General features: G+C 66.4%; 53 protein-coding genes. 20 read left to right on the forward strand and 33 right to left on the reverse strand.

From position 1 onward, the window contains the following. Positions 1 to 188: 188 nt before the first annotated feature. The 7 genes from QRN11_RS09280 (at position 189) to QRN11_RS09310 (ending at position 7,261) form a co-directional block, all read left to right on the forward strand. Positions 189 to 1,208, forward strand: coding sequence for a VOC family protein (locus QRN11_RS09280; RefSeq protein ID WP_285250725.1), 1,020 nt, complete (start codon positions 189 to 191; stop codon positions 1,206 to 1,208). A gap of 6 nt (positions 1,209 to 1,214) precedes the next feature. Continuing rightward, positions 1,215 to 2,171, forward strand: a complete 957-nt coding sequence (locus QRN11_RS09285) for a fumarylacetoacetate hydrolase family protein (RefSeq protein ID WP_285250726.1) — start codon at positions 1,215 to 1,217, stop codon at positions 2,169 to 2,171. Further along, the gene (locus tag QRN11_RS09290; RefSeq protein ID WP_285250727.1) at positions 2,168 to 3,205 is read left to right on the forward strand and encodes a cyclase family protein; all 1,038 of its coding nucleotides are present in this window, start codon (positions 2,168 to 2,170) and stop codon (positions 3,203 to 3,205) included. Before QRN11_RS09285 ends, QRN11_RS09290 begins: the two co-directional genes overlap by 4 nt. 73 nt (positions 3,206 to 3,278) lie before the next feature. Next, on the forward strand, positions 3,279 to 4,403 hold the full coding sequence (locus QRN11_RS09295) for an FAD-dependent monooxygenase (RefSeq protein ID WP_285250728.1): 1,125 nt from the start codon (positions 3,279 to 3,281) through the stop codon (positions 4,401 to 4,403). Further along, on the forward strand, positions 4,400 to 5,473 hold the full coding sequence (locus QRN11_RS09300; RefSeq protein WP_285250729.1) for an amidohydrolase family protein: 1,074 nt from the start codon (positions 4,400 to 4,402) through the stop codon (positions 5,471 to 5,473). The genes QRN11_RS09295 and QRN11_RS09300 overlap by 4 nt, the downstream gene beginning before the upstream one ends. A gap of 11 nt (positions 5,474 to 5,484) precedes the next feature. Continuing rightward, entirely contained in the window at positions 5,485 to 6,483 is a 999-nt protein-coding gene (locus QRN11_RS09305) for a fumarylacetoacetate hydrolase family protein (protein ID WP_285250730.1), read from the forward strand. A gap of 1 nt (position 6,484) precedes the next feature. Then, positions 6,485 to 7,261, forward strand: a complete 777-nt coding sequence (locus QRN11_RS09310; RefSeq protein WP_285250731.1) for an SDR family NAD(P)-dependent oxidoreductase — start codon at positions 6,485 to 6,487, stop codon at positions 7,259 to 7,261. Between the two features lie 90 nt (positions 7,262 to 7,351). Here the strand turns inward: QRN11_RS09310 and QRN11_RS09315 are convergent, their stop codons facing one another. From QRN11_RS09315 to QRN11_RS09345, 7 genes are all read right to left on the reverse strand, one after another. Then, positions 7,352 to 7,507, reverse strand: coding sequence for an SDR family oxidoreductase (locus QRN11_RS09315; RefSeq protein WP_502935023.1), 156 nt, complete (start codon positions 7,505 to 7,507; stop codon positions 7,352 to 7,354). A 118-nt stretch (positions 7,508 to 7,625) separates the two neighbouring features. Further along, positions 7,626 to 8,189, reverse strand: coding sequence for a DoxX family protein (locus QRN11_RS09320; protein WP_285250732.1), 564 nt, complete (start codon positions 8,187 to 8,189; stop codon positions 7,626 to 7,628). Positions 8,190 to 8,325: 136 nt separating this feature from the next. Beyond that, positions 8,326 to 9,288 (reverse strand): LysR family transcriptional regulator, encoded by a 963-nt coding sequence (locus QRN11_RS09325; protein WP_285250733.1) that lies wholly within the window; start codon positions 9,286 to 9,288, stop codon positions 8,326 to 8,328. Between the two features lie 66 nt (positions 9,289 to 9,354). Beyond that, positions 9,355 to 10,923 (reverse strand): GMC oxidoreductase, encoded by a 1,569-nt coding sequence (locus tag QRN11_RS09330; RefSeq protein ID WP_285250734.1) that lies wholly within the window; start codon positions 10,921 to 10,923, stop codon positions 9,355 to 9,357. 16 nt (positions 10,924 to 10,939) lie between these two features. Then, complete coding sequence (locus tag QRN11_RS09335) at positions 10,940 to 12,418, reverse strand: MFS transporter (RefSeq protein WP_285250735.1); 1,479 nt, start codon at positions 12,416 to 12,418, stop codon at positions 10,940 to 10,942. Positions 12,419 to 12,603: 185 nt separating this feature from the next. After that, the gene (locus QRN11_RS09340) at positions 12,604 to 13,398 is read right to left on the reverse strand and encodes a hypothetical protein (protein ID WP_285250736.1); all 795 of its coding nucleotides are present in this window, start codon (positions 13,396 to 13,398) and stop codon (positions 12,604 to 12,606) included. Next, entirely contained in the window at positions 13,395 to 14,435 is a 1,041-nt protein-coding gene (locus tag QRN11_RS09345; RefSeq protein WP_285250737.1) for a Gfo/Idh/MocA family protein, read from the reverse strand. The genes QRN11_RS09340 and QRN11_RS09345 overlap by 4 nt, the downstream gene beginning before the upstream one ends. 107 nt (positions 14,436 to 14,542) lie before the next feature. Between QRN11_RS09345 and QRN11_RS09350 the strand changes: the two genes are divergently transcribed. Next, positions 14,543 to 15,805, forward strand: coding sequence for an ROK family protein (locus QRN11_RS09350; RefSeq protein ID WP_285250738.1), 1,263 nt, complete (start codon positions 14,543 to 14,545; stop codon positions 15,803 to 15,805). Positions 15,806 to 15,827: 22 nt separating this feature from the next. On the opposite strand, the gene QRN11_RS09355 is transcribed toward QRN11_RS09350, so the two are convergent. Beyond that, positions 15,828 to 16,244: a C-glycoside deglycosidase beta subunit domain-containing protein gene (locus QRN11_RS09355; protein WP_285250739.1), complete on the reverse strand. Its 417-nt coding sequence runs from the start codon at positions 16,242 to 16,244 to the stop codon at positions 15,828 to 15,830. 68 nt (positions 16,245 to 16,312) lie between these two features. Between QRN11_RS09355 and QRN11_RS09360 the strand changes: the two genes are divergently transcribed. From QRN11_RS09360 to QRN11_RS09370, 3 genes are all read left to right on the forward strand, one after another. Continuing rightward, on the forward strand, positions 16,313 to 17,320 hold the full coding sequence (locus tag QRN11_RS09360; protein WP_285250740.1) for an apurinic/apyrimidinic endonuclease family protein: 1,008 nt from the start codon (positions 16,313 to 16,315) through the stop codon (positions 17,318 to 17,320). 51 nt (positions 17,321 to 17,371) lie between these two features. Beyond that, entirely contained in the window at positions 17,372 to 18,046 is a 675-nt protein-coding gene (locus QRN11_RS09365) for a TetR/AcrR family transcriptional regulator (RefSeq protein ID WP_285250741.1), read from the forward strand. 141 nt (positions 18,047 to 18,187) lie between these two features. Beyond that, positions 18,188 to 18,658: a carboxymuconolactone decarboxylase family protein gene (locus QRN11_RS09370; RefSeq protein WP_285250742.1), complete on the forward strand. Its 471-nt coding sequence runs from the start codon at positions 18,188 to 18,190 to the stop codon at positions 18,656 to 18,658. A 62-nt stretch (positions 18,659 to 18,720) separates the two neighbouring features. On the opposite strand, the gene QRN11_RS09375 is transcribed toward QRN11_RS09370, so the two are convergent. The 12 genes from QRN11_RS09375 to QRN11_RS09430 all read right to left on the reverse strand — a co-directional run bounded on the left by QRN11_RS09375 (position 18,721) and on the right by QRN11_RS09430 (position 30,358). Beyond that, on the reverse strand, positions 18,721 to 19,725 hold the full coding sequence (locus QRN11_RS09375; protein ID WP_285250743.1) for a sugar phosphate isomerase/epimerase family protein: 1,005 nt from the start codon (positions 19,723 to 19,725) through the stop codon (positions 18,721 to 18,723). 12 nt (positions 19,726 to 19,737) lie between these two features. Then, complete coding sequence (locus QRN11_RS09380; protein WP_285250744.1) at positions 19,738 to 20,925, reverse strand: Gfo/Idh/MocA family protein; 1,188 nt, start codon at positions 20,923 to 20,925, stop codon at positions 19,738 to 19,740. After that, positions 20,922 to 21,320, reverse strand: coding sequence for a C-glycoside deglycosidase beta subunit domain-containing protein (locus QRN11_RS09385; RefSeq protein ID WP_163167123.1), 399 nt, complete (start codon positions 21,318 to 21,320; stop codon positions 20,922 to 20,924). The genes QRN11_RS09380 and QRN11_RS09385 overlap by 4 nt, the downstream gene beginning before the upstream one ends. An 8-nt stretch (positions 21,321 to 21,328) precedes the next feature. Then, positions 21,329 to 22,099, reverse strand: a complete 771-nt coding sequence (locus QRN11_RS09390) for a nuclear transport factor 2 family protein (protein WP_285250745.1) — start codon at positions 22,097 to 22,099, stop codon at positions 21,329 to 21,331. Positions 22,100 to 22,107: 8 nt separating this feature from the next. Further along, positions 22,108 to 23,133 carry a sugar phosphate isomerase/epimerase family protein gene (locus tag QRN11_RS09395; RefSeq protein WP_285250746.1) on the reverse strand — a complete coding sequence of 342 codons (1,026 nt, stop codon included), beginning with the start codon at positions 23,131 to 23,133 and terminating at the stop codon, positions 22,108 to 22,110. Between the two features lie 19 nt (positions 23,134 to 23,152). Beyond that, on the reverse strand, positions 23,153 to 24,256 hold the full coding sequence (locus QRN11_RS09400; RefSeq protein WP_285250747.1) for a sugar phosphate isomerase/epimerase family protein: 1,104 nt from the start codon (positions 24,254 to 24,256) through the stop codon (positions 23,153 to 23,155). Then, positions 24,253 to 24,648, reverse strand: coding sequence for a C-glycoside deglycosidase beta subunit domain-containing protein (locus tag QRN11_RS09405; RefSeq protein WP_285250748.1), 396 nt, complete (start codon positions 24,646 to 24,648; stop codon positions 24,253 to 24,255). The genes QRN11_RS09400 and QRN11_RS09405 overlap by 4 nt, the downstream gene beginning before the upstream one ends. Before the next feature lie 86 nt (positions 24,649 to 24,734). Next, entirely contained in the window at positions 24,735 to 26,294 is a 1,560-nt protein-coding gene (carA, locus tag QRN11_RS09410) for a c-glycoside 3-oxidase CarA (protein ID WP_285250749.1), read from the reverse strand. Then, the gene (locus QRN11_RS09415) at positions 26,291 to 27,067 is read right to left on the reverse strand and encodes a TIM barrel protein (protein ID WP_285250750.1); all 777 of its coding nucleotides are present in this window, start codon (positions 27,065 to 27,067) and stop codon (positions 26,291 to 26,293) included. Before QRN11_RS09415 ends, carA begins: the two co-directional genes overlap by 4 nt. A gap of 152 nt (positions 27,068 to 27,219) precedes the next feature. Then, positions 27,220 to 28,056: a carbohydrate ABC transporter permease gene (locus QRN11_RS09420; protein WP_285250751.1), complete on the reverse strand. Its 837-nt coding sequence runs from the start codon at positions 28,054 to 28,056 to the stop codon at positions 27,220 to 27,222. A gap of 3 nt (positions 28,057 to 28,059) precedes the next feature. Next, complete coding sequence (locus QRN11_RS09425; protein WP_142062195.1) at positions 28,060 to 29,019, reverse strand: carbohydrate ABC transporter permease; 960 nt, start codon at positions 29,017 to 29,019, stop codon at positions 28,060 to 28,062. 52 nt (positions 29,020 to 29,071) lie between these two features. Continuing rightward, entirely contained in the window at positions 29,072 to 30,358 is a 1,287-nt protein-coding gene (locus tag QRN11_RS09430) for an ABC transporter substrate-binding protein (RefSeq protein ID WP_285250752.1), read from the reverse strand. 237 nt (positions 30,359 to 30,595) lie between these two features. Between QRN11_RS09430 and QRN11_RS09435 the strand changes: the two genes are divergently transcribed. Next, positions 30,596 to 31,552 carry a LysR family transcriptional regulator gene (locus tag QRN11_RS09435; RefSeq protein WP_285250753.1) on the forward strand — a complete coding sequence of 319 codons (957 nt, stop codon included), beginning with the start codon at positions 30,596 to 30,598 and terminating at the stop codon, positions 31,550 to 31,552. 87 nt (positions 31,553 to 31,639) lie between these two features. On the opposite strand, the gene QRN11_RS09440 is transcribed toward QRN11_RS09435, so the two are convergent. Both QRN11_RS09440 and QRN11_RS09445 read right to left on the reverse strand, forming a co-directional pair. Further along, positions 31,640 to 33,118, reverse strand: coding sequence for a C-glycoside deglycosidase beta subunit domain-containing protein (locus QRN11_RS09440; protein ID WP_285250754.1), 1,479 nt, complete (start codon positions 33,116 to 33,118; stop codon positions 31,640 to 31,642). A gap of 29 nt (positions 33,119 to 33,147) precedes the next feature. Next, positions 33,148 to 34,440 (reverse strand): C-glycoside deglycosidase beta subunit domain-containing protein, encoded by a 1,293-nt coding sequence (locus QRN11_RS09445; RefSeq protein ID WP_285250755.1) that lies wholly within the window; start codon positions 34,438 to 34,440, stop codon positions 33,148 to 33,150. 116 nt (positions 34,441 to 34,556) lie between these two features. Here QRN11_RS09445 and QRN11_RS09450 point away from each other — a divergent pair, with 116 nt between their 5' ends. Next, positions 34,557 to 35,426, forward strand: coding sequence for a ThuA domain-containing protein (locus tag QRN11_RS09450; RefSeq protein WP_285250756.1), 870 nt, complete (start codon positions 34,557 to 34,559; stop codon positions 35,424 to 35,426). Positions 35,427 to 35,442: 16 nt separating this feature from the next. On the opposite strand, the gene QRN11_RS09455 is transcribed toward QRN11_RS09450, so the two are convergent. The 7 genes from QRN11_RS09455 to QRN11_RS09485 form a co-directional block, all read right to left on the reverse strand. Then, entirely contained in the window at positions 35,443 to 36,384 is a 942-nt protein-coding gene (locus tag QRN11_RS09455) for a carbohydrate kinase family protein (RefSeq protein ID WP_285250757.1), read from the reverse strand. 57 nt (positions 36,385 to 36,441) lie between these two features. Then, a complete protein-coding gene (gene eda, locus QRN11_RS09460) occupies positions 36,442 to 37,065 on the reverse strand; it encodes a bifunctional 4-hydroxy-2-oxoglutarate aldolase/2-dehydro-3-deoxy-phosphogluconate aldolase (RefSeq protein ID WP_285250758.1) in 624 nt (207 codons plus the stop codon). After that, positions 37,058 to 38,524 (reverse strand): mannitol dehydrogenase family protein, encoded by a 1,467-nt coding sequence (locus QRN11_RS09465; protein WP_285250862.1) that lies wholly within the window; start codon positions 38,522 to 38,524, stop codon positions 37,058 to 37,060. Before QRN11_RS09465 ends, eda begins: the two co-directional genes overlap by 8 nt. Beyond that, positions 38,512 to 39,447: a PfkB family carbohydrate kinase gene (locus tag QRN11_RS09470; RefSeq protein WP_285250863.1), complete on the reverse strand. Its 936-nt coding sequence runs from the start codon at positions 39,445 to 39,447 to the stop codon at positions 38,512 to 38,514. Before QRN11_RS09470 ends, QRN11_RS09465 begins: the two co-directional genes overlap by 13 nt. A gap of 47 nt (positions 39,448 to 39,494) precedes the next feature. After that, a complete protein-coding gene (manD, locus tag QRN11_RS09475; protein ID WP_285250759.1) occupies positions 39,495 to 40,706 on the reverse strand; it encodes a D-mannonate dehydratase ManD in 1,212 nt (403 codons plus the stop codon). A gap of 104 nt (positions 40,707 to 40,810) precedes the next feature. Beyond that, positions 40,811 to 41,842, reverse strand: a complete 1,032-nt coding sequence (locus QRN11_RS09480) for an L-idonate 5-dehydrogenase (protein ID WP_285250760.1) — start codon at positions 41,840 to 41,842, stop codon at positions 40,811 to 40,813. Then, on the reverse strand, positions 41,839 to 43,221 hold the full coding sequence (locus tag QRN11_RS09485; RefSeq protein WP_285250761.1) for an MFS transporter: 1,383 nt from the start codon (positions 43,219 to 43,221) through the stop codon (positions 41,839 to 41,841). Before QRN11_RS09485 ends, QRN11_RS09480 begins: the two co-directional genes overlap by 4 nt. 138 nt (positions 43,222 to 43,359) lie before the next feature. Between QRN11_RS09485 and QRN11_RS09490 the strand changes: the two genes are divergently transcribed. The 6 genes from QRN11_RS09490 (at position 43,360) to QRN11_RS09515 (ending at position 49,529) form a co-directional block, all read left to right on the forward strand. Then, positions 43,360 to 44,085 carry a GntR family transcriptional regulator gene (locus QRN11_RS09490; protein WP_285250762.1) on the forward strand — a complete coding sequence of 242 codons (726 nt, stop codon included), beginning with the start codon at positions 43,360 to 43,362 and terminating at the stop codon, positions 44,083 to 44,085. A 280-nt stretch (positions 44,086 to 44,365) separates the two neighbouring features. Further along, the gene (locus QRN11_RS09495; RefSeq protein ID WP_285250763.1) at positions 44,366 to 45,664 is read left to right on the forward strand and encodes an ABC transporter substrate-binding protein; all 1,299 of its coding nucleotides are present in this window, start codon (positions 44,366 to 44,368) and stop codon (positions 45,662 to 45,664) included. Between the two features lie 2 nt (positions 45,665 to 45,666). After that, complete coding sequence (locus QRN11_RS09500) at positions 45,667 to 46,788, forward strand: Gfo/Idh/MocA family protein (RefSeq protein ID WP_285250764.1); 1,122 nt, start codon at positions 45,667 to 45,669, stop codon at positions 46,786 to 46,788. After that, a complete protein-coding gene (locus QRN11_RS09505) occupies positions 46,785 to 47,729 on the forward strand; it encodes a DUF6807 domain-containing protein (protein ID WP_285250765.1) in 945 nt (314 codons plus the stop codon). The genes QRN11_RS09500 and QRN11_RS09505 overlap by 4 nt, the downstream gene beginning before the upstream one ends. Then, a complete protein-coding gene (locus QRN11_RS09510; protein ID WP_285250766.1) occupies positions 47,726 to 48,466 on the forward strand; it encodes a cupin domain-containing protein in 741 nt (246 codons plus the stop codon). The genes QRN11_RS09505 and QRN11_RS09510 overlap by 4 nt, the downstream gene beginning before the upstream one ends. A 16-nt stretch (positions 48,467 to 48,482) precedes the next feature. After that, a complete protein-coding gene (locus QRN11_RS09515; RefSeq protein WP_285250767.1) occupies positions 48,483 to 49,529 on the forward strand; it encodes a LacI family DNA-binding transcriptional regulator in 1,047 nt (348 codons plus the stop codon). Positions 49,530 to 49,538: 9 nt separating this feature from the next. On the opposite strand, the gene QRN11_RS09520 is transcribed toward QRN11_RS09515, so the two are convergent. Then, on the reverse strand, positions 49,539 to 50,333 hold the full coding sequence (locus QRN11_RS09520; protein WP_285250864.1) for an alpha/beta hydrolase: 795 nt from the start codon (positions 50,331 to 50,333) through the stop codon (positions 49,539 to 49,541). A gap of 346 nt (positions 50,334 to 50,679) precedes the next feature. Here QRN11_RS09520 and QRN11_RS09525 point away from each other — a divergent pair, with 346 nt between their 5' ends. Further along, positions 50,680 to 51,897 (forward strand): MFS transporter, encoded by a 1,218-nt coding sequence (locus tag QRN11_RS09525; protein WP_285250768.1) that lies wholly within the window; start codon positions 50,680 to 50,682, stop codon positions 51,895 to 51,897. A 64-nt stretch (positions 51,898 to 51,961) separates the two neighbouring features. On the opposite strand, the gene QRN11_RS09530 is transcribed toward QRN11_RS09525, so the two are convergent. The 3 genes from QRN11_RS09530 to uriH are packed head-to-tail and all read right to left on the reverse strand — an operon-like array spanning position 51,962 to position 55,401. Further along, the gene (locus QRN11_RS09530; RefSeq protein WP_285250769.1) at positions 51,962 to 52,954 is read right to left on the reverse strand and encodes a ribokinase; all 993 of its coding nucleotides are present in this window, start codon (positions 52,952 to 52,954) and stop codon (positions 51,962 to 51,964) included. Continuing rightward, complete coding sequence (gene uriT, locus QRN11_RS09535) at positions 52,951 to 54,378, reverse strand: uridine transporter UriT (protein WP_285250770.1); 1,428 nt, start codon at positions 54,376 to 54,378, stop codon at positions 52,951 to 52,953. Before uriT ends, QRN11_RS09530 begins: the two co-directional genes overlap by 4 nt. Further along, on the reverse strand, positions 54,379 to 55,401 hold the full coding sequence (uriH, locus tag QRN11_RS09540; protein ID WP_285250771.1) for a uridine-preferring nucleoside hydrolase UriH: 1,023 nt from the start codon (positions 55,399 to 55,401) through the stop codon (positions 54,379 to 54,381). It abuts the gene before it with no gap. Between the last annotated feature and the right edge of the window lie 144 nt (positions 55,402 to 55,545).

The raw sequence follows: 55,545 nt of genomic DNA on the forward strand, positions 1-55,545 counted from the left end.
CCAGCACACCCACATCCTGCAACAGGAAAGGGCTACGAAAAAGGTAACGAGCGTCGCAGCCGGAAAGTATCGGTGGGACGGATAGTTGATATCGAAAAACTCGCCTTCCCCAAATATATGAAGTGCCTCACAGTAGTTACAGGACCTGCACCAAACCGACCGCAGCCAGTAACCAAAAGGACTTCAACGTGGAAACTCCGCTCTCCCATCTTGCCCACCTCGAGATCACCACTCCGGACGTCGAAGCCTCGGCACGGTTCTACGAGGAAAAGTTCGGCATGCGCATCATCGACCGCGTGGACGGCAACGTCTACCTGCGCTGCTGGGGCGACTACTACCGCTACAGCCTGGTGATCACCGAAGGCGCCGAAGCGTCCCTGGGCCGGATGGCCTGGCGCACCAACTCCCAGGCAGCCCTCGAAGCCGCAGCCCAGCGCATCGAAGCGACCGGCGTGCAGGGCACCTGGACCGCCGGCGGCCACGGCTACGGCAAGGCCTATGAATTCACCGGCCCCTACGGCCACCACATGCGCCTGTTTTACGACGTGGAAAAGTTCGTGGCCGAGCCCGGCTTCGAATCCACCTACCCGGACCGCCCGGAGCGCCGCAGCAGCCACGCCGCCGCCCCCCGCTTCCTGGACCACGTCACAGTAGCCGCCTCCGATGTCCGCGGTTTCGCCAAGTGGTACAACGAGGCCCTGGGTTTCCGCGTCATGGCGTTCGTGGACCTGGATGAAGCGCCCATCACCGTGTTCTCCGTGCTGACCACCAACGAAAAGTCGCACGACCTCGGCGTCGTCCTGGACACCTCCAGCCGCGCCGGCCGCGTCAACCACATCGCCTTCTGGGTGGATGCCACCGAGGACCTGCTCCGCACCGCCGACGTCATGATGGAAAACGGGACCGCCATGGAATACGGCCCCTCCATCCACGGCGTGGGCGAGCAGAACTTCCTCTATTTCCGCGACCCCTCCGGCCTGCGCGTGGAGCTCAACTCCGGCGGCTACCGCAATTACGTCCCGGACTGGGAAGCCAGCACCTGGAAGCCCTCGCTCGGTTCCAACAACTTCTACAAGAACGGTGCCATGCCGCACTCCATGACCGAATCCTTCCCGCCGGCCGAGGGCTTCACCGCCACCGAAGAAGGCGCTTCCCCGGAAATGAAGGAAGCCCTCCTGAACCCGTACGCCAAGCAGGGCCGGGGCTAAGACACCATGGCTGAAACCTTTGCACTCATCCGCTTCCAGGAAGCCGGCGACGCCAAGGCCCGTGCCGGCCTGCTGCTTGAAGACCGTGTCCTGCCGCTGGACGGGGACATCAACTCCCTGATCGAGCACTGGGGCACCACCGAACCCCAGCTGGACAGCCTGGCCGCCTCGGCAGGCAAGGACACCGGCCTGGCGCTGGCCGACGTCGAAATCCTTGCTCCGGTGGAGCCCGCGCAGGTGCTGCAGACCGGTGCGAACTACCGCAAGCACGTCATCGACCTCGCCGCAGCCCACCGCGAACCCGGCGAGGTCGAGGAGGAAGTGCGCGCCAAGACCGCCGCCATGATGGACAAGCGCGCAGGCCAGGGCACGCCGTACTTCTTCATCGGGCTCCCGACGGCGATCGCGTCCGCCACGGACGACCTCACCCTGCCGTCCTACTCCAAGTCCCACGACTGGGAACTGGAACTGGCGGCGGTGATCGGAAAGACGGCGTTCCGGGTCACCCCCGAGGAAGCCCTGGAATACGTGTTCGGCTACACCATGGTCAACGACATCACCACCCGCGAGTACGTTTTCCGCAAGGACATGCCCGCCATCGGTTCGGACTGGTACCGCGCCAAAAACGCCCCGGGCTTCCTGCCCACCGGGCCGCTGCTGGTCCCGGCCAAGTTCTTCGGTGACCCCCAGGACGTCCAGGTCACCCTGAAGCTCAACGGCAAAGCCATGCAGGACGAGTCCACGCAGGACATGATCTTCGGTGTGGCCAAGCTGGTCAGCGAAGCGTCGCAGATCATGCCGCTGCGCCCGGGCGACCTGGTGCTCACCGGCAGCCCCGCCGGCAACGGCCAGCACTGGGGCCGGCTGCTCCAGGACGGGGACGTCATGGAAGGCACCATCACCGGGCTGGGCACCCAGCTCATCCACTGCAAGGACGAAACCACAAGTGAAGGTGTCCAGTGACCACCCAGGACACTGCATTGACCACCGGCACCGGGGAATCAACTGATTCCCCGGTTATCCGGCGTGAGGATCCGCTCGGCAGCATCCGGGCCATGGCGCAGGCCCACAACAACTGGGGCCGCTGGGGCCAGGACGACGTCCTGGGTACCCTGAACTTCATCGACGCCGGAAAGCGCATCGAAGCCGCAGCCCTGGTGAAGACCGGCGAGGCGTTCTCGCTGTCCCAGCCGTTCGACACCAACGGCCCCCAGAAGGGCTGGCGCCGCCGCACCAACCCGGTGCACACCATGACGGACACCGGGGTGGACGCCGAACGCGGCAACCAGGGCTTCCCGCACGGCTTCGGCGGCGCGGATGATGTCATAGCCATGCCGCTGCAGTGTTCCACTCAATGGGACGGCCTGGGCCACATCTTCGACCAGGGCAAGGCCTGGAACGGCCGCGCCGCCGGGGACGTGGTCACCTCCGAGGGCGACCTGGTAACCGGCATCGAGACCGCTGCCGCCAAGATCGTCACCCGGGGCGTGCTGCTCGACGTCGGCCGGGCGCTCGGCCCCGAACTGGGAAGGAACGACGGCGAACTGCCGGACGGATTCGCGATCACCCCGGAACACCTCCAGCGGACCATCGACCTGCAAGGCACCAGCTCAACCGTGGGCCGGGGCGACATTGTGATAATCCGCACCGGCCAGTACACGAGGGTCCGCCGCGACGGCTGGGGCGACTACGCCGGCGGGTCAGCCCCGGGGCTCTCCTTTACTGCCGCGCCCTGGCTGCACCGCAGCGAAATTGCCGGAATCGCCACCGACACCTGGGGTTTCGAGGTCCGTCCGAACGAGTTCGACGCCGCCTTCCAGCCCCTGCACCAGATCGCGATCCCCAACCTTGGCCTGTTCCTGGGCGAGATGTGGGACCCGGACGGGCTGGCCGAGGCGTGCGCGGCGGACGGCAGGTACGACTTCCTGCTCACCGCAGCCCCGCTCCCCATCACCGGGGCAGTCGGATCACCGGTCAACCCGATCGCCGTCCGGTAATCCCCGTCCGGTAGCTTCAGTTAAAACAGCAACAACCACCAGCAGTATCGCCGTCAATACAAAGGAGTCAGCGATGGCAGCAGTACAGAACGTCGGAATCGTTGGGGCGGGAGCCGCTGGGCTGGCCGCAGCCATCCTCCTGGCCGACGCCGGAATCCAAGTTGAAATCCTCGAAAAGGCGGACGCCCCGCAGACCCTTGGATCCGGCATTACCCTGCAGGGCAACGCCCTGCGGGTCCTCCGGCAACTCGGCGTCTGGGACCAGGTGGAGGCGAAGGGCTACGGGTTCAGCACCCTGGGCCTGCGCGCCCCGGACCCCGCCGGCACCGTCATCGCCGTCCTCGAAGACATCCGGACCGGCGGCGAGGACCTTCCCGCCACCATGGGCATGTACCGCCCGGACCTCACCGCCATCCTCCGCGAACGCGCCGAGCAGGCCGGTGCGCGGATCAGCTACGGCAGGACCGTCACCGGAATAACGGACGACGGCGGGTCCGTCACCGTGGGCACCGCCGACGGCGGCAGCGCCACCTACGACCTGCTGATCGGCGCGGATGGCCTGCACTCGGCAGTTCGCAAGGCCATCGGCATCGAGGTTGAACCCCAGTCCACGGGCATGGGAATCTGGCGTGCTTTCGTGGAGCGCCCCGAGGAAGTGGTCCGCACGGACCTGACCTACGGTGGCCCCTGCTTCATCGCCGGCTACTGCCCCACCGGCCCTGACACCATCTACGCCTACCTGGTGGAGAAGGCCCAGGAGCGCAAGCACGAGGACGGCCCCCGCATCATGGCTGAACTCGCCGCGGCCTACGGCGGACCGTGGAACGAGATCCGCGCCAACCTGGACCACAGCGCCCGCATCAACTACACGTGGTTCACCACCCACCTGGTGGACGGGCCCTGGAACCGCGGCCGCAGCGTCATCATCGGCGACGCCGCACACAGCTGCCCGCCCACCATTGCGCAGGGTGCTGCTATGGCGATGGAGGATGCGGCTGTGCTTGCCGAACTCCTGATCAGTGCCGACGACGTTACGGAGACGCTCTGGAAAGAGTTCACCGACCGCCGCCTGGACAGGGCAAAGGCAGTTGTCAACGCGTCCGTCCAGTTGGGCCAATGGATGCTCGACGGCGTCCGGGATGCCAATGTGCCCGGCCTCATGCATTCAATCTCCAGCCTCGTTAAGGAACCCGCATGAGCACCGATTCTGTTCAAGCCCCCACCGTTGACGTCCATGCCCATATCCTGCTTCCGGCCCTGCAGCAGCTCGTGGCCGAGGCCGATCCCGAGGGCTTCGGCGCGCAGCAGGCCCTGGAGGTGCGGCGCAACGGACCCGAGTCCATGGCCGCGTCGGGCCGGATGATCAAGGAGCGCTGGCCGCAGCTGACGGACCTGGACCGCCGGCTCGCTGACATGGACGCCCAGGGCGTGGACGTGCAGCTGGTCTCGCCGTCGCCGTCGCACTTCTATTACTTTGCCGGTGGGGAACTGGGTTTGAAACTGGCCAAGGCCGCCAACCAGGCGGTGCGGGAGTTCGTGGACCGCGCGCCGGACCGGCTCAACGGCCTCGGCCTGGTCCCGCTCCAGCACCCTGCCCTGATGGTGGAAGCACTGGAGCATGCCGTGCTCGAATGCGGGCTGCTGGGTGTGGAGATCGGTTCGTTCGCCGCCACCCCAAACGACCCGGAGCGCAGCACCGTGGAACTGTCCGATCCCCGGCTTGAGCCGTTCTGGGGCCGGGCCGAGGAACTGGGCGCCCTGGTGTTCCTGCACCCGTTCGGCTGCTCGCTGGATGAGCGGCTGGACCGCTTCTACCTGGCCAACACCGTGTCCCAGCCCGCCGAGAATGCGGTGGCCCTGTCCCACTTGATCTTCAGCGGTGTCCTGGACCGGCACCCGGAACTCAACGTTGTGGCAGCGCACGGCGGCGGATACCTTCCCACCACCTTGGGCCGCTCGGACCACGCGTGGAAGGTCCGCCCTGAGGCACACGGCTGCGCCCAGCCGCCGTCGTCCTACCTGAAGAAGCTCTATTTCGACTCGCTCGTCCACAGTCCCGCTGAACTGCGGGCTCTCGTGGCAGCCTCGGGTCCGGAGCAGGTGCTGCTGGGCTCGGACTATCCGTTCGACATGGGCTCCGACCTTCCCGCGGACGAGGTCCAGGCTGCCGGCCTGTCTTCCGACGACGAAACCCGGGTTTTGGGCGGCAACGCACGCACGCTGGGAATCACCGCGGCGGCCGCCCTGGCCGCCCGACGCAACGCTTAAGGAACACGTACATGGTCAAGATTGCCCGTTGGGATCACGACGGCGGGGCGCAGTCCGGCTTTGTGGACGGCGAAAACTGCTATGCTCTGCCGGCAGGGCAGTCCGTCCAGACAATGCTCGACGCGGGACTGGACGAAACCCTGCGCATTGCCCGGGATACCGTAGGTTCCGCTGCCCCCGTTCCGCTGGCGGATGTGCAGCTGCTCGCCCCGCTGGTGCCCGCCACCATCCGCGACTTCGTGGCGTTCGAGGAACACGTCGAAGGCGTGCGGAAGAGCATCGACGGTGTGGCCGGCGTCGTGCCCGAATGGTACGAGGCGCCCACCTTCTACTTCACCAACCCGCATACGGTGACGGGCACCGGCGAGGTGATCGGTATTCCGGCGGGTTGTACGGACCTGGACTTTGAAACGGAAGTGGCTGCCGTCGTCGGACGCGTTCCGGGCAGCGACGGGCGGAACCTGAGCGCGGAGGATGCCCACCGGCACATCTTCGGGTACACCGTGCTCAACGACTGGTCCGCACGGGACCTGCAGCGCCGGGAGATGAAGGTCAGCCTGGGGCCCTGCAAGGGCAAGGACTTCGCCAACACCCTGGGCCCCTGGATTGTCACGGCGGACGAGTTCGAGGACCGGCACGACGCCGAGGGGTTCCTGCCGATCTCCATGGCTGTCGAAGTCAACGGGGAAGGCATTGGCCAGGACCTGCTCTCCAACATGGCCTGGCCGTTCGCGGAGCTGGTGGCCTATGCCTCGCAGGACTCGGTGGTGCGGCCCGGCGATGTGCTGGGCTCCGGCACCTGCGGCAGCGGCTGCCTGGCCGAACTCTGGGGACGCAACGGCGCCCAGACTCCCCCGCCGCTGAAAACCGGAGACGTGGTGAAGATGACGGTGGAAGGGATCGGAACCATCGAGAACACGGTGGGCGCCCGGCGCGAGGCCGTAACCCGGGTTCCGGCCCGAACCCGGCCGCGCAACCGGGTGGCAGCTGCGGCTCCGTCCGGAATCTAGGGTGGTTTCGCTTCAGCTCGAGGGCCGGACGGTGGTGGTCACCGGCGCAGGCCAGGGCCAGGGTGCCGAGGAGGCGCGCCTGCTGGCGGAGGCCGGCGCGCGCGTGATTGCAACCGATCTTGCGGCGGAAATGCCCGACGGGCTGGGCACGGAGCCTTCGGCCTCGGCCGGCGCCCTGGTGTACCGGCAACTGGACGTGGGCGATGCCTCCGGCTGGTCCGGGCTCGCTGCCTGGATCCGGTCCCAGGGCTGGCAGGTGGACGGGCTGGTCAACAACGCCGGCATCACCCAGCGAAGCCGGCTGCTGGAGGCGTCCGTGGCCGACCTTCAGAAGGTCTACGAGGTCAACGTTGCCGGCAGCCTGTTGGGAATCCAGTCGCTAACGCCCTTGATGGGCAGCGGAGCGTCCATCGTTAATGTCGGCTCTGTTGCAGGCCTGACGGCGCATTATCCGGTGGCCTACACCGCGAGCAAGTGGGCGCTGCGAGGGTTGTCCCAAGTGGCAGCGATGGAACTTGGCCCGCGCGGGATCCGGGTCAACACCGTCCATCCGGGCTTCATCGAAACACCCATGACGGCGGGCGCCAAGCCCGAGTTCCGGCAGGCCACCCTGGCCGAAACCCCGCTGGGACGCACCGGAAGCGTGGAGGAGGTCGCCGCCGTCGTGCTTTTCCTGCTCAGCCCGCTCTCTTCCTTCGTGACGGGTGCCGACATCCCGGTGGACGGCGGCCAGGCATCCCACGGCGGCGCGAAGTCGGTCTCCGACGCCCTGCGCTGACCGCCCCCCACCCAACTGAGTAGCGCTAAGTGTCGTTTTCGAGCGTCAAAACGACACTTAGCGCTACGTAGTTGGGGGAAGGGGCGGGAGTCAGCCCGGCAGGACCGCCGACCAGCCGCCGTCGACCATCAGGTTGGCGCCGGTCACGTATGAGGCCTCGTCCGATGCGAGGAACAGGGCGCACTTTGCCACTTCCTCGGGCGCGCCGATCCGGCCCAGCGGGATGCTGCCGGCGATGGTCCGCATCGGATGGTCCGGAGCGAGGAGGTTGCCCTCGCTGGCCGCGGCGGGAAGGGGAACGGCGTCTTGGGTCTAGGTGGTATCCGCCGCGTGGATAGTCCCGCAGATAGTCAGGGCCACGGGCTCAGGCGTCTTCCGCAGGAGTGTCTGCGGCTGGTGCTGCGGCGTCTGCGGCGAGGGCCTTGCGCCGGCGGGAAACCTGGATGGCGATGGCGGTGGGGATCGCGGCCAAAGCGGTGATCCGCATCCAGGGCCGGTCCAGGACGTGGCCGGTGAGCGCATCCAGGGAGTAGAGGCCGGAGCCGCCGATCGTGAACGCGGCGGCTGCCAGGCCCAGCACTGCCGGGTACTCGAGGCCGCCCTCCTGGGCGAAGAAGCCGTTCGGGGCATGGACGCTGGCGGCGACACCCATAGTGGTGGCGGCAGCGGCGCCGGCGGCAGGAGTGGCCAGCCCCAAGGCCAAGGCCAGACCGGCTCCTGCTTCACCCACACCCGCGAGGACGGCGCTGGGTTTTGCGGGACGGAACCCCATGGCGTGCATGCCCTTGCTGGTGCCTTCGACGCCTCCCCCGCCGAACCAGCCGAAAAGTTTTTGGGATCCGTGGGCGATGAGCACGCCTCCCAGGCCCACCCGGAACAGGGTCTGTGCGGCGGCGGCCGCCTCGGGGCTGGTGGTTACATTGCGCATAACAGTCCTCCTTATGGGGTTGCCCGAGTCGCTGCCCGGCTCGCTGTCAGCACGAGTCTACGGCTGCGAAACCACCCCATCACAGGGGGAGAATCATGCAGGGTACCCCCTCCGGCAGCGGGTACAAGCCGCGGCTCTATGGGGTATCCGCCGCGTGGATAGCCACCGGATGGGTATCCACGGGGAAGAGCTCGTGGAGCCGGGCACAGGAGCGCTGGACCACGGACCGCAGCCACACGCTCGCCGGGTCCTCCGCCTGGGACGGGTGCCAGTACATGGCCTCCACGAGGGACGCCTCCGTCCCGCCGGAGAACTCCAGCACCACGATGTCCGCGCCGCGCTGAGCCCGTCCGGCCAGCATCCGGGGGACGAGTGCCACCAGGTCTGTGCCCTCAACCAGGAGCGGCAGGGACAGGAATCCGGCCACCACGGCCGCCACCCGGCGCTGGATGCCCCGGGACTCGAACAGCTTGTCCGCCGGGGTGCTGATGCCCTCACCGAAATAGCCGACGGCGTGCGGCACCGCTGTCAGGTCTTCGAGGGTCAGGCGGGGCTGCTGGAGCAGCGGGTTGCCGGCGTCGGTCACGGCCACGAAGCTGTCCCGGAAGAGCTGTTTGCTGGCTCCCTGCATCTGGTACCCCGTGGGCCCCACCAGCAGGTCGATTTTGGAGTAGTCGGCCATCTGGCCCTGGATCCCTGAGCCGGCGGTGGGGACGAAGTCCACCGAGACGCCGGGGGCTTCTTCCCGCAGGATCCCGCGCAGCGGCCCCACGATCAGCGCCGCAGCGTAGTCCGAGGCGGCGATGATGAACTCGCGCTCGCTGGTGGCGGCGTCGAACCCGGACCGCACGCGCGTGGCCCGCTGGATGTGAAGCATGGCTTCATCAACCAGCGGGACCAGCGACTGGGCAAAGGGCGTGAGGTCATAGGTGCGGCCGTTGCGGACCAGGAGCTCGTCGTCGAAATGGCGCCGGAGCCTGGCCATCGCCGCGCTGGTGGCCGGCTGGCTGAGCTGGAGCCGCTCCGCCGCCCGGGAGATGTTGCGCAGTTCCAGCAGGACCTGAAGTTGGGGCAGCAGGTTCAGGTCCAGGTTCTTCATACCCACAGGTTATCCGTGCCCGCCGTTCCGCCCTTTTAGCGGCCGCCTTTCTACGATTCGCATGGGTCAGGAACCCAGTTCCTCTGCCACCTTCCGGGCGCCGCGCACGGCGATGGCGACGCTCATCAGGGTGGGGTTCATCGCCGTCGCCGTCGGAATCAGGGCGTTGCCGCCCACCACCAGGTTCTCGTAGCCCCACACCTTGGACCAAGGATCCGCCACCGAGGTGCCGTCGTCGGTGGCGCCCATCCGCATGGTGCCCTGGTAGTGCAGGCTGGAGCCGTTGGGCATCAGCCGGGGCTCGGCAACAAAGACGCCAAGGGCCTTGCCGGCGCGGCGCAGCCGTTCCGTGGCCTGGGCGATCTCCGTTTCCTCCCGCTCGGTGAGCGCGTAGTCGATGGTCATGTTCGGGAAGCCGCGGTAGTCCGGCTCGTTGTCGTCAAAGGTGACGGCGTCCTCGAAGCGCGGGTGCTTGCGCAGGCCGTAGCCCATGTTGACGTAGCCCCAGCGGTTCTCCGAGTACGGGGTGCCCGGTTCCATGGGGAACGGCGTGGTTTCGGTGTACATCACCTGGACCGAGAAGGGGTGTTCGGGCTCGGAGAACGGGATGCGGTTCACGGCTGCCACCGGATCAGCGGAATTCAGCGCACGCCGGGCCAGCTCAGCCTTGAGGTCCTCGTCCGTGGCGAAGCGGCCCATCTTTTCGGCGTCGAGCGCCACCGTGGAAATGACTACGGGGTGCTCAGTGAGGTAGTGGCCCAGCGCCTGCGGCCGGACACCCGAGGCCCACAACAGCTGCGGGGAACGGAAGGCGTCGGCGGCCACCACCACGATGTCGGCTGCCACAAAGGAGGTCTCCCCCGTGCGCAGGTCCTGCACCGTGACGCCGGTGACGCGCTGTCCGTCCAGCTCCACCCGGCGGACCAGAGTGAGGTCGCGGAGTTCGAACTGCTTCGAGAGCGGGCTGTCCTTGTCGATCAGCGGTCCGAGGACGACGTCCGCACCCGCCCAGCGCACGGACCCGTCCGGCTGCGGGTCCCCGGCCACTGGAAGGGTGCCCACCCCGTAGCCGTCCGGCAGTTCCGCGCCGAACTCTTCGTCCAGGAGGGACCGGATGGCTTCGCCCACCTTGGAGTCCGCGAACGCGGCGCTGTGGACGTGCAGCAGCTGCTTGGCGTCCTCAACCAGGCCGTCCCACTCGTCGTCGGCGATGAAGGGGAGCTTTTCGCTGAAGGCGGGCGACGGCGTCGCGCAGGTCCAGTGCGCGCCCTGGCCGCCCACGTTGGTGGCCGCAGCCGCGGCCGGGAAGGAGGGTGCGTGGGCTGAGCCTGCACCGCCGAAGTCCAGCAGATGCGTGCCCTGGCGGGCGGTAAACATGCCCTCGGTGACGGTGCCTGCCGGAATGCCCAGCGATTCCCGGTAGGCGCCGGCCTGCGGCCCCTGGGACATCTCCCGCGCGCGCGCCTTCTCGGCAGGATCGGGGATGTTGCGGACGCTCTCGCCGGGGACGTCGGTGAGCTGCGGTCCGGCTTCGAACATCACCACGTGCGCGTTCGGGGCCTGCTCCAGGAGCACCCGTGCGTAAGTGGAACCGATGGGTCCGCTGCCGACGATGGCAATGGTGGGGTTGGACATGATGTCTCCTTTGAAATCAGGCCGAGAGGGATTCGGAAGTGGTGGAAGCGGGAACGGGGTCGTCGGAGAGGCGGCCATGCGGAAGCAGGACCGCGGCGACAATCCCCACCGCGTAGGTGGCTGCCAAGGCAATGAAGATCGGAGTGAAGACTGAGCTGTAGATCTGTGCCACGCTGGCCTGGATGGCAGGCGCGGCCGCATGCACCAGCTGCGGCGTCAGGGTGGAAGCATCAAGGCCTGCCGGCAGGAGCGCGGCGACGCCGAAGCCAACCACTCCGCCGATGACCGCCGTCGCCACGGTGGACCCCACCTGCCGGACCAGGTTGATGGTGGCCGTGATGGTGCCGGTCTGGCTGGCCGGGGCGGCGCCCTGGACTACCGCCACAATCAGGCTCATAAACGCCCCGGTGCCCATCCCCACCACGGCCATCACCATCATGGGAACCCACAGCGGAAGGCCCGCGGGCAGCATGGCCATCACCAGAAGCCCGGCCGCCCCCATCATGGTTCCCACTATCGGGAAAATCCGGTACTGCCCTGTCCGGCTGGCCAGCCATCCGGTCAGCAGGTTGCTGACCAGCATGCCGAACACCGTAGCGATCGGTACGAGCCCGGACACGGTGGCGGTGGTCTGGTAGGCCATCTGGAAGTACGTGGGCAGGTAGGCGGTGATGGAGAAGAGGCCGACGCCGATAATCGCCGAGAGTGCCGTGCCTGCAGCGATGGTCCGGTTGGCGAAGAAGTGGAGCGGCACGATGGGTTCGGGTGCGCGCCGCTCGATGAAAAAGAAGGCGGCAAAGCCGGCGATGCTTACCGCGAGGGCGGCGGCCATAGCGAAGCCTGCGCTGCGTTCGGCGGCCCAGGTAACGGCGAGCACCAGTGCCACCAGGGCGGTGGTGAAGACCGCCGCCCCGGCAACGTCCAAGTGGCGGGGCATGGGGCCGGGCTCCAGATGGGGTACGGCGATGAGCGCCAGGCCCAGCGCCGCAGCCCCCACCGGAATGTTGATCCAGAAGACCCACTGCCAGCCCCAAAAGTCGGTGATGGCACCCCCAAGGACGGGGCCTACCAGGATGGCGATCGGGAACGCCGCGCCGATGATGGCCATATAGCGGGGCCGTTCCCGCTGGGTGGTGACGCGGGCAATGATGGTCTGGGACATCAGCTGCAGGCCCGCGGAGCTCATGCCCTGCAGGACACGGGCGGCAATGAGCCAGGACATATCCGTGGCGAAGCCGCAGGCCAGTGAGGCGGCCAGGAACATCACCAGCGAGCAGAGAAAGATGCGGCGGGCACCCAGCACGTCACCGAGTTTGCCGAGTACTGGCAGCAGCACGGTGCTGGCGAGGGTGTAGCCCACCACAACCCAGCTCATGAGCGTCAATGCACCCAGTTCACCGGCGATGGTTGCCAGGGAAGTGGACACGACGGTATGGTCCAGGGCCCCGAGGAAGGAGACCGAGAGCAGGGCGACAACAAGGAGACGGAGTCTCAAAGGCGAAAGTGGCATAGTGATCTACCCGAACGATCGGGCCGTCGACGCGACGTGGTGTGCCCCCGGCGCACCATCACACCGGAGAACGGGTCCGGAAGGAACCCCGGCGCCGTTATCCATGATACTGCACTTTAGTCAGAAAACAACATAAGAATGTATGTATCAGACATGACGGAACGCTCTGCCTACGCATTGAGCAGGGCACGGGTCAGCGCCATGTCCTGCAGCAGCTCCGCCAGGTCCGTTGCCGGGCCGCCCGACAAGCAGGCGTCGAAGGTCCGGCGGAGCGCCAGGCGTGCTGACGATTCGTAGCGTTCCGGAGCCCGTAAAGACCCTTCTTCGGTGACGGTTTCCACCCGGGCGAGCCCGGCGGGCTGGTCCACGGTGACCTCCGTCCGCACCTCGCCGAGGGCAAGCACCTGGAGCAGGCCTCCGGCATGAGGACCACCGATGGCGGTTGCCGAAAGGGTGGCAGGAACAGTCCCGCCTTGGGAGTCGCCTGCGTGCAGGAGTGCGATCCTGCTGTGCACTGTGGCAATGCTTGACTGAAGCGCCACCGTTCCGCCGGCGAGGGACCGCATCCAGCCGAAGCCGTCGCAGATGAGCGCACCGAGGCCTGCGGCGGGGGCAGCACACTCAACGGTGATGATCCGGGCGGGGGTGCCGCGCCGCGCCGCAACCGCGGCGGCTACAAGATCCGGGCGGATGCGGGGTCGTTCAACGATCACCGGGATGTCCCCGGGCCAACGCTCTGACTCAACGGCTCCCCGCGGAAGAACAGCAGGATCGGCCAGCACCACGGCCGCTGCTCCGCCGGCGCGCGCGGCCAGCATCCCCTGCCACCAGTCGCCTGCTCCTGGCACCACCGCCACCGCACCATGCGCGTTTTCCGACAGGGCAGCACTCACGGGAAGCTCGGCGACGGCCGCCGTATAGGCGGGCAGTTCGGTGAAAACGCTGAACCCCAAACCTTCACTCATTGCGGCACCCCTTCAAGAACTTTGGCCGCAGCGGCGTCGGCCAGATCGATGGCGTACAGGGCGTCAGCCAACAGTTCGTCGTACTCCACGGGGGCATCTCCCTCAAGGAGCGAAGCCAGCAGGCGCCACTCGGCCACATAGCCGTCCTCATCATCCCGCGGATACTCCGTCCACAATCCGTCAACGCTCCGCATCCGGGTGGCGGCGCTTCCGGCATGGACAAAGGCAGGCGGGAAATTGACCTCGATGCGGTCATGGGAAGTAGCGATACTCATCCGCCACAGGGCATCCGGCCCTTCTGGAAGCATGGTAAGCGCCAACTGGACCAGGACTCCCCCGGCCCGGTACCCCACCAGGTAGCCGATCGGGGAAACGACCCTCGCGTAGACCACTTCGTCAATGCCCGGCGCGATGTCCCGTACGGCAGGAAGGTCATGGATTGCCAGGCCCGTCAGCAGCTGCCGGAGAATGCCTGCCGCCACGGCAGGGTTGCCAAGGTCGGGGCGTCCCTGCCGGGCAGCCTGGAAAGGACCGTCCTCGCCAACCAGCCGGTGGTACCTGTCGTTCGGCGGAAGCGCCAGCGTCACCGAGATGGCCTGCACCCTGCCCTCCAGGGCCACGAGGTGGTGCTTGGCGCGCCCCCACGCGGCGTCGAACAGATGGTTCGTCCCCACCAGCAGGGTGGCGCCTGCCGCCCTGCATGCCGAGACAACGCGGTCAGCTTCCTCCCTGCTGGTGGCCAGCGGCTTCTCGCAGAAAATGGCGCGCTTGCCCGCGGCGAGCGCCGCCAGGATCTGGCGGGAGTGCTCACCGGGCGGGCTGCAGATGGCCACCAGGTCCACAGCCGGGTCCGCCAGCAGGGCAGCCTCACCCTCCGACCAACGGGCAGCATGCCGTTCAGCCAGGACCCGGGCGCGCCCGCTTCCCGCATCGGCAACATGCACCACGGCGAACAGGTCGGCGAGCCGCCCCAGCACCGGCAGGTGAAGCGCTGCAACACCGGGCCCGGCGCCGATAGTCCCCACGTTCCAAGGCATCGTCGCCCTCCTTCTTCTGTCACTATTATTCATAAGTGCGGAAGGATCTGGCTATAGTGGCCGCAAACCGCGCGTTAGTGGGCTGCGATGTGTGAGAATTGGAAACTATGACGACAGAGTCCACCCTCCGCTTCGGAGCCCAGACCGATGAAGTGACGAGCCTCCTGAGGATTGTTAACCTCGTGCGGACGGGCGAGGCAACCACCCGCCCCGAAATCGGCAAGGTCACCGGCCTGGGCAGGGGTGTTGTCAGCCAGCGTGTGGACCAGGCCATCCAGTTCGGCTTCCTCGGCGAGGGAGAGTTCGGCGCCTCCTCCGGCGGCCGTGCGCCCCGGACCCTGCGCTTTCGCGCCGAGCAGGGGCGGATCATCATCTGTGCCCTCGGAGCGGCCCATATCAGGGTGGGTTTGACGGCGCTCGACGGCGACGTCCTGGAGCACACGCACCGCAGCTGGGATATTTCCCGCGGTCCCGAGAAGACCATTGAGGCAGTCATGGCCCTCGTGGACGAGGTGCTGGAAAAGAATTCCAACGTGCCAGTCTGGGCTGTGGTGGTGGGCCTTCCCGGCCCGGTCGACTTTGCTTCCGGGCAGCCCGTGTCTCCCCCCATCATGCCCGGGTGGAACGGCTTCGACGTCCGGACCCCGTTCGAGGAGCGCTTCAACGCGCCGGTCTGGGTGGATAACGACGTCAACCTGCTGGCCCTCGGTGAGCGTGCCCGCCGCCGTGATTCCCTGGCGGACCTTATCTACTGCAAGATCGGCTCCGGAATCGGGGCAGGACTGCTGTCCCAGGGCAGGATCCACCGCGGCGCCAACGGCGCTGCCGGGGACATCGGCCATGTGCGGGTCCTGGACTCCACCGCCCAGTGCCGCTGCGGAAAGATCGGCTGCCTGGAAGCCGTGGCAAGCGGCTGGGCCCTGGTCAGGGATGCGGAACAAGCCATTAGGGATGGCGCCAACAGCTCCATGGCCGCGATAGCGAAAAAGGGAGAGCTGACCCTCGAGGAGATCACCCTTGCGGTGCGGTCCGGCGACGCCCTGGCCATCACCTTGATTCAGAAGTCGGCGCGCGTGGCGGGCGAGACCATTTCCGCCCTGGTGAACATGTTCAACCCCAGCGTCATCGTCATCGGCGGCGCCATGGGGTCGGCCGGCGAGGTATTCCTGGCGGAAGTCCGGCAGAGGGTCTACGAGCTCTCGCTGCCGCTGGCCACCCGCGATCTGACGATCACCCTCTCCGTGGCCGACGAGCGCGAACCCCTCCGCGGCGGCGCTGAACTGGCGCGCGAGCAGCTGTTCGATGTCACCTTCCCGCGCTGGTTTGCTGATGGCCGCCCCTCACCGGAGCGGGTCGCAGTTCCCGCCTAGGATCAGCACCCGGCGCGCCGGATCAGGCGACGTCAAGGGAGACACTGGGGACCGGTTTTCCGTCCAGTTCCAGCCGGGCCTCCAGATGGAACGGCAAGACCAGCGGCGAGCCGGGCCGCGCCTGCAGGTACGGCACCATCAGCTGGAAGTCGACAGCGACGGGATGCGTCCCGGGTGGCAGCGCGCGCCGGCCCGCCAGGACAAGCCGGTCCTGCACAAACCACCAGCCCCGTTCTTCCCGCAGGGCCTCCGGGGACATTCGACGAGAGCCGAGCATCACCTCCAACTCCCCTTGCACCAAGGGAACGCCGTCCACCTCCACCGCCAGGCCGGCGATGCTGGAGAGCGGCATGGAGCGGATCCACGGCAGGCCGATGCGGAGTTCAAAACCTTCGGCAGTGGCGGTCAGCGCATCGTCGCGCACGGCGGTTCCCAACATGGCTTCCATCCTTTATCCTAAAAGTGACATAAGTTTGTCATTAACAAGCATAAAGGGGAAGACGCCCTATGGCTCCCGAAATTCCGAGCAGCTGGACGCTGTGCGCCAGCTCCTTCAACTGGACCCCTGACATCATCGCCGCGCGACGGACCGCCCAGGACGTCGTCACCGGCATCGCAGATTCTGTGGTGCAAAAGATCGAACTCGAGCCCGGACTGGTATGGCGCTCCTTTCCCGCTCCCAGCGACGCCGAAGTGGACGGGCTGCGGGATGCCCTGGCGGCGAGGGGCGGAGCCATCAGCATCCTTGGCGCCAGTCTGGATGACTTCACACCGACGGAACGCCGCCCCCTGCAGGAACGCCTGGATTTCCTGGTCCCCCAGATACGTGCCGCGCACCGCGTGGGAGCCAGCGGCATCCGGCTCCCGATCGGGCAGGCGGGGACGGAACTGCTCAGGCTGGTCCAGCCGCTGCTGCATGAGCTCGATCTGGTGGTGTATGAGGAGATCCAGGGGCAGCAGGCCCCGGGCAGCGCCGCCGTCGAACCTGCCCTCGAAGCGATAGCCGCCCTCGGAGATGACCACGTGCGGGTCCTCGTGGACATCAGCATGCTGATGCCCGCCCTTCCCGTCACCTACCTCGAAGAGCTGCACCGGGGCGGCTTGCCTGAGGACTTCCTGGGGCGGCTGGAGAATGACTGGCAGGACCCGGCCACTATCGACGCCGTCACCGCCCTCCTCCGCTCAGGAGGCGTGCCCCCGCGCATCCACACCCTCTTTATGAACCTGCTCATCCGTTTCGGCCGCAGCGACGCGGCAGACCTGCGGGGCATCCTCCCCATGGTGGGCGCCTTCCACCTGAAGTTCTGGGACCTGCACGACGACGGCGGGAGGGTTTCGCAGCCGCTGCGGGACCTGGGCGCCCTCCTGGGCCGCAACCGCTTCAGCGGCACCCTCACCAGTGAGTGGGGCGGCCACGAGTGGCTGCAGGACGACCCCACAGACATGACCCGGCGGCACCTTGCACTGGCCGGGGCAGCCCTCGTCGGGGGCCGCGTGAGTAACGTGGCCTGCTGACGGAAGGGTCCCGCTTCAGGACGCTTCAAGTACGTGCCCTAGGATTCTCCCATGAGCGCAGTGTCGGGCCATCAGCCTCCCGGGTTTCGTGCTTCGCAGCGCCGTAACGCCGATCCTGCCCACCCCTTAGCCGCCTCCCGCGAGGCGGAAGTGCGGGAGAAAGTCCTGCGGGCAGCAAGCAACCTGATCGACCGGCTCACCTATGAGTCCGTCACCATTGACGCGGTAGCCAGGGCGTCGGGGGTGAGCAAAACAACGCTGTACCGCTATTGGCCATCGCGTCAGCTGCTGGTGCTGGAAGCGTTCACCTATAAAACGAACCTGCTCACCGACGTTCATGACACCGGCGATGTGGCAAGGGACCTGCATGCCTACCTCGTGGCGCTGACCTATTGCCTGAAGGTGGGTGGAGCGGCGTCCACAGTCGCCAACCTGCTGGCTGAGGCCATCAGGGACGCAGAATTCGCCGTCCATCTTCGGCAAACAATGCTCCGGGAGCGTCGGCAAGCATTCCTGACGATCATTCAGCGGGCCCAGCACCGGGGGCAAGTGCGGGGCGACATCGACGCCGGCATGGTTATCGATGCCCTCTACGGGGCAATCCATCACCGGCTGATTGCGACAGGCCAGGACATCGACGGAGCCTTCTTGCGGAACCTGTCCGGCTTCGCCGTTGCCGGCATGGCAACCCCCGAATACCTGGAAGGCGGCCGGGCAAGGACGTAGGCCGCCGCTGCTCCCGCGCCACCGGAGGTGGAACGTCTGGTGGCAATTCGTCCCATTCAGTGGTTCCCAAGGCAGCAGGGAAGAGATGGTGGAACCAGCGCAGAAGCGCACTCCCTATCGAGCCAAGGAGCCCCACACACAATGACCGCTACAGCAATCCTCCCCAGGACCGATGTAGGTGCCCAGCACCCGGAACTGTACAAAGCCATCAATTCCGCAGCCTTGAGGGCGGACCGGGCCGCCCTGGGAGAGGGACTCTCGCCACTGCTTATAGAGCTGGTAAAGATCCGCGCCTCCCAGATCAACGGCTGTGCATTCTGCCTGCGGATCCACACCAAGGACTCGCTGGCGAAAGGTGAGAGCCCGGAGCGGCTGAGTGTGCTGCCCGCCTGGCGGGAGAGCCTGTACTTCGACGATCAGGAACGCGCGGCACTGGCCCTTTGCGAATACATCACGCTGATCCAGGACTCCCCCACAAATGCGGGCTGGTACCAGTCAGCGGCCGGGCAGTTGACTCCGGGACAGGTGTCCGCCGTGACGTGGCTGACTATGACGATCAATACCTACAACCGGATAGCAATCAGCAGCGCCTACGCAGTCAAGCCGGAATAGCCGAAAGCCCGGCCCCGGGGTTTTCCGGGGCCGGGCTTTGGGCTGAATTAGTTGGTGCTGAATTACTTCGTGCTGAAGGCGGCGTCGAAAGCTGCCGCCGAGGGCTCGTAACTGGAGAGCCTGCGGACGAATGCCAGCGCTTCGGGGGCGCCGGCCAGGCGGTCCATGCCGGCGTCCTCCCACTCCACGGACAACGGCCCGCGGTAGTTGATGGAGTTGAGCATCCGGAAGGCGTCCTCCCAGGGCACGTCGCCGTGGCCTGTGGAGATGAAGTCCCAGCCGCGGCGCGGGTCGGCCCATGCCAGGTGGGACGAGAGCCGGCCGTTGCGCCCGTTGGTCAGGCGCTTCTTCGTGTCCTTGCAGTGCACGTGGTAGATCCGGTCCTTGAAGTCCCACAGGAACCCCACGGGATCGATGTCCTGCCACACCATGTGGCTCGGATCCCAGTTCAGCCCGAAGGCCTCACGGTGCCCGATCGCCTCCAGCGTGCGCTGGGTGGTCCAGTAGTCGTAGGCGATCTCGGACGGGTGCACTTCGTGGGCAAACCGGACTCCCACCTCGTCGAAGACGTCCAGGATGGGGTTCCACCGGTCGGCAAAGTCCTGGTACCCGGCGTCCACCATCTTTTCGGAGGCCGGCGGAAACATCGCCACGTACTTCCAGATGGACGAACCCGTAAATCCGGTTACCGTCTTCACGCCAAGCTTGGCGGCGAGCCGGGCGGTGTTCTTCATTTCCTCGGCGGCACGCCGGCGCACCCCTTCAGGGTCGCCGTCGCCCCAGACGTTGTCCGGCAGGATCCCGCGGTGCCGTTCGTCGATGGGGTCATCGCACACGGCCTGGCCTTTGAGGTGGTTGGAGATCGTCCATACCTTAAGGCCGTGGCGTTCCAGGATGTCGAGTTTGCCCTGCACGTATGCATCGTCGTCCCAACGCCAGGGGTCCAGGTGGTCGCCCCAGCAGGCGATTTCCAGCCCGTCGTAGCCCCACTCGCCGGCGAGCCGGGCCACCTCCTCAAACGGCAGGTCGGCCCACTGGCCGGTGAACAGCGTAATTGGTCGTGCCATGTGTTTCCCCTCCTACGAAACCTGCGCCGGGACGCTGGCGGCGACGCGTGTCCAGGCGGACTCATTTTCGGAACTGCGCTCGACGGCGTCGAGCACCCGCTGCACCCGCAGCCCGTCAGCGAACGTGGGATGCGGATCGGTGCCGCCCACGATTCCTTCCACGAGGTCCTTGACCTGATGGGAGAACCCGTGCTCGTAGCCGAGCATGTGCCCGGCCGGCCACCACGCCGAGACGTAGGGATGCTCGGCCTCGGTGACCAGGATTTTCCGGAAGCCCTGGCGGTCCGCGGGCGCCGTCCGGTCGTAGAACTGGACGCTGTTGAGATCCTCAAGGTCGAACGCCAGTGCGCCCTTGTCCCCCGAGACTTCGATCTGCAGCGCGTTCTTCCGGCCGGTGGCAAAGCGTGAGGCCTCGAACGATGCCAGCGCACCGGATTCGAACCTGCCGGTGAAGATGGCGATGTCGTCCACCGTCACCGGGCCTTTGCCAGCACCGGCGGTGCCGGAGAGCCCGGAACCCGAGTCAAGAAGGGGGCGCTCCTTCACGATGGTGTCGATGGTGCCGGAGACCTTTTCGAGGTTCAGCCCGGTCACGAACTGGGCCAGGTCAATGGCGTGGGCGCCGATGTCACCCAGGGCCCCGGAGCCGGCATGTTCCTTCTGCAGGCGCCAGGCCAGCGGCATCTCCGGGTCCACGAGCCAGTCCTGCCGGTACGAGGCACGCACCTGGTTGATGGTCCCCACGGCGCCTTCGGCGATCAGGTTACGGAGAAACGTGGCGGCGGGAACCCGGCGGTAAGTGAACCCCACCATCGCCCGGACGCCCCGGGCGGCGGCCCGCCCGGCAACCTCAGCCATCGCTTCGGCCTCGGCCACCGTATTGGCCAGCGGCTTTTCGCAGAGGACGTGCTTCCCGGCTTCAAGGGCGGCGATCGCGATCTCGGCATGTGAGTCGCCGGGGGTCACGATGTCGACGACGTCGATATCGTCCCGTGCGATGACCTCACGCCAGTCGGTGGCCGACTCAGCCCAGCCCCATTTTTGCGCTGCGTCCGCCACTGCGTCGGCGTTCCGCCCCACGATGACGGCCATCTCCGGTTCGGCCGGCAGGTCAAACACGCGGGGTGCGGTCCGCCAGCCCTGGGAGTGGGCAGCGCCCATGAAGCCATAACCGATCATGGCCACCCGCAGGGTTGTCATGCCAGCACGACCTTGCGCTCAACCGCCACCCGGTTTCCGACGTAGCGCATGGGCGCGATCTGCATGTAAAGCAGGCGGAGGGTGAGGATGACTTCGACGTCGATCTCCTCGCCCGCGTCGGGGATGCGGTCCAGGGGGATGATGACGTCCGGCTTGTCAGCGACGAACCAGAGCGTTTCCCATTGCTCGGGCAGCTCCGCGATGGAGTAGGACTTGCCCTGCAGCTCGAAGCGGAGGGCTTCCTTGGGGATCGCCACACCGTTGACGGTGGCCGCAACATCGTCCACGGCCGACAGCCAGAGGCTGCGGTACCAGGGCAGTTGGACGGACACCGAAATGCCCTCGGGGTGCCTGCGGACGTCGGCGTCCTGGAACAGGGAGTTGTGAGTTGCCATGATGGTCCTTACTCGAAGGTCTCGACGAAAGTTTGGTGCGGCACGGGCGGTTGCGGTTCGAGCGTTTGCCGGGCCGACGGGTTGTAGGGGTGGTACTCGCTGGGGACGGGCTCGTCCGCGGGCGGCATGAACACGGGCTTGCCGTCGTCACCGAAATACATGAGGTCCAGGGCGAAGGCATGCTGGTTCTTCTCGGCGAAGCTGATCCAGTTCTCCTCAAAGGGCGCACGGAGGAGCTCGTAGCAGCGGAACTTCCAGATCTTCCATTCGCCGTCCTGGCGCAGGAAGTCCACCGCGTACTTGCACCAGACCCAGTGGGCCCAGACCTTCTTGCCCTGTACCTCGCCTGGCGAGTACATGTAGTCCGGGCTGTCCTTGGCCACTTCCGGGTCGGTCAGGCCGGACTCGTTGCCGGTCATGATCCAAACGCCCTTGGCGGTCTTGCCGTCCGCGGCCACCTCGATGACGGGCGTGGTGGTGTAGTGCAGGATCAACTTGCCCTCTGGCCGCGGACGGCCCTGGTGGTAGCGGATGACGCTGTCGTAGTCCGTGTACTGGCCGGCGTTGGTGTACCTCGCCCGGATGCCGGATGTACCCGGCTTGACCCACAGCGGGATGATTTGTTCATCCTCAAAGGCATTGTGGAGGTACATATAGCGGTTGAACAGGTTCTCAATGTCGCCCCGGTCATTGGCCCTGCGGGCCAGGTTCAGGGCTTCGGCCAGTTCGTCCCGGAGCCGCTCCACCTCGGCAGTGAGGTCGGTATCGATTGCAGACACGGGTCTCCTTAGGCCGGTACCACGGATTCTTCAATGGCGCGCCGCATGAGCGCATGCTGCTTCTTCACCAGGTCGATGGGGTCCGATTCGCCCAGGTCGGCGAAGGCATGGCCTTCCCATTCGCTGGACAGGAAGCCCTGGTAGCCGCCCTTGACGAACTGGCGCACGATGCGCGGGATGTCCATGGCGGGCTCGTTGCCGTTCCCGTCGATGTCGTAGAACTTCGCGTGGACGTGGAACATCTGCGGCATGATGTCCAGCCATTCCTCCGGCGGGACCAGTCCGTGCATGTTGAACGCCAGCCGGGTGAAGGGGCCCAGCCGGGCGGGATCGAAGCTGTTGTCGCGCAGGTAGTCCTCGAACTCCTGGTTCCGCTCCTGCATGGGCAGCGGCTTGCGCCAGATGTCCTGCATAACAGCGAAGTGTTCCTCGGGCAGGCCCATCTGGGTCAGGGTGCGGAACAGCGTGGGCGACAGGCTGTGCATGGTGGAGCTGAAGTCCGCCGTGAAGCCCAGCCGGTCGCTGCCAAGCTCCTCGTACATCTCGCGGATCTGGAGGATCTTGGGATCGTTCGGGCCCTGGGGCGCGTGGATCTCGTAGCCGAGCTTCTGGTCGTACTTCTCGGCCAGCGGAAGCAGCCGGCGGAGCAGTTCCTTGCCCGCGGACCGGATAACGATCTTGTTGAAGCCCAGCGTGTTGGCGGTCTTGAGCTGCCGGGCGAAGAAGTCGAACTCCTCGTCCGGCGTCATGTCGCGCTCTTTACGGCGGCCCATGTCCAGGTTGGTGCCTACTGCGCTGGGGGTCAGGCCGTAGCGGTCCATGCTGTCCCGCCACAGGCGGACGAAATCCTCGTCCACGTCCGGGTAGGTGCGCAGCATCTGGGCGATATTGAATTCGACGCCGGGGCCGAGGCCTTCATCGGCGACCGCCTTGATCAGGGTCTCCGGGGTGTAGAGCCCGGCGGCGAATTCCGAGGTGAGTGAGTAAAGGGTGATGCCAAGCTCGATGCCCGAGCCTGCGATGCCTTCTGACATGTCTTTGATTCCTTTTGTTTCAGCCGTGGACGGGCTGGGCGAGGTGGCTGCTGAGGATGCGGCGGGCTTCCGTTGCGTCGGTGATCATGGCGGAACCGGCATTGGCCGCTGCTGAACGCTGGACGGCCTGCTCGCCGCGGATGATCTCGAACGGGTCCTGCCAGTTGTTCCAGTGCCAGCCTTCGTATTCGCTGGAGATGGCACCCGAGTAGCCGTTTTCCACGAGTTGCCGGACCAGGCCGCGCACGGGCACTGAGGGCTCTTCGCCTTTTTCATCAATGCCGAAGAACTTGCCGTGCACGTGGCGGACCCAGGGCATGATTTCCAGCCAGGTGTCCAGCGGTGCAGGGCCGAACAGTCCCGTTCCGTTGATGCCGAAGTCGATGCCCAGGTCCGGCCGGCCGTTCCGGGCGGCGAGGCCAATGAAGGCGCCGAAACGTTCGCCGTGGACCTTCTGGTTGTTGGGCGGTCCTTCGGCATAGAAGCCGTCCCACAGGTCAACCACCTGCCGGAGCAGGTCCTCCGAAGCACCACGGCGGCGGTAGGCCTCCAGGAGGGAGGGGGCGAACCCGGTGACGGTGGCCCCCCAGTCGGCAGTGAAGCCGAGCAGCGGGGAATCGAGCTTCTCGTAGCGGTCGCGCAGGGCCAGGACGCGTTCGTGCGCGCCGTGCTGGTCGGCGTGGACTTCGAGGGCCAGGGTGACGCCGTACTTCTCGGCCACGGGCAGCAGGCTTTCCATGGCGTCGGGGGTCAGCGAGATCTGCACGCGGGCGATCGGGAAGCCGAGCCTGGCGGCGACTTCGATCTGCTTGCGCATGTATTCGACCAGCTCGTCGTGGTTCATCAGCCGGTCCCGCCGGATGCCGGTATCAACGTTCACTGCCAGCGACGTGGGCACGAGGTCCACCTCGGCCACCAGGTCGCGGAACTGGCCCACAAAGGTGTCATCGATGCGGTCCGGGAAGCCGCGCAGGCTGGAGAACCCGATAACCTCAAGGCCCGGACCGAAACCTTCGGCCGCCACCTTGCGGATGAGGCCGTCGAGGTCGTACTGCCGGGCGTGGAAAGCCCGGGTGAAGCTGTATAGTGTGACGCCCTGGATCGGCGTGCCGAGGCTGGTCATCGCTGTGCCACCTTCATGGTCTTGGTGTCGTGCTCTTCGATATGCAGCACGCCGTGGTCGGTGATGATGTAGGGGATGTAGAGCTTCAGGTCCACCCGGACCTCGTGCTCTGCGTTGTCATCCCGGACGGGAAGCTCGCCGGAAAGGACGGCCGAGTCCAGCGGGTACCACCACTCGCCGGTTTCATCCACGAGCTCTTCAAAGCTGAACGTGCGGTTGTTCATGGTCCAGCGCAGCGTGTCCTCCGGCGCGGCAACGCCGTCAACCGTCAGTGCTGCGCCGGCGATGCATGAGCCCGGAAGGGCGCGGTACCAGGGGATCCGGACTTCGACGGCGGTGCGGCCGTCCTGGGTGGTAAGTGTTCCCTGCTCGATTATGCGGTCGGCGATCATCGAGACCTCCTTGTCTGCGGCATGCCTTGCCGGTGAGTGAAATGCCTGTGCTGGAACGAAGTGGCCGCTCTACCGGCACTTATTCATTATTTAGACAGTCTATTGTCTGATTCGGACATAAGTAAAGAGCTGGTGATTTCTTCAGCGATTTTCCGTGCGCCGCGCACGGCGAGCGCCACCGACGTCAGGGTGGGATTGCACGCTGTGGCGGTGGGGATAACGCCGTTGCCGGCCACAAAGAGGCCGGGGACCTGCCACACCTGGCTGTCCGGCGAACAGACACTCTCGCCGTCGTCCGTCTCACCCATGCGCGTGGTGCCCTGGTAGTGCAGCGACGCACCCGGCGGCAGGACAAAGGGACGCTCGTCCAGCGGTTCGCCCACCGCTTTGCCCAGGCGGACAATTTCCTGCCTGGCGCGGTCCAGCACGTCGTGGTCCCGCTCGGTCAGCCGGTAATGGATGCGCATGGCGGGCATCCCGTAGGAGTCACGGGTGTCGTCGTCGAACGCCACCCGGTCCTCGCGCTGCAGGTCCTTGGCGCAGAACAGGCCCAGCCCCACGATCGAGCCCGGGACGATGGGATCATCATCAGCCAGGGGAACCGGAGAGGCATCCAACTGCATGATCTGGCCATGGAAGGGCGCCTCGTCCGTGTAGGGAACCCAGGCCACTCCGCTTTGCTCGCTGAGGGCGCCGCTGGCGGCCGCCGGCGCGTCCTCGGGCTGGACGTCGCGGAGCCTGCTCGCGAAGACCACCTGCGCCTGGTCGTTGAGGTAGCGGCCCAGGGCGTCGGGCCGGATCCCGGAAGCCCACAGCAGCTGCGGTGTGCGCAGGGCGTCCGCCCCCACCACAACGTAACGGGCGGCCACCTGATAGGTGTCACCGCTGCGGCGGTCCTGGACTTCGATGCCGGCAGCAGTGCCGTCCTCCACCAGGACACGGGTCACCAGCGATTCGTCAAACAGTTCAAACTGCGGATTATCGCGGGTGGCCTCCCCCATGACGACGTCGGAGCCGGACCATACAAGGGCGCCATCGTCCCGCCGGTGTACAGCAAGGGGCATGGGCTGGACGCGGTAGGCAGGCTTCCGGCCCTGATCCACTACCTTGGCGAGGCGTTCCCTGACCACGTCCGAGAACGGGGCACCATCAAAAGCGTGCGCGGTGACGCCCAAAAGGCGGTCCGCGTCGTTAAGGAGCTCTTCCAGGTCCGGGAGGAACGGGATACGCTCCTTGCCGCCCGGGCGCGGGCAGGCGGCCGTCCAGTGGGCGGCCATCCCGCCCACATTGCTGGACATGGCTGCGACGGGCATGCCGTCCTCGCCTGGGAAAGCGTAGCCGTCCTGCAGCAGGTAGGTTCCGGGGCGGGCGCGGCGTTCGCCGCTCTTGACGGCACCGGGCGAATTCACCGTTGCGGCACCGGCGCCGGGGCCCTCCGATGCCCGCTGTGCCAGGCTGCGGCGGTCAGGATCCTCAATGTTCTTGACATGCGCGCCCGGCGGGTTGCTGACCGTGGGGCCCACTTCGAACATGGCGATGGTGGCGCCAGGGGCTTCTTCGCTGAGGATCCGCGCGTAAGCCGAGGCCGTGGGTCCACTGCCGACGATCGCGACATCAACGGCGGCAGGATACCGGTTGCCGCTCACCGCCCCGCCACCAGTTCCTGGATGCGGCGCACCGACTTTGCCGACTCGATGGTCGGGTAGTACTCGAGGCCGATGGGGCCGGTGTAGCCGCTGTTGCGCAGGTCAGCGAACCGGGCGGGCCAGTCAATGGAGCCGGAGCCGGGCTCCCCGCGGCCCGGAGCGTCGGCGATCTGCACGTACTTGATGAGGTCCCCGGCATTGGCCAGCTCGGCAGCCACATCCTCGCCTTCGACGGTGGAGTGGTAGAGGTCGTAGAGGACGCCGAAGTTGGGCGAATTGACACCCCTGGCCACGTAGACCGCTTCCGAGGTCCGGTCCAGAAGCGCCCCGGGGTGATCCACCCGGACGTTGACCGGTTCGAGGACCAGCGTGATGCCGGAACCCTCAATATGGGCCACGCCCCTGGTGAAGATCTCGATCAGCTCATCCAGCTGGTCCTGCCGCTTGCGGCCACCGAAGCCGGTGCCGCTGCCCACCACAATCCGGGGGCAGCCCAGCTGGTGGGCGACCTCGACGCCGGCATCCAGTCCGGTGTAGAACGGCGCGTGGTCCTTCGGCGGGATCATGAACTGCATCCGCGGTTCCGCCAGCTGGGCGGTGAGCTGGACCCCGGTTTCCTCCAGCGCTTCCTTGAGGGCGGGAATGTCCTTCCCTGTGGGTCCCCACATTTCCACGGCATCGAAGCCGGCAGCGGCTGCGGCGCGGACACGGTCAGCGGCGCTGGGGCCCGCTTCAGAGAACAAAAGGTCGATATTGGGTGCGAGCTGGTACATGCGTGGCTCCTCGGTAGTTGAGAGTGGTCAGTAGGAATGTGGCCCGGCGGCCATGTCCGGGCGGGCCTGTTTTTGGGCGCAAAGGATCACGGCAGCCCGCTTGTGCGGTTGGTGCTGGGCGGTTTAGTGGTTGGCGGTTCCGGCCGTGCCGGTCAGCCCTTCAGGCCGCCGGAGAAGCCCTGGATGAAGCGCTTTTGGGCGAACAGGAACAGGGCGAGGATGGGGATCATGGACACGATGACAATGGCGAAGATCGAGTTCCACTGGGAGACCAGGGAGCCGATGTAGTAGTACATGGCCACCGGCAGTGTCTGGTTGGCGGAGCCGCCCAGGAAGATCAGCGACGTGAAGAAGTCGTTCCACACGATGAGCCCGGCGAAGATGGTGACCGTTCCGGTGGCGGGAGCCATCATGGGAAACACCACTTTGGAGAAGATCTGAGACTTGCTGGCGCCGTCGATGGTGGCCGCTTCTTCGTAGTCGGTGCCGAGGCCGCGGAAGAAGTTTGCGTAGAGGAAGATCGACAGCGGCAGGAGCATGCCGGTGTAGAGGACGATCAGGCCCCAGGCGGATCCGGTGAGTCCCAGGGCCCGTGCACCCATGTAAAGGGGGACGGCGCCGAGCTGGCCGGGAAGGATGATGGCTACCAGGAAGAGGTAGTACGCGCCCTTGCTCCAGCGGCGGGTGCTGCGGGAGATGACGTAGCCGGTGATGGAGCCGAGGGCGATGAGCCCCACGATGCTGCCCGCGGTGATGATGACGCTGTTGACCAGCCCCATCACCACATTGGAGTTGCCGGTGGCGGTGAGGACGTCGATGAAGTTGCTGAAGTCCGGGCTTTTGGGCGGAGCCAGGGCTGAGGTGGTGAACAGCTCGGTGTCCGGCTTCAGAGCAGTGGTCACCAGGAAGTAGAACGGCGTGAGGAACAGCAGTGCGAGCGCCCACAGGCCGATCTCGCGGAGCAGGGTGAGTTTGGTGTAGCGGAACATGGCTTAGTCCTCAGGGTTCGAACGCGTCAGCCGCTGCTGGATTACGGCGAAGATCAGGATGATGGCTGCGAGCACCAGGGCCAGGGCGGCACCGCCCCCGAAGTTTCCGAGCGCAAACGCCTGCTTGTAGACCTGGGTGGCCAGGGTTTCCGTTGCCCCCGCCGGTCCGCCGCCGGTGAGCGCCATGATGGGATCGAAGACGCGCAGTCCCTGGACGATTCCCAGCGTGGTGGCGATGGCGACGGCGGGACGGATAGCGGGCAGGGTGACGTTGCGGAACCGCTGCCACAGGTTGGCGCCGTCAATGGCCGCCGCCTCCTCCACTTCCGCGGGGACACCGGCCAGGCCGGCCATAAAGATCACCATGGCAAAACCGGTGGAAGACCAGACCAGCACCACCAGGACGGTCCAGATGGCCCACTGCGGGTCTGCCAGCCACGGCTTGGCCTGGTCGCCGGCGCCTATTGCGGTGAGGAAGGCGTTGAGCGGGCCGTCGAAGTCGAAGATGTATTTCCAGATGTAGGCCGTGGCCAGCGGGCTGAGCACCACCGGCATAAAAAACAGGGTCCGGAGGATGTAGCGCGTCTTGAGGATGCGGTTCAGGCCCAGCGCGATGACCAGCCCGGCGATGTTGCCCAGGAGGACTGAGCCAAAGGCAAGGAAGAGTGTGTTGGAGAGGGCTCCGACTTTCGTGGGGTCCTTGAAGATGGCCTCAAAGTTGGCCCAGCCGGTGATCTTGAACGCGCCGATGCCCGTCCAGTTGGTGAAGGCGAAGAATCCGCCGATCCCGGTTGCCACATAGTGGATGGCAAACACCAGCGCGATCCCGGGCAGGGCCCACCACCAGTGTCCGAATTCCAGGCCGTGGCCCCGGGAGCGGGCGTTCTGGCCCGCCCCCGGAGTGCGCCTGCCTCGCCGGGGTGCTTCTGCTGCTTCGCTTTTCGGTTGCATCGTCGCAGTCATGGTATTCCTTGCTTGTCCCTTTGAGTGGTCGGAACGTTGATGGTGAAAAACGCTACTGGCCCCAGGCGGCGTCCATGGCCTGCAGGACCTGGTCGGGGCTCTTCTGCCCGGTGATGATGCCTTGGACCCCCGTGGCCAGCGCGTCGTAGACGGCGGAATTCGGCCACTGGATGTTCGGCAGCGGGCCGTACTTTCCGTCCTTGATCAGGTCGCCGACGTTCTTGTAGGCGCCGCTTCCGAAGTCGTACTTGTCCAGTCCGGTGACCGGAAGGGCGCCGTCGATCTCGGCGAAGGCCTTGGTCTGCTCCGGCTCGGCAGCCCAGTCGAGGAATGCCTTGGCAGCGTCCTTGTTCTTGGAGGCTGCGTTGATGGAGAAAGCGTAGTTCGCGCTGGCGAAGACGTAGCTCTTGCCCGAGCTTTCCGCCGGCAATGCCCGGACCGAGAATTTAGCCCCGCCGGCTGCGGATTCCAGCTGCTTCCAGCTCGGGGCCGGGATGAAGCCGCTCACGGACGTTCCGCCGGCAAGGCCCTTGGTGATGGCGTCGAAACCGCCGCCGGCCGCGCCCTTCTGGAAGCAGCCCGCATCTTTAAGGGTGTTGACTGCCTGGAGGGCTGACTTCCAGCCGTCAGAACCGGCGAAGGTGGTCTCCTTGGCGGCGCGTTTGTCGTTCCACTTCGGATCTTCCGCGTAGACGCGGGAGGCCGCCAGTGACATCGCCATCAGGCCGGTGTTGGGAGGGGCTGCTCCCGCGAGCGCAAACAGGGATTTGCCGGAGGACTCCAGGCTCCTGCACTGCTCCTGGAGGGAGGAGAAGTCGGCAGGGAAGCCGCCGGCCGCCTCTGCGGCCGTCTCATTCGAGACCAGGGCAGCGACAGTGATTTCCGTGGCCTGGCCGTAGACCTTGCCGTCGGTTCCGAAGGTGCTGTCGCTTCCCTCGGGGAGCAGCTCCTTGGCGGCATCGTCCAGCGGCTCAAGGAAGCCGGCTTCGGCGAGCGGCAGGATGCTGCGTCCGGTGCCGGCTCCGGGTGAGGTCACCACGACGTCTGAGGCGTTGCCTGCCTGGAGCTGGGTGCGCAGGGTTTGGTCGTAGGAGTCATTGGGCTGCGGGTTGAACGTGATCTTCACGTCGGGGTGCGCCTCCATGTACTTCTCGGCGAGCACCTGGAAGGGGCTTTCGATGGTGTTGGAGGTGGCGAAGGACAGCGAAAATTCCTTCGAGCCTCCGGAGGAGGCGTTGCTGCCGGTGGAGGCCGAGCAGCCGGTAAGGACGAGGGCGGCGATGGTGGGGACGGCGAGGGCGCCGGCCTTGAGGCCTGAATAGCGACGGTGCTGTGTCATGTCCAGCCTTTCTGACTTCGTTGTCGAAAACATCCGGGAGCCGTGACCCCGGTCACTCATCAGTATGCAGGAGATGTGCAGAAAAAGCACATAAGTATTGCAGATGCCAGACATAAGTTTCACGGGGGTCTGCGGAAGCCCGGGTTGCATCGGGCGATGTGATGCACCACACCAGGTCTATTGATGCCGCTGATACACTGGCGGGACGAAAATTCACCGTTGAAAGATCGACGTGCCGTGACAAATAATGTCCTGCTTTCCCGGCTCGACCTCAACCTGCTGATCTCGCTGGATGCGCTCATTACCGAGCGGAGCGTGACGAGGGCAGCCGAGCGGCTTCATCTGAGCCAGCCAGCCCTGAGCGCTTCTCTGGCTCGGCTCCGGTCCCACTTCGGGGATCCCATTCTGGCCCGCCGCGGCAATGCCTATGAACTCACGCCCTTCGCCCTGCGGTTGGCTGAGCACACCACCACAGCCTTGGAGGCGGCCCGGCGCGTCTTCGAGAGCCAGGCCACGTGGGAGCCCGCCGAATCGGAACGCGAGTTCTCCATCTACGGCTCCGATTACGGCTTCACCACCATCGGCCGGGTGGTATCCGAGCTCGCGGCCGAGCGCGCCCCCGGCGTCCGGTTCCGGTTCATGCTGCACAACCCGATGGTGGTGGAGGACGCAGCCAACCGCCTCCGGTCAGTGGACGGCATCCTGATTCCGCACGGGTTCCTTTCCGGCCTCCCCTACCTGGACCTCTGGCGGGACGGCTGGGTGGCAATCGTTTCCACTTCCAACGACACCGTCGGCGAAAAAATCACCATGGAGAACATCGCCGAACTTCCGTGGGTGATGACGTACCAGACCCGATCCGCATCAACCTCGGCGGAACGGCAGATCATGCAGCTCGGTGTTGAGCCGCGGGTGGACGTGGTGGTGGAGAGTTTCCAGTCCTTGCCGCATTTTGTGGTGGGAACCAACCGGATCGCGCTCATCCAGGCGGCGCTGATACCGTTCGCGCTGCGTGTGGGCGGCGTGCGGATCCTCCCGCTCCCCTTCGATGCCACGCCGCTGGTGAACGCCCTGTGGTGGCACCCGGTGCACAACCGCGATTCGGAGCATGAGTGGATGCGGGGCCTGTTCAAGGAGGCGGCCGATATCGTCGCCGCCGCGGTCGCCAAGGACGCCCCTCAAGCCTCGGCTTAAAAACCGCAGTTAAGAGTCCCCGGCTTAAAAGCCGCAGTGCCCGGCCGGGTGAACGGACGGGCACCGGGGAGGCACAACGCTGGGGGGTCAGGCCGATGCCAGGGCAGAGCGCATGCTCTTGCGGATCAGGTCATGCTGCTTACGGACCAGCAGCAGCGGATCCACCTCGCCAAGCTCGGCGAAGGCATGGCCCTCCCATTCGCTGGACCAGTAGCCGCGGTACCCGCCCTCCACGAACACGCGGACCAGTTCCGGGTAGTCGATGGCTGGCTCGTTGCCGTGGTCGTCAATGTCGTAGAACTTCGCATGGACGTGCATGATCTGGGGCATGATGTCCGCCCAATCCTTCGGACTGACATGGCCGTGCATGTTGAAGGCCAGGTGCGCGAAAGAGCCAAGGCCGGCAGGATCGAAGTCCCGTGCCCGCAGGTAGCCGATGAACTCCTCCTGCCGCGCCCGCATGGGGGCATCGGTGGCCCAGATGGCCTGCAGCTTTTGGACCGCTTCGTCGTCGAGCCCGGCCCGTCGGACGGCACGCAGGAGCGTTGGGGACATGCTGTGCATGGTGGAGGAGAAGTCGGCCACGAAGCCCAGCAGCGGTGAATCGAGTTCCGCGTACACGTCGCGGACCTTCATGATCTCCGGGGAGTTGGGGCCCAGTGGTGCGTGGATCTCGTAGGCAAGCTTGAGCTCCAGGTCCTCGGCGAGCGGCAGCAGCCGCCGCAGCAGCTCCGGCTTCGCGCTCTGGATGCGGACCAGCGGGAAGCCGAGCTTCTTGGCGCCGTGGAAGAGCGTCTCGGTGAACTCGTATTCCTCGTCGGGTGTCATGTCGCGGTCACGGCGCCGGCCCATGTCCAGGTTGGCACCGAAGGAGCTGGCGGTGAAGCCGTGCTTGTCGAAGGCCTCCTGCCAGGAACGGGCGAAGTCGTCCGAGACGTGCGGATACGTTGGCAGGACCTGGGAGGCCACGATCTCGATGCCCGGGCCGATGCCCAGCTCCGCCACGCGGTTCAGCAGGCCGTCGAAGTCGTACCAGCCGGCCCGGAACTCGGCGCTGGCCGAGTACAGGGTGAGCCCGAGCGAGAATGGATCGTCCTCAGCCTTTGGCGGAGGCGGGGTGACCGCCGTCGTCAATTCAGGAGCCGCAGCGGCCCTGTCCGTGACGGTCAGCTCGAGTGTCTGGTTCACGAAGTTGGGGACGTACATCCCGGGCCCGCCGTCCTGGCCCGGGGCGATCTGCATGTAAGGCAGGCGCAGCTCTCCGATGAGCTGGACGGTGTGCTCCTCGCCCAGGGCCACCGGGGTATCCTGTCTGGCGATCAGCAGGGGGTGTTCCTGCAGGTACCAGAGGGTTTCGCTCTGGGCCGGGAGGTCGGCGAGCGCGTAGCGGACGCCGCTTAGTTCCAGGGCCAGGTCCTCGGCAGGCACGTCCTGCCCGTCGATACTGAGCCGCAGGCTGGAGACCGAGGAGAGCCAGAGGCTTCGGTACCACGGCAGAGTGAGCGCAAGGGCCAGTCCGTCCGGGTGGGTGCGGAGGCTTGAATCGTCAAGAAGTCCGTTTGGCATTGTCTGTTCTCTTTGCTGGGAGGGAGGGGTCAGGGAAGTTCGGAAGTGATGCGGCGGATCAGGGCGTGCTGGCGGCGTACCTGCTCAATGGCCCGCCACGGTGTGCGCTCACCTTCGTATTCGCTCGAGAGGTAGCCGGTGTAGCCCGAGTCTTTGAGCGCCTTGAGCACGGGCAGCCAGGGAATCTGCTGGTCCTCGAGTTGGTCGCTGATGTCGTGGAACTTCGCCTGGACGAACACCACGTGCTGGGCAATAGCTGCGAAGTCGGCCGGGTCCACGCCGATGCCGTCCAGGAAGGCGGGCCGGGTTTCGCGGGTCTCGCCGTCGCGCAGCGGGATGGGGCGGTCCTGGAAGATGCCGGTGTCGATGAGCAGGCCGAAGTTCTTGGTTCCGGTCCGTTCGATGAGGCTGATGTAGTCCTCGATGACGGGGTGCTTGATGGGCGTGGGGGAATGGATCTCGGGGCAGATGATGATCCCCAGTTCGTGGGCCAGGTCCAGGGAACGCTCCACAGATTCAGTCCAAATAGGGTCCGGAACCAGGTCGCTGGAGACCACGCCGATCTTGGGCCGCACGAAGCCGAAGCCCAGCCGGTGGGCCAGCCGCAGGTCGCGCTGCAGCGCCGCTGCACCCTCGGCAGCCGTCATGCTCCGGCCCGGGTGCAGGCGGGTATCGATCCAGGACCCGTAGTTCGTGGGCTCCAGGGAGTACTTCTCGAGCAGGCTGAACCAGTTGTCGATCCACGCAGGGTCGGGTTCGGGGTAGCCGGGGACGTGGCCCTCGCCGAGGATTTCAACGCCGGTGGCGCCAACGTCCGCGATGGAGGCCAACGCAGTCTCCAGGTCCATGACCGTGCCGTAGTCGCCCATGTAGCTGTAGAGGGAAACGCCGTAGCGGAAGGTGTCCCCGCCGCCCTCCGGGGCCAGCGTGACTGCGCGGCTGACACGGTGGACGGTGGGTTGGTGCTCCACGGGAATATAGGACATGCGCAGCCGCAGTTCGATGGTGAGTTCATGGACGCCCTGCGGCAGGCCGCCGTCGAACGGAACGGTGACCACGGCGGCTTCCTCGAGGGGCCAGCGCACTCCGTCGTTATCCCAGAGCTGCTGCAGCGTGTAGGTCCGCCCGCCGAAGGTCCAGAGCGGAACGGCAGGGCCGACGTCGACGATGTTGCCCACGCGGACTGCGATGCCGTCGATCAGCGACGCGGCCATGCCGCGGTAGGAAGGCATCCGGACACGGAACTGGAAGCCGGTCACACGCCCGCCCTCGGTGACGTTGCGGAAGCCGACTGACTGGATGAGGTCTCTTTCGAGAAGCATCGTTGCTCACTCTCTCTAGGTGCACACCGATCGTAGCATCGTTATGTCGCTTTCACACTAAAGTCTGTAAGCTTTCTCCCTAACCCGACTTGCCAAATAATAGGAGCCCAGATCGCATGGCTGACGTGTTGAACGCACTCATCCTCTCGGGACACATGACCTGCGAGCACGACAACGAATTCCGCAGCTTCCGGGCCCACAACCAGTGGCTCACCACGCTGCTCGAGGACACGGGCCGGTTCCGCGTGCGCGTCATCGAGGACCCGCGGGGGCTCGGCGCGAACGTCATCGACAGGTACGACGTGGTCATCATCGTGTTCGAGGGCCGGGACGGATACCACGAAAAAGCCGTCGGTTTCGGCGCTGAAACGGACGCGGCCCTGCTGAAATTTGTCCACGACGACGGCAAAGGGATCGTCTGGTTCCACGGCTCGGCTGTCCAGGAGGACGACTGGGGTTACCCCGAGGAGTACAACATCATGCGGGGCGCGAAGCTCAGCGTTCCCACCGGGCTGCGTCCGCGTCCCTGGGGTGAGGCCCTGCTGCAGACGGCCCGGCCCCGCCACCCCATCACGGAGGGCATCAGCGACACATGGACGGTCACGGGTGATGACATCCTGACGGGCGTACAACTGTACGAGGGCGCAGAGGTGCTTCTCTCAGTGTTTGACGACCTGGAGTCGTACAAGAAGGCGCCGATGTGGCCCATGCCCCACTATCCGGTGGCCATTCCGGCGGAGGGCATCGAAGGCCTCCCCGGCATCAACACGCTGCAGCCCCTTGCCTGGATCAACAACTATGGCGAAGGCCGCAGCTTCACCATCACCATCGGGCATGACATTGACACCTTCCGGCGGATCGAGTTCATCCGGATGTTCCCCCGCGGCGTGGAGTGGGCGGCCAGGGGGAAAGTCAGCCTGGAAGGACCGGACCGTCGCGGTGACCGTCGCTTCCTGCCGTGGCCTTACTACAACCACGAGGGGTAACGAAGGGCAATCCGGCCTAGCCCTCCCCCGTCGCCCCGTTCAGCTCGGCGCGCGTCGGAGGGTTGGCGCCGGGCCGGGACACCGTCACAGCCGCCGCCTTGGCCGCGTGGGCAAGGAGTTCGGCCATGCCCTCTGCCGGAAGTTCGCGCAGGTCCTTGCGGTTCTGGGCACCGTCCAGGCCCCGGTCCACCAGGCCGGACAGCAGGGCTGCCATAAAGGAATCGCCGGCGCCCACCGTGTCTGCCACCTGAACACGCGGTGCCGCCACCTGCGCCTCGCCGGCCCGGGTTACCCCCCACGGCCCGTCAGCTCCACGGGTGACCACCACCATGGCCGGGCCCTCGTTGCCGCCCAGTTCCAGCCAGCGGCGGGCAGCGTCGAGCACGTCCGTGTCCGGGTAGAGCCAGGCGAGGTCTTCGTCGGAGGCCTTCACCACGTCAGCGAGTGAGACGAACTTTTCCGTGTGGCGGCGCGCATAATCCACGTCGGTGATGATGCTGGGCCGGCAGTTGGGGTCGAAGCTGATGGTGGCGCGCGGGTGGGCGTATTCGACGGCGGCCAGTACGTCCTTGGCGCCGGGCGCCAGCATCGTCGCGATCGAGCCCGTGTGCAGCAGGGTGGTGCCCTGCAGCATAAACGCCAGCCGGTCGGCGATGCCGGGAAGCTCCCAGGTGAGGTCGAAGGTGTAGGTGGCGGCGCCGTCGTCGTCAATCAGGGCGGTGGCCACGCTGGTGGGAAGGTCGTCCGGGCCCAGCGGAAGCATCACGGAACTGGAGCGCAGGTGCGCGGCGACGGAATCGCCGTACGCGTCCCGGCCGTAGCGGCCGATGAACTGCACCGGGTGGTCCAGCCGGGCCAGGCCGACCGCAACATTGAGCGGGCTGCCGCCCACGTGGGCCTCGATCCCGGAGGCGCGCTGGACAACGTCAACAAGGCCTTCGCCAATAACTGTGAGCATGCCCATACTCTGCCAGAGGAGCGGCGCCGGCAGCAGTTTGTGTCAGGCCAGTTTGTGTCAGGCCAGCGCCGCAGCCCCCTGCGCCAGCCGGGTGATCTTTGCCCAGTCCTCGCCTTCCACCGCGCCCCGGGGCGTGAGCCAGCTGCCGCCGACGCACGTGACGTTAGGCAGCGCCAGGTACTCCGGCGCGGAGGCAAGGCTGATGCCGCCCGTTGGGCAGAACTGGACTGCCGGGATGGGCGCTCCGATGGCCGCGAGGTAATCAGGTCCGCCGGCGGGTCCGGCCGGGAAGAACTTCATCGCAGTGAGCCCGCGCTCCAGGACACCCAGCACCTCACCCACGGTGGCCACGCCGGGCAGCACCGGAACCTCCAGCTGCAGCATGTGGTCCAGCAGCGCCGGTGTCACGCCAGGGCTGACCAGGAACTGGGCGCCGGCAGCCACGGCGTCGTCAGCCTGGGCAGGAGTGAGGATGGTGCCGGCGCCCACCAGGATGTCCGGTACTTCGTTGGCGATGCGCTTCAGGGATTCAAGCGCGCTGTCCGTGCGCAGGGTCAGCTCGATGATGCGGACCCCGCCGTCGACCAGCGCCCGGGCCACCGGAACGGCGTGCTGGGGATCAGCGATGGTGACCACCGGGATGACAGGGGAAACGTGCAGGACGCTGGTTGCGTCAGCCATGGTTGATCTCTTTTCTCAGGCCATCCAGCCCGGTGTCGATGATGCGGTACCAGTGCGTCAGCAGGTCCGCGAAGGTGGTGTTGGCCGCGAGTCCGGCGTCAAAGATGCTGCGCACGCCCAGGAGCGCCGGCACCACGGTGGCGGCGGACCGCTCAGCTGGCAGGGCCTTCTGGAGCTCGTCCACCAGGGGATCGTTCAGGTCTGCCGCAGCAGTGGTGGCCACGTGGTGCATCCACGCGGCCACGGCGAGCGCGGCCCAGCGCGGTTCACGTCCGGCGTCGAGGGCGGCGCGTGCGGTGGTCAGCAGGCGGAGGCCGATTTTCTGCGAACCGTCGCTGCCTACCTTGGCGGTGGTATGGCCAAGCGCCGGGTTCGCGAAGCGCTCGAGGACCTGGGCGCAGTACGTTTCGCCGTCCAATCCCTTGGGGAGGCTGATGGTGGGCAGCGCGTCTTCGGCCAGCATTCGCTGGCATGCCACGCGGAAGGCGTCCTCCCCGACGGCGTCGCTGATGGTCGCCTTGCCGCTGGCCAGTCCGAGGTATGCCAGCATCGAGTGGCTCGCGTTGAGCAGGCGCAGCTTGGCCGCCTCCCACGCCGCCACATCGTTGCTGAACAGCGCCCCGGCTTTTTCCCAGGCGGGCCGGTCCCCCGCGAAGTTGTCCTCGATGACCCACTGCATGAAGGGTTCGGCCACCACGGCGGCCTCATCCCGGAGTCCCAGTTCACGTTCGACGGCGTCAAGGTCATCTGCTGTGGTGGCCGGCACCATCCGGTCCACCATGGTGCTGGGGAAGGTGACGTTGTCCTTCAGCCAGGCAAGCAGCGGGCCGGATTCTTCCTCGGGCAGGGCGGCGGCGAACGCCCCGACCAGGGTGCGGGTCAGTTCACCGTTGCCCGGCAGGTTGTCGCACGAGACCACGGTGAGCGGTCCTGCGCCGGCCAGGGCCCGTTTCTGGATGCCGCGCGTGACCTGTCCGATGGCGGTCAGCGGCGGGTTCCCGGCAAGATCGGCCTGGACCTGGTCATCCGCCAGGTTCAAGGAACCGGTGTGCGGATCGATCCGGTAGCCCTTTTCGGTGACCGTCAGCGTCACCACCCGCGTGCTGTCTGCGGCGATCCAGTCCACCACGGCATCCGGCCGGTCCCGGCCCGAGATGGCCTCCACGATGCTGGACACCACGCGGAGCGGTGCGGCACCGCTCCCCCGCTCAGCGACGCAGAAGAGTCCGTCCTGGGGAGCCAGCTGGCGCGCCACGGTGTCGGAACGCTGGGTGACTCCGACGATCCCCCAACCGGAATCACCGGTGGCGAGCATGGCTTCCTCGGTGAAGACGGCGGTGTGGGCACGGGCGAAGGCCCCAAGGCCGAGATGGACGATGCCGGGCTCGATGGTCCGGTCCGCAAGGGGTGCGCGGTGTTTGCCGTTACCGGCAAGGGAGGCGGCGCTCAGGCGTGTGATGGCGCTGCTCCTTCCGGTGCAAGGCCGCTGGAAGCGTGGGCGCGGGTTTGCTCCAGCGTGGGGATGAAGCCGGTGCCGCCCTTGCCGCCCACCACCAGTGATGCAGCTGCTGCACCGTACCGCGCGGCGGCGGGAAGGTTGTCGCCAAGGACCAGGCGGGCGGTGAGGGTGCCGACAAAGGCATCGCCCGCGCCGGTCTGGTCCACCACTGCCGGCGCCGGAATGGAATCGATCCAGGTTTTGTCCTGGCCTTCGCCGTCGAGCTGGATGCCGTCGGCACCGCAGGTGACTGCAACATTCCGGGCACCCAGGCTGCGCAGCTTCGCGGCGGCCTCCACCGGCGTCGGGCAGTCCAGGAGGGCCGACGTTTCACCGGGGAAGGATGGAGTCACCAGGAAAGCGCGGGGCGCGAGCTGCAGCAGTGCCGCCGTCGCCTCCTCCACGGAGGTGAGGCGGGGGCGGAAGTTGGGATCGAACACAAAGCGCCTGGCCACCGCGGCGGCCTTGAAGACCGCCGCCCGCGATGACTCTGAGATGGCGCAGGCGATGCCTCCGGCCACCACGGCGCCGGCAGCGGAGAAAACGGCCGGGTCGACGTCGTCGGGCCCCAGCGTGGAGCCAACGCTGCCGCTGCGGGCATACGAGAATTCGCGCTGCCCGTCCGGGTCGCAGTGGACCAGGTAGACGCCCTGCTGGCCGCGGCGGAATTGCAGCAGGTCGGGGGAAACGCCGAGTTCCACAATCCTGGCGGCGATCGCCTTGCCGAGGTCGTCGTCAGTCAGCACAGACAGGAGTCCCACGCGGGCACCCGCGGCAGCGGCAGCGGCGGCGACGTTGAGGGCGTCGCCGGAGATGCCGAGCTGGGCGGGGACGCCGTGGCCGAACGCCACGTCGGTGGCCACCTCAACGAGGATCTCCCCCATCACGACGACGTCGAACGGCTCTGGCTTCGAGGGTTGCGTTGGGATGCTCACCAGTCGTGCACCGATCCGTCGAGCCGCCGGTTGATGGGCAGGTACTTTGGGTCGAACGGGAACCGGGCGGCGGCTTCCTCGTTGAACTCCACGCCGATGCCGGGAGCATCCCCGGGGTGCATGTAGCCGTCATTGAACGTGTAGGAGGTGGTGAACACTTCGTTGGCGGGTTCCCGGTGGCCCATGTATTCCTGGATGCCGAAGTTGGGGATGCTCATGTCCACGTGCAGGGCCGCGGCGAAGGAGGCCGGCGACAGGTCGCCGGCGCCGTGCGAGCCGGAGCGCACGCCGTAGAGGTCAGCGAGGGAGAAGATCCGGCGCAGGTGCGTGATGCCGCCGGCGTGCGACACGGAGGTGCGGATGTAGTCGATCAGCCGTTCGGTGATCAGCTGCTGGCAGTCCCAGATCGAGTTGAACACCTCACCGACGGCGATGGGCGTGGTGGTGTGCTGGCGGATCAGGCGGAACGCGGACTGGTCCTCGGCCGGCGTCGGGTCTTCGATCCAGAAGGGCCGGTACTGCTCCAGTGAGGCTCCCAGCCGGCCGGCCTCGATGGGAGTCAGGCGGTGGTGCACGTCGTGCAGGACGTGCACGCCGTAGCCGAACTGTTCGCGCACATGGGCCATCATTTTCGGCGCGAAGTCCAGGTACGCCGTCGTCTCCCAGGTGTCCTCCTGCGGGACGTTGCCGCTGGCGGGCTCGTACAGCTTGCCGTCCACCGGGGCGATTCCGTAGGTCTTTTCCAGGCCCGGGACGGCGGCCTGGGCCCGGATGGCCTTGTAACCGAGGTCCAGGTGGTGCTGGAAGTCTGCGCCCAAGTCCTCCAGCGTGGAGCCGCTGGCGTGGCCGTAGACCATCACGCCCTCGCGGGCTGCGCCGCCGAGGAGTTCGTACACCGGCATGCCTGCGGCCTTGCCCTTGATGTCCCAGAGCGCGACGTCGATAGCGGCGATGGCGGTCATGGTCACCGGGCCGCGGCGCCAGTAGGCACCCTTGTAGAAGTACTGCCAGGCGTCCTCGATGCGGCGCGCGTCCCGGCCGATCAACAGCGGGCAAAGGTGCTCGGACAGGTAGGACGCCACGGACAGCTCGCGCCCGTTCAGGGTGGCGTCGCCGATGCCGGTGATACCGTCCTCGGTTTCAATAACGAGCGTGACGTAGTTCCGTCCGGGCGACGAAACCACTACCCGTGCGTCGGTGATCTTCACTGGTTGGTCCTTCAGGTGGGTGGTAGATAGAGCAAGTAGGTCGCAGTAAGTGTCGTTATGAGCCGCCATAACGACACTTACTGCTACTCAGTTGGGTGGGGTGGTCAGGTGGTGCTGAGGCGGAGCATGACCTTGCTGCTGCCGGCGGCCGGATCCGCGGAAACGCGCATGGCTTCCTCGGCCTGGTCAAGATCGAACGTGTGCGTGATAACCGGTGACACGTCCAGGCCTTCGGCCATGGCGCGGAGCGCGTCGGTGATCTCGTCCACAAACCGGTACGAGCCGATCCAGGTGATCTCGCGCGTGACCAGGTCCCCCAACGCCGCCGGTGCGGGGGCGCCGGGCAGGTTGCCCACCTGGACAATAGTGCCGCCGCGGGCCGTGGCGCGCAGGACTCCGCCGAGAACCGCCGGGATGCCGGTGGCTTCAAAAACAAGTTCCATGTCCTGCGGAAGGCTGCCGCCTGCCGAGACGTTCAGCACCTCATCGGCACCCATGGCCTTCGCAATAGCCAGTGACGCTTCGCTGATGTCAGTGGCGATGACGTTCCTGGCGCCGGCGTGCTTGGCCGCGGCGACAACCAGGGACCCGATGGGGCCCGCACCGTTCACCAGGACGTCCCGGCCGGTGAGGCTGCCAACCCGGCCGACGGCGTGAAGCGCGACGGCGAGGGGCTCGGCCAGTGCGCCGTGCAGCGTGTCCACGCCCTCGGGCAGCGGCCGGATCTGGGAGGCGCGGGCGAGCTTGCGTTCGCTGAAGCCGCCGTCCGTGTGGGGGTCAAAGGCGGCGGAGCCGAAGTAGCGAATCTGCGGGTAGAGGTTGGTCCGGCCCGCCAGGCGCTCCGGCATGGTGCCGTCCCCCACCAGTTCTGCGGGGTGGACGGTGACTGGCTGCCCCACCTCGAGGCCCGTGACGCCGGCGCCCAGCTGGGCGATCCGGCCGGCCACCTCGTGGCCAAGGACCAGCGGGGACTTCAGGACAGCCGTCCCCGAGCCGCCGTGGCGCCAGTACGAGAGGTCAGATCCGCAGATGCCGCCCCATTCGACGTCGAGCACTACCTCGCCGGGACCTGCTACAGGCTCCGGCCGTTCGTCGATCCGGAGATCATTGGCGCCATGGATTACAACGGCTTTCATACTGCGTCTTCCAGGCGGACCATGTCGCGGCCGCGGACCTCGGGCCCTACGAAGGCCGAGATGAGGGTGATCAGCGAGTACGCGATGAGCATCGCGGCCAGCGGCCACCAGTGGCCGGTGATTGCGGTGAGCGTGGCGGCCAGCAGCGGGCCGATGGCGGTGGCGAGGATGCCGCCGATCTCCTTGGCGAGCGCGAGCTGGGTGAAGCGGGTGCGGGCGCCGAAGAACTCGGCCATGGTGACGCTCTCCATAGCGAACAGGCTCAGCACGCCCAGGTTGAGGCCTGCCACCATGGCGACGGTGATGAGGACCGTGTTGCCGCTGGTGACCATCAACATCATGGGAATGGCGAACAGCGCGGTGAGGGAGCTGAGTGCCAGGTACAGCGGCCGCCGGCCGAAGCGGTCACCGAGGAGGCCCATGACGGGGATGGTGAGGAAGCCGAGCAGCGAGCCGTACATGATGGCGCTGGTGGCCACGCTCTTGTCCACCAGGAGGACGGTGGCGATGTAGCCGACGAGGAAGGTCTGCACGAGGCCGGAGTTGCCTGCCTGCCCGAAGCGAAGGCCGAGCGCGATGAGGAAGGCCTTGCCTTTGCGCTGGTGCAGCGCAGCTTCGATGGTGCTGGTCTTTGCCAGTTCCTGCGTTGCGGCGATTTCGCTCTTGGACAGTGCAACGCCATCGACAACGTCGGCACGCTCTTCGAAGACCGGGCTTTCCTTGAGGGACCGGCGGACCCAGACGGCGAAGATCATCAGCACGAAGCTGAACAGGAACGGGATGCGCCATCCCCAGGCCAGGAGCTGCTCCTCCGAGAGGGTTGCGGCCAGGATTGCCCAGATGGCAGATGCGGCCAGGGTTCCTGAGTTGGTGCCCAGGGACACGAGGGAAGAGATGAGGCCGCGGCGGCGGGCGGGAGCGAACTCAGCCAGCATCACGGTAGCGCCCGCGATCTCGGCGCCGGCACCGAAGCCCTGCGCCAGGCGCAGGGCCACCAGCAGGATGGGGGCCCAGACGCCGATCATGGCGTAGGTGGGGAGGACGCCGATCAGCGTTGTGGACGCACCCATCAGGGCGATAGTGATGAAGAGGACCTTCTTGCGGCCGATCCTGTCACCCATCCGGCCGAAGTAAACGGCACCCGCAAGACGGGCAACGTAGCCCACGCCGTACGTTGCCATGGCGGCGATGAGGCCGATGACCGGGCTGACGTCGGGGAAGAAGAGCTTGTTGAAGACGATGGCTGCTGCCAGCGAATACAACTGGAAGTCCATAAACTCCATGGCTGTTCCCAGCCAGCCGGAGACGGCGACCTTGGCCAGTTCGCGGGTGGGTTTTGCTTCCGCTTTGGTGTTGGGGGGCGCAATGCTTTCGGTCATCAGGTGCTCCTTTGCAGGCGATGCGAACGAAGGGGATAAAGCGGGGGACGCCGGCGGGTCTGCAGCAGTGACCAGCAGCACGTTCTACTACCATACAAGCACTACCATTCTAGTGTGTCAACAACATAGAATGAGGTCATGGCTAGGGATAAACAAGGCGCGGCCCCGCGGCTGTCCGTGCGGGACCAGACCCTTGAGACGCTTCGGCGGCGCATCATTTCGCTGCAGCTTCCCCCGGGGGAACCGCTGTCCGAGAACGAGCTCGCGCAGGAACTGGGCATCAGCAGGACCCCGGTACGCGAGAGCCTGATCCTGCTGCGCGAGGAGGGCCTGGTCCAGGTTTTCCCCCAGATCGGTTCGTTTGTTTCCCTCGTGGACCTGGCCCGGGTGTCCGAAGCGCAGTTTGTCCGGGAGGCCATTGAATGCGCGTCGCTGCGCGATCTTGCCATGGACAGCGCGGGCATCGCCGGCCTGCGGGAGATTCTGAAGGCCCAGTCGGAGGCCGATGCCGCCGGCGACGTGGAGGAATTCTTCCGGCTGGATGAGGACTTCCACCGGGAGCTGCTGCGCCTGGCGGGACACGAGTCCGCCTGGGCGGCCGTCAACTCCGCCAAGGCCCACCTTGACCGCGCCCGCCGCCTCAGCCTGCTGGACACCCGGCCGGTGGCCACGCTCATCGAGCAGCACACCGCCGTGGTGGATGCCCTGGAGACAAACAACCTTAACGATGCCGACAGCAGTCTCCGCCTCCACCTGCGGGGCGTCTTCGAGGACGTCCAGCGCATCCAGGAATCGACTCCTGAACTTTTCTCCGACGGCGCGGCGCCGCGTCCCGGCAGGCGCAGCGTCGCCCGCCTGACGTAGCAAGCGCGCACTTCTTCACGCCTCCTTGGCGGCAGAGCCCCTCGCAGTGGGCAACGACGGCAGCGGTATGGCTTTTCCCCGCTCCGTAAAACCAGTCCGCTAGAGCGTTGACAGAAAAGTGATCGATAACTAATACTGGTGTTACCGATCACTTTCCTGGCCGGCCAGCGATCGGACATCTTGTGCTGAGGAACCCATCCTCCTCAATGTCATGCACCATCTTCGGAATCCGGGAAGAACCGCCGCAGTGGCCCGTCCTTCCGGCAAGAAAGGTCTGCCTGTGAACCACCAACCAACCCGCCGGACTTACCTGTTGCTCTCCGCCGCCGCTGCTGCCTCTGCCTTGACCCTGTCCGGCTGCGCGGTCGGCGGCACCCCCGCTGCCGAGGAGTCCGGCCCCGTCACCATCCGCTTTACCTGGTGGGGCGGTGATGCCCGCCAGAAAGCCACCCAGAAAGTCATCGACGCCTTCGAGGCTGAGAACCCCAACATCACTGTGGTGGGTGAATACAGCGACTGGACGGGCTACTGGGACAAGCTCGCAACGCAGGTGGCAGCCAACGACGCGCCGGACATCATCCAGATGGACGAGAAGTACGTCCGGGAATACGGCGACCGCGGCGCGCTCCTGGATATCAAGAAACTAGCCGGCCTGGACACCTCCGGCATCGACCCGGACACCCTCAAGAGCGGGGAGGTGGACGGGGAACTGGTTGGCCTGGTCACCGGCATCGCCACGTTCTGCATCGCTGCCAACCCAAGCGTCCTGGCCAAAGCCGGGGTGGCGCTGCCGGATGACACCACGTGGACGTGGGAGGACTACCGGGAAATCGGCCAGCAGATCAGCCGGAGCGGGGCAGGCACGGGCGTGGGTGTGCAGTACGGGGATCAGGACCTCTATATCTGGGCACGCCAGCACGGTGACCGGCTTTACGATGACGGGGGCAACGTGGTGATCAAGCCTGAAACGCTCGTCTCGTTCTGGCAGAACGTCCGGGACCTGTCCACGTCCGGCGCCGGCGCCAAGCCATCGGCCATCATCGAAAGTGCCACCGCTTCGCTGAACCAGACACCGCTGGCCAAAAACGAGATGGCTTTCTCCGGTGTGTTCAGCACCCAGCTCACGGCCTACTCGGGCGCCAGCGGGCAGGAACTGAAGCTGCTGCGCCTGCCCGGCGAGTCCAGCGCCGCAGAACGCGGGGCCTATTACAAGCCATCCATGTTCTGGTCCGTCTCATCCCGCACCAAACACCAGAAGGCGGCGGAGAAGTTCCTGAACTACCTCACCAACAGCCAGACCGCGGCCGACATCATGCTCACTGAACGCGGCATACCCGCCAACGCAAAAGTCCGCGAAGCCATCGCCGCCAAGCTGAACGCCACGGACAAGGCCGCGATCGAGTTCACCAACGCCATCGCCGACGAGGTCAGGCCAGCCCCGCCCATCACGCCTGCCGGCGGCAGCACCATCACGGATATCCTCAGCCGCTACACCTCGGACATCCTTTTCGAACGCACCACCCCCGAAAAGGCCGCCCAGCCCTTCATCGACGAACTGTCCTCCTCACTCCGGAAGTAGAAATGACCCACCACAGGAATCACGACGCCGGTACGCCCCTTCGCGTCGCTGTCATCGGCACCGGCGGCATCGCCAATGCCCACGCCGAGGCACTCAAGCAGCAACCCGGCGTCGAACTCGCGGCAGCGATCGACGTGGACCCCGCGCGTTCGGAGGCCTTCGCCGGCAAGTGGGGCGTCGCCCGGACCGCGGCAAGCCTGGCAGAAGCGCTCGACGGCGGCGCGCTGGATCTCGCAGCCATCTGCACTCCCCCCTCCAGCCACTTTCCCCTGGCACTGGAAGCGCTGTCCTTCGGTCTGCATGCCGTCATCGAAAAGCCGCCGGCCTTGTCCCTGAGCCAGATGCGGCAGCTGGAAACCGCGGAGCAGGCGTCCGCCGGCTCCCTGAGCTGCATCTTCCAGCACCGCTTCGGCTCGGGCGCGCAGCGGCTGCTCGCACTTCAGCAGTCCGGGGCCCTGGGCAGGCAGCTGGTGGGCACTTGCAACACCCTCTGGTTCCGCGACCAGCCATACTTCGATGTTCCCTGGCGCGGGCTCTGGGATGTGGAGGGCGGCGGGCCCACCATGGGCCACGGCATCCACCAGTTCGACCTGCTCCTGCACCTGTGGGGTCCATGGTCCGAAGTGACGGCCTTCGCGGGCAAGCTGGCCCGCACAACAGATACCGAGGATGCCTCAGCTGCGGTGGTCCGCTTCGAATCCGGCGCGATCGCCACTGTCATCAACTCCGTCATCTCCCCCCGGGAAACCTCATACCTTCGGCTGGACTACGAGAACGCAACGGTGGAGCTCGAACACCTCTACGGCTACAGCGACCACCATTGGAAGGTGACCCCGGCGCCGGGCCAGGACGCCGTCGTCGGCCTCTGGAACGAGGGGGCGGACCACCCCAGCGGACACCCGGCGCAGTACGCGGCGATCATCCGCAGCCTGCAGGCCCGGGAACCGGCTGCTGTCTCCATCTCAGACGCCTATGCCACCATGGAGCTGGCGGCCGCTATCTACGCGTCGAGCGTCAGCGGGACCACTGTTTCGCGCGGCCAGATTGACGAGTCGAGCCCGTTTTTCACCCGCATGGACGGACACCTGGAACCCTGGAAACAAGAGGAAGCACTCGAAGCATGAGCACCGAAGCCGCACTCAGCTGGCGCGACGACAACCAGTCCCTGACCGTATCGCTCGGGGACGTGGAGATCGCCACCTACACGTACGATGCCACGGACGAACAGCGCGAGTCGCCGCGCCCCTTCTTCCACCCGCTGCGCACCACGGCGGGCGAAACGGTCACCGCCTACCGCCCGTGGGACCACGTCTGGCACAAGGGCATTGCCTGGTCCCTGCCCCACTTCGGCGATGACAACTTCTGGGGCGGGCCCAGCTACCGGCGCGGCAAGGACTACACGTGGCTGCCCAACAACGGAAGCATGCGCCACGGGCGCGTAATCGAAGCAGGGCTCGACGGCGGCGCGTTCCGTTTTGCCCACACGCTGGGCTGGTGGACGCAGGCCGGAAAGCACGTGGTGGACGAAACCCGCACCATTCGGATTACCCCGGGCCCTGACGCCGCCTGGACCCTTGTCTTCGAAACGGAGATGACGAACGTCTCCGGCGGCGACATCCACATCGGCTCGCCCACCACCGAAGGGCGGGAGAACGCCGGGTACGGCGGACTGTTCTGGCGGGGCCCGCGCGAATTTACCGGCGGCCGCATCGTTGGCCCGGGCGGAGCCAGCGGCGAAGCGCTGCGCGGGACCCGCGGCCCCTGGCTGGCATTTGTAGGCCAGCACGATGACACCTGCCGGTTTTCCACAGTGCTGATCGCTGACGCCACCACCAACGCCCAACACCCGCCGGAATGGTTTGCCCGGTCCGAGCCCTTTGCCTGCTTTGGTCCTGCCCCGTTCTTCAGCACGGAGGTCACCTTCGCCGCCGGGGAAACAATGGTCAACCGGTATGCCGTGGTGATCGCGGACGGCGACTCGGACCAGGAGCGGCTGGACCATCTCGCCACCCTGGCCGCGGAAACCCTCCAGCGGAAAGCTGTGGCGGACCGGACCAGGGCATGAAGACCCAGGCACTCCCCTTCCCCGGCAGCGTGGGCCTGACGCGCCTGAGCGTTTACGACTGGGAAACCAGCGATGGGGTGTGCGGCGGCTCTCCCCACATGCATACCGCCTCCACGGAGGCGTACCTGGTGCTGTCCGGATCCGGACGCGTGGAAACCATCCGCGCCTCAGGATACGAATCCTATGATCTGGCCCCCGATGACCTGCTCTGGTTCAGCCCGGGCACCATCCACCGGCTGGTCAACGGGCACAACCTGGAGATCCTGGCCATTATGCAAAATGGCGGACTGCCGGAGGCCGGGGATGCCGTCCTGACCTTCGAGCCGGAGGTCGTTGCGGACGCGAAGCGGTATGCCCAGGCTGCAACGCTCGACGCCGGCCCCGGCTCGCCGTCGTCCTCGCTGCCTGCTGCGGCGCGCACCCGGAGGGACGCAGCGCTGGCCGGCTACCTGCGGCTGAAGGAGGCCGCGCAGGCGGGTGACGTCGGTGCCGTCGAGCGGTTCCACCGTGACGCCGTCCGCCTGGTGCAGGCGCGGGTACCTGACTGGCAGGAGCTGTGGAAGGAGAGCATCGCACCTGAGGCTGCCCGGACGGAAGGGTGGCTTGCGGACCTTGCGGAAGGCAGGTACAGCCATTTCAAGGATGCCGCCGTCACCCGGAGCGCGCCTTCGAACGGGGAGCGCGTCCTGGGGATGTGCGGAATGCTGCAAAAATGGGACAGCAACGGCAGCAGGTGAAGGGACACCACCGGACATGGCGCAGGAAGCAGTGGCACAGGAAGCAGTGACACAGGGCAAGACAAAAGCGCCAACCATCTACGATGTGGCCGCGCTTGCCGGCGTGTCCCACCAAACCGTGTCCCGGTACTTCAAAGCCCCTGGCGGGCTCAAGCCGGCAACCCTGGAGCGCGTGGAAAAGGCCCTCGCCGAGCTTCACTACACTCCCAACCTGGCAGCCCGCTCATTGCGGTCCCGGGAGCATTACCGGGTGGTAGTGGTGGTTCCGGAAGCTTCGCTGTACTTCCCCGCCCGGATGCTGAATGGAGCCGCCGGGGCCGCCCATTCGGCCGGATACCGCGTGGACGTTGTGGCCATCGAGGGAACCGCCGAAGCCCGCGCGCACCAGCTGGAAACCCTGCTGGGCGGCGAGGACATCGCCGGTATCCTGTCCTTCGTCCCCAGGCCCAAGGGGAGCCCGGCCGCCCGGCAGTCCGCGGCTGTTCCCATGGTGGTGGCCGGCGAGTACGACAACAAGATGCGTGCGCGGGGCAGCTTGGCGGACGGCGCTGCGGCACGCAAGATCATTGAGCACCTTGCCTCGCTGGGACACCGGAACTTCTTCCACGTCGCCGGGCCAACAGCCTGGCCGTCGGCGCGCAACCGGCGGGCTGTCTACGAGGAAACAGTGGCCGAGCTTGGCCTGGTATCGCTGGGGGTTGTCCTGGGCGACTGGTCTCCGGCCTCCGGGTACGCTGCGGGGCGGAAGATCGCGGCCGTCAAGGACGCCACCGCCGTTTTTGCTGCCAACGACCAGATGGCCATCGGCGTCATCCGGGCACTGCATGAACATGGCCTTGCGGTGCCTGATGATGTGAGCGTCTTCGGCTGGGATGACATGGCGGAGTCTTCGTTCCTGATCCCCACCCTGTCCAGCGTGCACATGGACCTGGAGGCGCTTGGAGCCCGGAGCATGTCCGAACTCATCGCCCGGATCCGGGGGCAGCAGCCCGCCACTGAGGCGTTGTCCCTGGCGCCAATGGAGTTGGTATTCAGGGAATCAACGGCCCGGGTGCGGGCTTAGCGCTCCAGGTCATCCCAGCAATTCCCGGACCAGCTCTCTGCATTTTTGGTATGCCGGTTCGGCCGGATCGATGAGTGCGAAGTGGTCCCCGGGCACCGTGACCAGCTGCGCCGGAATGCTGCCAGCCTGGCTTGCTTCCACGTAGGAGGAGGACATGGCCAGCGGCACGTCGTCGTCCTCCGTGGCGTGGACGGCATAGACCGGAACGTCCAGCGGGAGCGCTGCCATCGGGTCCGCATACCGGTGACGGCCGGGATATTCCGACGACGGCCCGCCCAGCAGGTTGGCCGCCGCACCGTTGCTGAGGTTGAGCCTTTCGGCCTCTGCCAGGTTGAGGACGCCGGACTGGCTCACCACGCCGGTGAGGCGGACGCCACCGGCGTCTGCCCCGACGTCGCGGTGCTCACGTTCCCCCAACCCGCCCAGCCGGTCCCGCCCAGCCGCCCATACGGCCAGGTGCCCGCCCGCCGAGTGCCCCAACGCCACCACTTTGGCCAAGTCCAGTGAATGAGGGCTGGCGAGCTCCTGCAGTTTGTCGATGCCGGCCAGGATGTCCTGGAAGGTACCCGGCCAGCCGCCACCGTTTCCGGCGCGGCGGTACTCCAGGTTCCACGCCGCCATGCCGTGTCCGGCAAGGTCCGCGGCCAAAGGCTGCCCCAACTCGGCGCCGTACTGCGAGCGCCAGTAGCCGCCGTGAATCACCACCACCACGCCGCGGTACGTACCGCCGCCGGGAAGCTCTGGAAGGAACAGTTCGCCCCACTGGCTCGGGTCACTGCCGTAGTTATACCTGTGCCGCTGCACTGCATCCCCCCTTGTTGGTGCCACGGACGTCCCGTTCTGTTTCGGAGGAGAGCAGGCTGCCAGGCCGGCTCCCACGGCACCGGCGGCTGAGCCCGCAAGGAACGCACGACGCCGGAGCTCACCCATGCACCTGAGCCTACAGACCTGCTGCCGTCAAGCCCCTGACACAACGCCAAGCCGGTTCTGCATGAGCTCCCACTTGTTCGGCTAGCGAACTTTTGTGCACTTAATGAACAACGGCTGTACCCTTGTCGACGGAAGAAAGCATGCCGTGGGTCACGTATGGATGTGGCGGAGCTCTCGATCGGCTGCCCTTCCCTCCTTTTACTAAATCAATGAGGATTCCATGACAACTTCTCCCTCCGCCCGCCCGACGCGTTGGCCCGTGTGGCTCTGCTGGCTGGCCATGGTCCTGGACGGCTTCGACCTCGTAGTGCTCGGCACCGTCATCCCCACCTTGATCAAGACCGGCGAGCTCGGCTTTGACGCTGTGGGCGCCACTTTCGTGGCCACCATCTCACTCGTGGGCGTGGGCCTGGGAGCGCTCTTCATCGCCCCGCTCTCGGACCGCTTTGGACGCCGGAACCTGCTGGTGGCGTGTGTGCTCTGGTTCTCGCTGTTCACCCTCGCGGTGGTGTGGGCCCCGAATGTTGCCGTCTTCGGCGCGCTCCGACTGTTGGCCGGGGCCGGGCTTGGGGCATGCCTGCCGGCCGCCCTTGCCTACATGAACGACTACGCCCCGGCCAGTTCCGCCGGCAAGTCAACCACCCGCACCATGACCGGATACCATGTTGGCGCGGTGGCCACAGCCTTCCTGGCGATGATCGTCATCCCCGATTGGCGCATCATGTTTGTGGTGGGCGGCCTTGCCGGCCTGGTCCTTGCGCCGTTCCTCTGGTTCAAGCTGCCGGAGACCTTGCCCGCGGCCCGGGCTGCCGGCGCAGAGGAAAAGACCGGGTTCCGGAGCCTGGTGCAGAAGCCTTATCCCCTCATTGCGGCGGCCATCGGTGCAGCTTCCTTTATGGGGCTGCTGCTGGTGTATGGCCTGAATACCTGGCTTCCGCAGCTGATGGCTTCCGCCGGATACCCTGTCAGCGCCGGGCTTTCCCTGCTCCTGGTCTTGAATCTCGGCGCCGTTGCCGGACTGATCATCGCGGGCATCCTGGCCGACAAGCACGGGACCAAGCCCATCGTGTTGCTGTGGTTTGGACTCTCGGCCGTATGCCTCGCCCTCTTGAGCGTCAAGGTCGACAACGCGGTCCTGCTGAACGTGCTCGTCTTCGTCACGGGCGTGTTCGTCTTCAGCTCCCAGGTACTCGTTTACGCCTGGGTCAGCCAGTTGTTCCCTGCCCGCCTGCGCGCCACCGCACTCGGCTTCGCTGCCGGCGTGGGCCGCGTCGGCGCCATTGCAGGGCCTGCCCTGACGGGCGGGCTGGTTGCCGCCGGCATCGCCTACCCCTGGGGTTTCTACGTCTTCGCGGCCGCCGGCGCCCTGGCCGTGGCAGCCCTGCTGGCGGTCCCCCGCGCTGTTGCGGTCGCCCGCACCGAAACCCCGGTCAGTTAGGCGTTTCCCAGCCGGTCGGTTTGTCCGGGTGGGACCTCTTCAGAGGCCCCACCCGGAAAGCTGTTCAACTCCGCAGCAGACGCTCGACGTCGGCCGCCTCGGGATAGGCAGCCTGCGTCCCCTTCCGGGTGGTGGCCAGGGCAGCCGCCACGGAAGCGAACGCGGCAGCATCGGCGAGCGCATCGCCGGCGGCCAGGCGGACTGCGACGGCACCGGTAAAGGCGTCACCGGCACCCGTGGTGTCTACGGCGGCGACCTTGGTGGGCTGCACAAAAGTGACGAGCCGGTCCGGCGGGGCCAGCGAGTCCAACACCACGGAACCGTTCGAACCCAGCGTCACCAGCACCTGCTGGATCCCCCGCTCGGCGAACCTTTCCCGGACGGCATCCCACTGCGCGGCACGGGCATCGGCACCCGGGACGGATGCGCCCGGGCCGAGGAAAAGCGCGGCTTCATGGGCGTTCACCAGCAGGACGTCCGTCAACTCGGCCAGGGCTGACGGGATGTGCGCGTACGGCGAGAGGTTCAGCAGCACTGTTGCGCCGGCGTCGTGCCCTGCCTGCGCTGCGGCCAGAACCGTCCCCATGCTGACTTCGAGGCAAAGGCACACGACGGCGGCCTTCGCGAGGACGTCTGAGGCCTCCGCCACATCCGCCGGTGAGAGGGTTCCATTGGCGCCGGCGGAGATGATGATGTTGTTCTCTCCATTGGCGTCGACGGCGATCACCGCGACGCCCGTGGGCTCGTATGACGTGCGGACATGCCCCACGTCCACACCCGCTCGCCCCGCCGAGGAGAGCAGCATGCTGCCGTTGGGGTCATCCCCCACCGCGCCCACCAGGCTGACGTTCCCGCCCAACAGGCTGGCGGCCACTGCCTGGTTGGCGCTCTTGCCGCCCGGGTTTACGGCGAACCCGTTGCCGTGCACCGTCTCACCGGGCAGCGGGAGGCGGTCGCAGTAGATGGTCAGGTCCGCGTTCAGGGAGCCGACGACGACGATCCGGCCCGGCCGCCGCGCCTCACCTTCAGCGGCGGCTGGCTCAGCGGCGGCGCTCATTCGGCCACCTCAGCTTCAACGGGCTTGGGGATCAGCAGCGAGGCGGCGAACGCCGCCACGGTGAGGGCCAGGCCAACAACCACAACAGTCAGGTAGGACGCCTTCGCATCCCCGAGGGCCGACGTCGCCACCAGCACGGCAGGCAGCACCAGGAAGCTGAGGCCTGCGCCGAGGTTGAAGGCACCGGCGTTCATGCCGGGCAGGAAACCGGGGTTGCCGGCGGGCGAGAGGACAACACCGAGTCCATTGAGCATGATGTTGACCGTACCGGCGTACATAATGCCCAGCAAGACCGTGCCGGCAATCATCAGGGGCAGGCTGCTGAGGCCGAAGAACGCGATGATGGCCAGGGCCGCGATGCTGCCAAGGAGCCCGATGCGCAGCACCTTGGTGTAGCCCAGCACGGGGGCGAGCTTGCCACTGAGCGGTCCCACGATCCAGCCCAACAGCGCGTACGGGGTGAGGATGATCAACGACATTTCGGTGGGGCCGATGCCAAAGCCGGGATCGGCGGCCTGGACGTAGGCGGGGACGATGCCGTTGATGACGGCGAAGATGCCGGTCATGGTCAGGGTGGTGGTCAGCAGCGGCGCCCAGGTGGAGCGCTGGCGCAGGTGCGCGGTTTCCACCATGGGCTGGCCGGCCCGCTTCTCCACGGTCCAGAAGGCGTAGAATGCGGCGGCGGCCACCAGGACCAGCGCAATGCTGAGCATCAGGGTGCCGGAGGAGAAGGCGCCCACCAGCTTCGATCCCTCATTCAGGGCGGTGAGCAGCGCGCCCACGGCCACCACAATGAAGAACACACCCAGCCAGTCCATCCGGGTGCCGGCGGCGGGCTTGCTTTCGCCGGCAAGGAACGCGACCAGTGCCGTGGCAACCAGGGCCAGCACCACCATGAGCCAGAAGATGCTGCGGAAGCCGAAGTGCTCGGCGAAGTAACCGCCTACAAAGGAGTCGACACCGGCAACGCCGCCGTTGACGGCCGTGATCAGGCCCATGAGCGTGCCGTACTTGCGCGGGTTGGTGACAGCAGAGCGCAGCATGATCAGGCAGAGCGGAACCGTGGGGCCGCTGACGCCCTGGATGATGCGGCCAACAAAGAGCCAGGTGACGTCCGGGGCGAGGGCGGCGATGACCGAGCCGACGGCCATCAGCAGCATCATGCCCACCAGGATCTTCTTGCGTCCCACGATGTCGCTCAGGCGGGGCAGGAACAGGGAGAACAGCGCGGCAGCGGTGAAGAACCACGTCTGCGAGAGGCCGATGACCGCCTGGTCAGTGTTGAGCTCCTCGCCCATGGTCACCAGGGCCGGGCTGAGCATCGAGGCGTTGAGCTGGAAGGCTACGCAGGCTGCCAGCAGGGCAACCATCAGGGCAGTGACATTGCCTCGGCCGGTCTTCGCTTCAGTAACGGTGGCAGTCATTTACTTGACCCCTCCGACGGTGACGGCGGCACGTTCTTCGCGTTCGACGTCGGCCGCGTTGCCTGTGATAGTTGGCTCGCCGATGCGTTCCAGGGCGTCGGTGACCAGGTCCCAGAACTTTTTGTGGTCCAGGTCCACGGCGACGCTGGTGTGGCAGTCGGCCGGCGCGGGGGCACGGAAGTCGGCCACCGTCATGCCAAGCGTCAGGGTGCCCTGGAGTTCGATGTTGACCGGCACCTTGCGGGTGCTGACGATGCTGGGATCGATCACGTAGGCCACGGCACAGGGGTCATGCACCGGCGGGAAGTCGAAGCCCTGGGCGTCCTTGTAGGTGTGGGCGAAGAAATCCATCAGCTCGGTGACGAACCTTGCCGGTTTGGTGCCGATGGCCGCGATTTTTTCAACCACGTCCGGGGTGGCCAGCGCCTGGTGGGTCAGGTCCAGGCCCACCATCACCACGGGCCACTTCTCGTTGAAGACGATGTGCGCGGCCTCGGGGTCGATGATGATGTTGAATTCGGCCACGGCACTCCAGTTGCCCACGTGGTAGCCGCCGCCCATCAGGACGACTTCCTTGACGCGTTCCACGATGCGGGGTTCCTTGCGGGCGGCCAAGGCGATGTTGGTCAGGCCTGCGGTGGGGACCAGGGTGACGGTGCCGGGTTCGTGCGCCATCACGGTGTCGATGATGAGGTCGACGGCGTGCCGCGGGTCCAGCCCGATGGTGGACTCCGGGAGGGCGGGGCCGTCCATGCCGGACTCGCCGTGGATGTCCGGGGCGGTTTCGATGCTGCGGACCAGGGGACGGCCGCAGCCGGCGGCGAAGGGAACCCCGCTGATGCCGGCAATGGTTCCGACGGCCAGGGCGTTGCGGGTGACTTTTTCGAGCGTCTGGTTGCCCACCACCGTGGTGACGGCCAGCAGTTCTATGTCGGGGTTGCCGTGCGCGAGCAGCAACGCCACAGCGTCGTCATGCCCGGGATCGCAGTCAAGAATGATCTTCTTGCGGGGTTTGGGGTCCACGATGTTCTCCACGTCTTTGGGGCCCGCGCCAAGTGCATACACACTGCTCGGGGAGTTGAAGCGTTCAGAGTGATCATGGCACTGTCGGGAACGTCACGTCAAACGCTTGACGTTCGTGCAGGTCAAGCGCTTGATGCCAAGGGG

The organism is Pseudarthrobacter sp. fls2-241-R2A-168, assembly GCF_030209335.1.
Lineage (GTDB): Bacteria > Actinomycetota > Actinomycetes > Actinomycetales > Micrococcaceae > Arthrobacter.

Excerpts from the sequence above, each read along its gene's own strand:
- QRN11_RS09285 (WP_285250726.1), top strand. The coding sequence starts at position 1,215 with ATGGCTGAAACCTTTGCACTCATCCGCTTCCAGGAAGCCGGCGACGCC.
- QRN11_RS09295 (WP_285250728.1), top strand. The coding sequence starts at position 3,279 with ATGGCAGCAGTACAGAACGTCGGAATCGTTGGGGCGGGAGCCGCTGGG.
- QRN11_RS09300 (WP_285250729.1), top strand. The coding sequence starts at position 4,400 with ATGAGCACCGATTCTGTTCAAGCCCCCACCGTTGACGTCCATGCCCAT.
- QRN11_RS09305 (WP_285250730.1), top strand. The coding sequence starts at position 5,485 with ATGGTCAAGATTGCCCGTTGGGATCACGACGGCGGGGCGCAGTCCGGC.
- QRN11_RS09315 (WP_502935023.1), bottom strand. The coding sequence starts at position 7,507 with ATGCGGACCATCGCCGGCAGCATCCCGCTGGGCCGGATCGGCGCGCCC.
- QRN11_RS09320 (WP_285250732.1), bottom strand. The coding sequence starts at position 8,189 with ATGCGCAATGTAACCACCAGCCCCGAGGCGGCCGCCGCCGCACAGACC.
- QRN11_RS09325 (WP_285250733.1), bottom strand. The coding sequence starts at position 9,288 with ATGAAGAACCTGGACCTGAACCTGCTGCCCCAACTTCAGGTCCTGCTG.
- QRN11_RS09330 (WP_285250734.1), bottom strand. The coding sequence starts at position 10,923 with ATGTCCAACCCCACCATTGCCATCGTCGGCAGCGGACCCATCGGTTCC.
- QRN11_RS09340 (WP_285250736.1), bottom strand. The coding sequence starts at position 13,398 with ATGAGTGAAGGTTTGGGGTTCAGCGTTTTCACCGAACTGCCCGCCTAT.
- QRN11_RS09345 (WP_285250737.1), bottom strand. The coding sequence starts at position 14,435 with ATGCCTTGGAACGTGGGGACTATCGGCGCCGGGCCCGGTGTTGCAGCG.
- QRN11_RS09350 (WP_285250738.1), top strand. The coding sequence starts at position 14,543 with ATGACGACAGAGTCCACCCTCCGCTTCGGAGCCCAGACCGATGAAGTG.
- QRN11_RS09355 (WP_285250739.1), bottom strand. The coding sequence starts at position 16,244 with ATGTTGGGAACCGCCGTGCGCGACGATGCGCTGACCGCCACTGCCGAA.
- QRN11_RS09360 (WP_285250740.1), top strand. The coding sequence starts at position 16,313 with ATGGCTCCCGAAATTCCGAGCAGCTGGACGCTGTGCGCCAGCTCCTTC.
- QRN11_RS09365 (WP_285250741.1), top strand. The coding sequence starts at position 17,372 with ATGAGCGCAGTGTCGGGCCATCAGCCTCCCGGGTTTCGTGCTTCGCAG.
- QRN11_RS09370 (WP_285250742.1), top strand. The coding sequence starts at position 18,188 with ATGACCGCTACAGCAATCCTCCCCAGGACCGATGTAGGTGCCCAGCAC.
- QRN11_RS09375 (WP_285250743.1), bottom strand. The coding sequence starts at position 19,725 with ATGGCACGACCAATTACGCTGTTCACCGGCCAGTGGGCCGACCTGCCG.
- QRN11_RS09380 (WP_285250744.1), bottom strand. The coding sequence starts at position 20,925 with ATGACAACCCTGCGGGTGGCCATGATCGGTTATGGCTTCATGGGCGCT.
- QRN11_RS09385 (WP_163167123.1), bottom strand. The coding sequence starts at position 21,320 with ATGGCAACTCACAACTCCCTGTTCCAGGACGCCGACGTCCGCAGGCAC.
- QRN11_RS09395 (WP_285250746.1), bottom strand. The coding sequence starts at position 23,133 with ATGTCAGAAGGCATCGCAGGCTCGGGCATCGAGCTTGGCATCACCCTT.
- QRN11_RS09400 (WP_285250747.1), bottom strand. The coding sequence starts at position 24,256 with ATGACCAGCCTCGGCACGCCGATCCAGGGCGTCACACTATACAGCTTC.
- QRN11_RS09405 (WP_285250748.1), bottom strand. The coding sequence starts at position 24,648 with ATGATCGCCGACCGCATAATCGAGCAGGGAACACTTACCACCCAGGAC.
- QRN11_RS09415 (WP_285250750.1), bottom strand. The coding sequence starts at position 27,067 with ATGTACCAGCTCGCACCCAATATCGACCTTTTGTTCTCTGAAGCGGGC.
- QRN11_RS09420 (WP_285250751.1), bottom strand. The coding sequence starts at position 28,056 with ATGTTCCGCTACACCAAACTCACCCTGCTCCGCGAGATCGGCCTGTGG.
- QRN11_RS09425 (WP_142062195.1), bottom strand. The coding sequence starts at position 29,019 with ATGACTGCGACGATGCAACCGAAAAGCGAAGCAGCAGAAGCACCCCGG.
- QRN11_RS09430 (WP_285250752.1), bottom strand. The coding sequence starts at position 30,358 with ATGACACAGCACCGTCGCTATTCAGGCCTCAAGGCCGGCGCCCTCGCC.
- QRN11_RS09440 (WP_285250754.1), bottom strand. The coding sequence starts at position 33,118 with ATGCCAAACGGACTTCTTGACGATTCAAGCCTCCGCACCCACCCGGAC.
- QRN11_RS09445 (WP_285250755.1), bottom strand. The coding sequence starts at position 34,440 with ATGCTTCTCGAAAGAGACCTCATCCAGTCAGTCGGCTTCCGCAACGTC.
- QRN11_RS09450 (WP_285250756.1), top strand. The coding sequence starts at position 34,557 with ATGGCTGACGTGTTGAACGCACTCATCCTCTCGGGACACATGACCTGC.
- QRN11_RS09455 (WP_285250757.1), bottom strand. The coding sequence starts at position 36,384 with ATGCTCACAGTTATTGGCGAAGGCCTTGTTGACGTTGTCCAGCGCGCC.
- eda (WP_285250758.1), bottom strand. The coding sequence starts at position 37,065 with ATGGCTGACGCAACCAGCGTCCTGCACGTTTCCCCTGTCATCCCGGTG.
- QRN11_RS09470 (WP_285250863.1), bottom strand. The coding sequence starts at position 39,447 with ATGGGGGAGATCCTCGTTGAGGTGGCCACCGACGTGGCGTTCGGCCAC.
- QRN11_RS09480 (WP_285250760.1), bottom strand. The coding sequence starts at position 41,842 with ATGAAAGCCGTTGTAATCCATGGCGCCAATGATCTCCGGATCGACGAA.
- QRN11_RS09485 (WP_285250761.1), bottom strand. The coding sequence starts at position 43,221 with ATGACCGAAAGCATTGCGCCCCCCAACACCAAAGCGGAAGCAAAACCC.
- QRN11_RS09490 (WP_285250762.1), top strand. The coding sequence starts at position 43,360 with ATGGCTAGGGATAAACAAGGCGCGGCCCCGCGGCTGTCCGTGCGGGAC.
- QRN11_RS09500 (WP_285250764.1), top strand. The coding sequence starts at position 45,667 with ATGACCCACCACAGGAATCACGACGCCGGTACGCCCCTTCGCGTCGCT.
- QRN11_RS09505 (WP_285250765.1), top strand. The coding sequence starts at position 46,785 with ATGAGCACCGAAGCCGCACTCAGCTGGCGCGACGACAACCAGTCCCTG.
- QRN11_RS09510 (WP_285250766.1), top strand. The coding sequence starts at position 47,726 with ATGAAGACCCAGGCACTCCCCTTCCCCGGCAGCGTGGGCCTGACGCGC.
- QRN11_RS09515 (WP_285250767.1), top strand. The coding sequence starts at position 48,483 with ATGGCGCAGGAAGCAGTGGCACAGGAAGCAGTGACACAGGGCAAGACA.
- QRN11_RS09525 (WP_285250768.1), top strand. The coding sequence starts at position 50,680 with ATGACAACTTCTCCCTCCGCCCGCCCGACGCGTTGGCCCGTGTGGCTC.
- QRN11_RS09530 (WP_285250769.1), bottom strand. The coding sequence starts at position 52,954 with ATGAGCGCCGCCGCTGAGCCAGCCGCCGCTGAAGGTGAGGCGCGGCGG.
- uriT (WP_285250770.1), bottom strand. The coding sequence starts at position 54,378 with ATGACTGCCACCGTTACTGAAGCGAAGACCGGCCGAGGCAATGTCACT.